The sequence below is a fragment of the Amycolatopsis thailandensis genome (assembly GCF_042723255.1).
Lineage (GTDB): Bacteria > Actinomycetota > Actinomycetes > Mycobacteriales > Pseudonocardiaceae > Amycolatopsis > Amycolatopsis thailandensis.
In genome coordinates, this window is record NZ_JBHXJK010000030.1 from 1 (window position 1) to 55,009 (window position 55,009).

General features: G+C 69.3%; 54 protein-coding genes and 2 pseudogenes (1 of these 56 cut by a window edge). 23 read left to right on the top strand and 33 right to left on the bottom strand.

All coding sequences use genetic code 11. The features are described from left to right. Positions 1–101: 101 nt before the first annotated feature. The 4 genes from ACFWMR_RS14525 to ACFWMR_RS14540 are packed head-to-tail and all read right to left on the bottom strand — an operon-like array spanning position 102 to position 3,403. On the bottom strand, positions 102–428 hold the full coding sequence (locus ACFWMR_RS14525) for a hypothetical protein (protein WP_038508013.1): 327 nt from the start codon (positions 426–428) through the stop codon (positions 102–104). A 58-nt stretch (positions 429–486) separates the two neighbouring features. Continuing rightward, entirely contained in the window at positions 487–1,128 is a 642-nt protein-coding gene (locus ACFWMR_RS14530) for a TetR/AcrR family transcriptional regulator (protein WP_093933178.1), read from the bottom strand. Then, positions 1,119–2,663, bottom strand: a complete 1,545-nt coding sequence (locus ACFWMR_RS14535; protein ID WP_378378680.1) for an AMP-binding protein — start codon at positions 2,661–2,663, stop codon at positions 1,119–1,121. The genes ACFWMR_RS14530 and ACFWMR_RS14535 overlap by 10 nt, the downstream gene beginning before the upstream one ends. Next, a complete protein-coding gene (locus tag ACFWMR_RS14540; RefSeq protein ID WP_093933176.1) occupies positions 2,660–3,403 on the bottom strand; it encodes an enoyl-CoA hydratase/isomerase family protein in 744 nt (247 codons plus the stop codon). Before ACFWMR_RS14540 ends, ACFWMR_RS14535 begins: the two co-directional genes overlap by 4 nt. Positions 3,404–3,450: 47 nt before the next feature. Between ACFWMR_RS14540 and ACFWMR_RS14545 the strand changes: the two genes are divergently transcribed. From ACFWMR_RS14545 to ACFWMR_RS14575, 7 genes are all read left to right on the top strand, one after another. Further along, positions 3,451–5,040 (top strand): amidohydrolase, encoded by a 1,590-nt coding sequence (locus tag ACFWMR_RS14545; protein WP_378378681.1) that lies wholly within the window; start codon positions 3,451–3,453, stop codon positions 5,038–5,040. A 5-nt stretch (positions 5,041–5,045) separates the two neighbouring features. After that, on the top strand, positions 5,046–5,495 hold the full coding sequence (locus ACFWMR_RS14550) for a GNAT family N-acetyltransferase (protein ID WP_378378682.1): 450 nt from the start codon (positions 5,046–5,048) through the stop codon (positions 5,493–5,495). Positions 5,496–5,530: 35 nt separating this feature from the next. Then, complete coding sequence (locus tag ACFWMR_RS14555; protein WP_020631721.1) at positions 5,531–6,214, top strand: metal-dependent transcriptional regulator; 684 nt, start codon at positions 5,531–5,533, stop codon at positions 6,212–6,214. Between the two features lie 190 nt (positions 6,215–6,404). Beyond that, entirely contained in the window at positions 6,405–6,791 is a 387-nt protein-coding gene (locus tag ACFWMR_RS14560; RefSeq protein ID WP_005155949.1) for a hypothetical protein, read from the top strand. A gap of 11 nt (positions 6,792–6,802) precedes the next feature. Beyond that, positions 6,803–7,861 carry a zinc-dependent alcohol dehydrogenase family protein gene (locus ACFWMR_RS14565; protein ID WP_378378683.1) on the top strand — a complete coding sequence of 353 codons (1,059 nt, stop codon included), beginning with the start codon at positions 6,803–6,805 and terminating at the stop codon, positions 7,859–7,861. Between the two features lie 86 nt (positions 7,862–7,947). Then, the gene (locus ACFWMR_RS14570) at positions 7,948–8,085 is read left to right on the top strand and encodes a hypothetical protein (protein WP_167406037.1); all 138 of its coding nucleotides are present in this window, start codon (positions 7,948–7,950) and stop codon (positions 8,083–8,085) included. After that, a complete protein-coding gene (locus tag ACFWMR_RS14575; protein ID WP_378278058.1) occupies positions 8,073–8,696 on the top strand; it encodes an alpha-ketoglutarate-dependent dioxygenase AlkB family protein in 624 nt (207 codons plus the stop codon). The genes ACFWMR_RS14570 and ACFWMR_RS14575 overlap by 13 nt, the downstream gene beginning before the upstream one ends. A gap of 7 nt (positions 8,697–8,703) precedes the next feature. Here the strand turns inward: ACFWMR_RS14575 and ACFWMR_RS14580 are convergent, their stop codons facing one another. Continuing rightward, entirely contained in the window at positions 8,704–9,405 is a 702-nt protein-coding gene (locus ACFWMR_RS14580; RefSeq protein ID WP_378378684.1) for a tyrosine-protein phosphatase, read from the bottom strand. 698 nt (positions 9,406–10,103) lie between these two features. Here ACFWMR_RS14580 and ACFWMR_RS14585 point away from each other — a divergent pair. After that, the gene (locus tag ACFWMR_RS14585; protein ID WP_378378733.1) at positions 10,104–11,369 is read left to right on the top strand and encodes an HNH endonuclease signature motif containing protein; all 1,266 of its coding nucleotides are present in this window, start codon (positions 10,104–10,106) and stop codon (positions 11,367–11,369) included. Positions 11,370–11,524: 155 nt separating this feature from the next. Beyond that, positions 11,525–11,716: pseudogene (locus tag ACFWMR_RS14590) on the top strand (IS30 family transposase); the annotation flags it as partial. Between the two features lie 21 nt (positions 11,717–11,737). Here ACFWMR_RS14590 and ACFWMR_RS14595 read toward each other — a convergent pair. Genes ACFWMR_RS14595 through ACFWMR_RS14615 form a run of 5 tightly spaced genes read right to left on the bottom strand, consistent with a single transcriptional unit; the run spans position 11,738 to position 16,023 of the window. After that, positions 11,738–12,595, bottom strand: coding sequence for a 5-oxoprolinase subunit C family protein (locus ACFWMR_RS14595; protein ID WP_378378685.1), 858 nt, complete (start codon positions 12,593–12,595; stop codon positions 11,738–11,740). Continuing rightward, a complete protein-coding gene (locus ACFWMR_RS14600) occupies positions 12,592–13,164 on the bottom strand; it encodes a 5-oxoprolinase subunit B family protein (RefSeq protein ID WP_378378734.1) in 573 nt (190 codons plus the stop codon). Before ACFWMR_RS14600 ends, ACFWMR_RS14595 begins: the two co-directional genes overlap by 4 nt. A gap of 32 nt (positions 13,165–13,196) precedes the next feature. Continuing rightward, complete coding sequence (locus tag ACFWMR_RS14605) at positions 13,197–13,955, bottom strand: LamB/YcsF family protein (protein ID WP_378378686.1); 759 nt, start codon at positions 13,953–13,955, stop codon at positions 13,197–13,199. Then, positions 13,955–14,749, bottom strand: a complete 795-nt coding sequence (locus ACFWMR_RS14610; protein WP_378378687.1) for a putative hydro-lyase — start codon at positions 14,747–14,749, stop codon at positions 13,955–13,957. Before ACFWMR_RS14610 ends, ACFWMR_RS14605 begins: the two co-directional genes overlap by 1 nt. A gap of 26 nt (positions 14,750–14,775) precedes the next feature. Next, a complete protein-coding gene (locus ACFWMR_RS14615; protein WP_378378688.1) occupies positions 14,776–16,023 on the bottom strand; it encodes an MFS transporter in 1,248 nt (415 codons plus the stop codon). Positions 16,024–16,214: 191 nt separating this feature from the next. Between ACFWMR_RS14615 and ACFWMR_RS14620 the strand changes: the two are divergent. Beyond that, positions 16,215–16,859: pseudogene (locus ACFWMR_RS14620) on the top strand (GntR family transcriptional regulator); the annotation flags it as partial. A 26-nt stretch (positions 16,860–16,885) separates the two neighbouring features. Here ACFWMR_RS14620 and ACFWMR_RS14625 read toward each other — a convergent pair. Together ACFWMR_RS14625 and ACFWMR_RS14630 are read right to left on the bottom strand one after the other, a co-directional pair. Further along, positions 16,886–18,112, bottom strand: coding sequence for a family 16 glycosylhydrolase (locus ACFWMR_RS14625; protein WP_378378689.1), 1,227 nt, complete (start codon positions 18,110–18,112; stop codon positions 16,886–16,888). A gap of 153 nt (positions 18,113–18,265) precedes the next feature. Then, a complete protein-coding gene (locus tag ACFWMR_RS14630; RefSeq protein WP_378378690.1) occupies positions 18,266–19,528 on the bottom strand; it encodes an ROK family protein in 1,263 nt (420 codons plus the stop codon). A gap of 98 nt (positions 19,529–19,626) precedes the next feature. Here ACFWMR_RS14630 and ACFWMR_RS14635 point away from each other — a divergent pair, with 98 nt between their 5' ends. Continuing rightward, a complete protein-coding gene (locus tag ACFWMR_RS14635) occupies positions 19,627–21,021 on the top strand; it encodes a GH1 family beta-glucosidase (RefSeq protein ID WP_378378691.1) in 1,395 nt (464 codons plus the stop codon). Here ACFWMR_RS14635 and ACFWMR_RS14640 read toward each other — a convergent pair. Both ACFWMR_RS14640 and ACFWMR_RS14645 read right to left on the bottom strand, forming a co-directional pair. Continuing rightward, positions 20,996–22,135 carry an acyl-CoA dehydrogenase family protein gene (locus ACFWMR_RS14640; protein WP_378378692.1) on the bottom strand — a complete coding sequence of 380 codons (1,140 nt, stop codon included), beginning with the start codon at positions 22,133–22,135 and terminating at the stop codon, positions 20,996–20,998. The genes ACFWMR_RS14635 and ACFWMR_RS14640 overlap by 26 nt on opposite strands. Continuing rightward, a complete protein-coding gene (locus tag ACFWMR_RS14645) occupies positions 22,132–24,483 on the bottom strand; it encodes a bifunctional salicylyl-CoA 5-hydroxylase/oxidoreductase (protein ID WP_378378693.1) in 2,352 nt (783 codons plus the stop codon). The genes ACFWMR_RS14640 and ACFWMR_RS14645 overlap by 4 nt, the downstream gene beginning before the upstream one ends. 47 nt (positions 24,484–24,530) lie before the next feature. Between ACFWMR_RS14645 and ACFWMR_RS14650 the strand changes: the two genes are divergently transcribed. Further along, positions 24,531–24,929 (top strand): RidA family protein, encoded by a 399-nt coding sequence (locus ACFWMR_RS14650; protein ID WP_378378694.1) that lies wholly within the window; start codon positions 24,531–24,533, stop codon positions 24,927–24,929. Here the strand turns inward: ACFWMR_RS14650 and ACFWMR_RS14655 are convergent. Beyond that, on the bottom strand, positions 24,926–25,771 hold the full coding sequence (locus tag ACFWMR_RS14655) for a PaaX family transcriptional regulator (RefSeq protein ID WP_093933160.1): 846 nt from the start codon (positions 25,769–25,771) through the stop codon (positions 24,926–24,928). The genes ACFWMR_RS14650 and ACFWMR_RS14655 overlap by 4 nt on opposite strands. Positions 25,772–25,844: 73 nt before the next feature. Here ACFWMR_RS14655 and ACFWMR_RS14660 point away from each other — a divergent pair, with 73 nt between their 5' ends. The 3 genes from ACFWMR_RS14660 to ACFWMR_RS14670 are packed head-to-tail and all read left to right on the top strand — an operon-like array spanning position 25,845 to position 27,363. Further along, positions 25,845–26,519: an oxidoreductase gene (locus tag ACFWMR_RS14660; protein ID WP_378378695.1), complete on the top strand. Its 675-nt coding sequence runs from the start codon at positions 25,845–25,847 to the stop codon at positions 26,517–26,519. A 37-nt stretch (positions 26,520–26,556) separates the two neighbouring features. Then, positions 26,557–26,907 carry a PLDc N-terminal domain-containing protein gene (locus ACFWMR_RS14665; RefSeq protein ID WP_378378696.1) on the top strand — a complete coding sequence of 117 codons (351 nt, stop codon included), beginning with the start codon at positions 26,557–26,559 and terminating at the stop codon, positions 26,905–26,907. A 39-nt stretch (positions 26,908–26,946) separates the two neighbouring features. Continuing rightward, entirely contained in the window at positions 26,947–27,363 is a 417-nt protein-coding gene (locus ACFWMR_RS14670; RefSeq protein ID WP_093933157.1) for a nitroreductase family deazaflavin-dependent oxidoreductase, read from the top strand. Between the two features lie 73 nt (positions 27,364–27,436). On the opposite strand, the gene ACFWMR_RS14675 is transcribed toward ACFWMR_RS14670, so the two are convergent. Together ACFWMR_RS14675 and ACFWMR_RS14680 are read right to left on the bottom strand one after the other, a co-directional pair. Continuing rightward, positions 27,437–28,624: an acyltransferase family protein gene (locus ACFWMR_RS14675; protein WP_378378697.1), complete on the bottom strand. Its 1,188-nt coding sequence runs from the start codon at positions 28,622–28,624 to the stop codon at positions 27,437–27,439. Between the two features lie 96 nt (positions 28,625–28,720). Continuing rightward, positions 28,721–30,055 (bottom strand): FAD-binding oxidoreductase, encoded by a 1,335-nt coding sequence (locus ACFWMR_RS14680; RefSeq protein ID WP_378378698.1) that lies wholly within the window; start codon positions 30,053–30,055, stop codon positions 28,721–28,723. 70 nt (positions 30,056–30,125) lie between these two features. On the opposite strand from ACFWMR_RS14680, the gene ACFWMR_RS14685 reads away from it, so the two are divergent. After that, the gene (locus tag ACFWMR_RS14685; protein ID WP_378273844.1) at positions 30,126–31,010 is read left to right on the top strand and encodes a LysR family transcriptional regulator; all 885 of its coding nucleotides are present in this window, start codon (positions 30,126–30,128) and stop codon (positions 31,008–31,010) included. On the opposite strand, the gene ACFWMR_RS14690 is transcribed toward ACFWMR_RS14685, so the two are convergent. From ACFWMR_RS14690 to ACFWMR_RS14700, 3 genes are all read right to left on the bottom strand, one after another. Then, positions 30,979–32,073 (bottom strand): methyltransferase, encoded by a 1,095-nt coding sequence (locus ACFWMR_RS14690; protein ID WP_378378699.1) that lies wholly within the window; start codon positions 32,071–32,073, stop codon positions 30,979–30,981. The two genes, ACFWMR_RS14685 and ACFWMR_RS14690, sit on opposite strands and share 32 nt — an antisense overlap. Positions 32,074–32,198: 125 nt before the next feature. Then, positions 32,199–33,023: an NAD(P)H-binding protein gene (locus ACFWMR_RS14695; RefSeq protein ID WP_378378700.1), complete on the bottom strand. Its 825-nt coding sequence runs from the start codon at positions 33,021–33,023 to the stop codon at positions 32,199–32,201. Further along, positions 33,020–33,628, bottom strand: coding sequence for a hypothetical protein (locus ACFWMR_RS14700; protein ID WP_378378701.1), 609 nt, complete (start codon positions 33,626–33,628; stop codon positions 33,020–33,022). The genes ACFWMR_RS14695 and ACFWMR_RS14700 overlap by 4 nt, the downstream gene beginning before the upstream one ends. A 52-nt stretch (positions 33,629–33,680) precedes the next feature. Here ACFWMR_RS14700 and soxR point away from each other — a divergent pair, with 52 nt between their 5' ends. Further along, positions 33,681–34,127 (top strand): redox-sensitive transcriptional activator SoxR, encoded by a 447-nt coding sequence (gene soxR, locus ACFWMR_RS14705; protein WP_378378702.1) that lies wholly within the window; start codon positions 33,681–33,683, stop codon positions 34,125–34,127. Here soxR and ACFWMR_RS14710 read toward each other — a convergent pair. From ACFWMR_RS14710 to ACFWMR_RS14720, 3 genes are all read right to left on the bottom strand, one after another. Then, positions 34,117–35,334, bottom strand: a complete 1,218-nt coding sequence (locus ACFWMR_RS14710; protein WP_378378703.1) for an RNA polymerase sigma factor — start codon at positions 35,332–35,334, stop codon at positions 34,117–34,119. The genes soxR and ACFWMR_RS14710 overlap by 11 nt on opposite strands. Then, on the bottom strand, positions 35,325–35,690 hold the full coding sequence (locus ACFWMR_RS14715; RefSeq protein ID WP_378378704.1) for a YciI family protein: 366 nt from the start codon (positions 35,688–35,690) through the stop codon (positions 35,325–35,327). The genes ACFWMR_RS14710 and ACFWMR_RS14715 overlap by 10 nt, the downstream gene beginning before the upstream one ends. Positions 35,691–35,782: 92 nt before the next feature. Next, positions 35,783–36,565: an SDR family NAD(P)-dependent oxidoreductase gene (locus ACFWMR_RS14720; protein WP_378378705.1), complete on the bottom strand. Its 783-nt coding sequence runs from the start codon at positions 36,563–36,565 to the stop codon at positions 35,783–35,785. 82 nt (positions 36,566–36,647) lie between these two features. On the opposite strand from ACFWMR_RS14720, the gene ACFWMR_RS14725 reads away from it, so the two are divergent. Both ACFWMR_RS14725 and ACFWMR_RS14730 read left to right on the top strand, forming a co-directional pair. Next, positions 36,648–37,202, top strand: a complete 555-nt coding sequence (locus ACFWMR_RS14725; RefSeq protein ID WP_093933146.1) for a TetR/AcrR family transcriptional regulator — start codon at positions 36,648–36,650, stop codon at positions 37,200–37,202. A gap of 96 nt (positions 37,203–37,298) precedes the next feature. Beyond that, on the top strand, positions 37,299–38,066 hold the full coding sequence (locus tag ACFWMR_RS14730) for an SDR family oxidoreductase (protein WP_378378706.1): 768 nt from the start codon (positions 37,299–37,301) through the stop codon (positions 38,064–38,066). On the opposite strand, the gene ACFWMR_RS14735 is transcribed toward ACFWMR_RS14730, so the two are convergent. Further along, positions 38,067–38,609, bottom strand: a complete 543-nt coding sequence (locus tag ACFWMR_RS14735; RefSeq protein WP_378378707.1) for a TetR/AcrR family transcriptional regulator — start codon at positions 38,607–38,609, stop codon at positions 38,067–38,069. A gap of 77 nt (positions 38,610–38,686) precedes the next feature. On the opposite strand from ACFWMR_RS14735, the gene ACFWMR_RS14740 reads away from it, so the two are divergent. Together ACFWMR_RS14740 and ACFWMR_RS14745 are read left to right on the top strand one after the other, a co-directional pair. After that, positions 38,687–39,181, top strand: coding sequence for a DoxX family protein (locus tag ACFWMR_RS14740; protein ID WP_378378708.1), 495 nt, complete (start codon positions 38,687–38,689; stop codon positions 39,179–39,181). A 51-nt stretch (positions 39,182–39,232) separates the two neighbouring features. Next, positions 39,233–39,394, top strand: a complete 162-nt coding sequence (locus ACFWMR_RS14745) for a hypothetical protein (RefSeq protein WP_378378709.1) — start codon at positions 39,233–39,235, stop codon at positions 39,392–39,394. 8 nt (positions 39,395–39,402) lie between these two features. On the opposite strand, the gene ACFWMR_RS14750 is transcribed toward ACFWMR_RS14745, so the two are convergent. The 3 genes from ACFWMR_RS14750 to ACFWMR_RS14760 form a co-directional block, all read right to left on the bottom strand. After that, complete coding sequence (locus ACFWMR_RS14750; protein WP_378378710.1) at positions 39,403–40,110, bottom strand: hypothetical protein; 708 nt, start codon at positions 40,108–40,110, stop codon at positions 39,403–39,405. Between the two features lie 349 nt (positions 40,111–40,459). Next, complete coding sequence (locus ACFWMR_RS14755) at positions 40,460–41,620, bottom strand: HNH endonuclease signature motif containing protein (RefSeq protein ID WP_378378735.1); 1,161 nt, start codon at positions 41,618–41,620, stop codon at positions 40,460–40,462. A gap of 731 nt (positions 41,621–42,351) precedes the next feature. Beyond that, on the bottom strand, positions 42,352–43,218 hold the full coding sequence (locus ACFWMR_RS14760) for a DUF4394 domain-containing protein (protein WP_093933140.1): 867 nt from the start codon (positions 43,216–43,218) through the stop codon (positions 42,352–42,354). Between the two features lie 157 nt (positions 43,219–43,375). Here ACFWMR_RS14760 and ACFWMR_RS14765 point away from each other — a divergent pair, with 157 nt between their 5' ends. Then, a complete protein-coding gene (locus ACFWMR_RS14765) occupies positions 43,376–43,798 on the top strand; it encodes a hypothetical protein (protein WP_378378711.1) in 423 nt (140 codons plus the stop codon). A gap of 1 nt (position 43,799) precedes the next feature. Here the strand turns inward: ACFWMR_RS14765 and ACFWMR_RS14770 are convergent, their stop codons facing one another. The 5 genes from ACFWMR_RS14770 to ACFWMR_RS14790 all read right to left on the bottom strand — a co-directional run bounded on the left by ACFWMR_RS14770 (position 43,800) and on the right by ACFWMR_RS14790 (position 53,989). Continuing rightward, positions 43,800–46,814, bottom strand: coding sequence for an AfsR/SARP family transcriptional regulator (locus tag ACFWMR_RS14770; RefSeq protein WP_378378712.1), 3,015 nt, complete (start codon positions 46,812–46,814; stop codon positions 43,800–43,802). Positions 46,815–46,879: 65 nt separating this feature from the next. Next, entirely contained in the window at positions 46,880–50,866 is a 3,987-nt protein-coding gene (locus ACFWMR_RS14775) for a TIGR02680 family protein (protein ID WP_378378713.1), read from the bottom strand. After that, on the bottom strand, positions 50,863–52,083 hold the full coding sequence (locus ACFWMR_RS14780; protein WP_378378714.1) for a TIGR02678 family protein: 1,221 nt from the start codon (positions 52,081–52,083) through the stop codon (positions 50,863–50,865). Before ACFWMR_RS14780 ends, ACFWMR_RS14775 begins: the two co-directional genes overlap by 4 nt. Continuing rightward, the gene (locus ACFWMR_RS14785; protein WP_378378715.1) at positions 52,080–53,573 is read right to left on the bottom strand and encodes a TIGR02677 family protein; all 1,494 of its coding nucleotides are present in this window, start codon (positions 53,571–53,573) and stop codon (positions 52,080–52,082) included. The genes ACFWMR_RS14780 and ACFWMR_RS14785 overlap by 4 nt, the downstream gene beginning before the upstream one ends. A gap of 86 nt (positions 53,574–53,659) precedes the next feature. Further along, on the bottom strand, positions 53,660–53,989 hold the full coding sequence (locus tag ACFWMR_RS14790) for a hypothetical protein (protein ID WP_378378716.1): 330 nt from the start codon (positions 53,987–53,989) through the stop codon (positions 53,660–53,662). Positions 53,990–54,097: 108 nt separating this feature from the next. Here ACFWMR_RS14790 and msrA point away from each other — a divergent pair, with 108 nt between their 5' ends. Beyond that, on the top strand, positions 54,098–54,592 hold the full coding sequence (gene msrA, locus ACFWMR_RS14795; RefSeq protein ID WP_208635905.1) for a peptide-methionine (S)-S-oxide reductase MsrA: 495 nt from the start codon (positions 54,098–54,100) through the stop codon (positions 54,590–54,592). A 20-nt stretch (positions 54,593–54,612) separates the two neighbouring features. Here the strand turns inward: msrA and ACFWMR_RS14800 are convergent, their stop codons facing one another. Further along, on the bottom strand, positions 54,613–55,009 hold the 3' portion of the coding sequence (locus tag ACFWMR_RS14800; RefSeq protein ID WP_378378717.1) for a UPF0158 family protein. The gene runs 74 nt beyond the window's last position; the window shows 397 of its 471 coding nt (coding positions 75–471); its start codon lies off the right edge, out of view; the stop codon is at positions 54,613–54,615.

Consider the following 55,009-nt stretch of genomic DNA (forward strand, 5'->3'; position numbering starts at 1 on the left):
GCGGCGCCACCCGGGGCTCCCCCCGCCTGAGCACCCCATCCGAAATTAAGGGCCATTACACCCAAATTTCCGCTATTAACGCCCCCTTCATTGCGTCGGCGCTAGTCGTCCTTCTGGTTCCGCATCGCGATCGGGACCCCGGCCAGGTCCTCCTCGTTGCAGAGAAGCTTCACGTCGTAGTAGGGCGAACCCTTGCGGTCGTCATAGTCGAGATGGACGGCCAGCACATCGACCGGTTCCCCGAGCCACTCCTGAGCCTGGCGTAGCCATGTCGCGCACCGTTCGAGGGCCGTGGGCAGGTCGTCGTCGCGGAAGCCCACCGGGCGGTAGGGGACGTCCTGCACCTGATCACGGGGGTTCGAAGGCACCGGCAACGCCGGCGAGAGACCCGAGTCGTCCAGTTCGAGTTGGATCGTTTGCTCAGTCACCCTTCGAGCGTCCCCCAGACAAGCCGTCTGAGCAAGGCGTACGGGGTATGAGTCGCCGTTAAACGGGCACTCGCCACACTCCCGAGACCACTTCACGGCAGTTTTGCAACGCGGTGACGTCGAGATGACGTTCACAGGCGAGCGCGCGCAGCGCCAGTTCCGCGTAATGCGAGGCCAGCTGATCAAGGGTGAGCGGTCCGCTCGGCGAATACCAGCGCGCGACCCCGCTGCACATCTCCACCAGTGCGAGCCTGGTGACCGAAGGCTGATCGGTGTGGAAGACGCCGGCCGCGACACCGTCTTCGATGGCGTCCGCCCACAGCCTTTCGTAGGCGTCACGCAGCCCCACCACGCCGGCCCTGGCGCCGGGGGTGAGGGCGTGGACCTCGTTGTCCACCACACGGGTGTCGTCCGGCTGGATGGCGTGCGCGAGGACGTGCAGGGCCACCAGGGATCCGAGCCGGGACACGGGATCGGTGAGCCCGGCGGTCGCCAGCTCGGCCGCGTCGAGCAGCCGCCGCAGCGACTCGTTCATGATGGCGACCAGCAGATCCTCTTTGGTGCCCATGTAGTGGTAAAGACTGGCGGACGAAAGCTCCGCCTCCTGTGCCAGGTCCCGGATGCCGGTGCCGTGGAAACCTTTGGCGGCGAACAGTTTCACCGCCGCCTGCCGGACCCGCTCGCGAGTACTCACAGCCATGATCCGGTGGTCCTGTCCCAAGATCCGGCGCGGAGGTCTTCCGTCTTCTTCAGCTCGCCCTTGGCGACCCGTTCCGACGGTGTCATCGGCAGTTCCTCGGCGAAGGCCCAGAACCGGGGGATCTTGAAGTAGGCCAGTTTCGCCGCGCAGAACTCCGCCAGTTCGGCCGGTTCGCTGTGGTGTCCCTCGTTTTCTTCGAGGACCAGGTACGCCTTGACCTCCTCGCCGCGGATCTCGTCCGGCACCGCGACGACGGCGGCGAGCTTGACCGCCGGATGCAGCTGCAACGCCCGCTCGACCTCGTCGGCGGAGATGTTCTCGCCGCTGCGGCGGATCATGTCCTTGGTGCGGCCCACGTAGTACACCCGGCCCTGGCCGTCCATTGTGGCCAGATCGCCGGTGTGGAACCAGCCGCCGTCGAACGCGCGCGCGGTCGCCTCGACGTCGTCGTGGTAGCCGTGCATCAGGCCGACCCCGCGGATCAGCAGTTCGCCGGTTTCCCCGCGCGGCAGCGGTTTGCCGTCCGCGTCCGCGATCATCACCTCGCGCGTCGGCGCGGGCCTGCCGAGGCAGCCGGTGCCGACGGTTTCCTCGTGATCCGCCGGGTACATCCGGATGTCGCCGCCGGTCTCGGTCATGCCGAAGGCCTCGTACCAGGGCGCGCCCCAGCGCGCTTCGAGCGCGGCGTGCAGGTCACGCGGGATGGCCGACGCGCAGATCGCGCGGACCTGATGTGCCTTGTCCAGTTCGCTTTCCGGCTGGCGCAGCAGAAGCGTGGGCATCAGGCCGAGGCAATAGAACCAGGTGACGCCGTGCTCGCGGATCTTCTCCCAGAACGTGGACGGGTGGAAGCGGTCGAGCACCACCAGCGTCGCGCCGCCCGCGAGCCCCAGCGCGACGTTCCACTGTGGATCGATGTAGTGGAACGGTTGCGCGGTCAGGATGACGTCGTCCGTGCCGACGGCGGGGAAGTACGTGGCCAGGCTGATCGCCAGTGTCGTCCAATACCGGTTCGGCAGTACGCAGCCCTTGGGGGCGCCCGTGGTGCCGGAGGTGTACTGGATGTTGACCGGGCGTTCGCCTTCGGTCCCGAAAGCCGCGGCGCCGCCGGGATCGGTGAGCTCGCCGGGGGTGAGTACGCGTTCCAGCGAGGTTTCCGGCGCGATCCTGTTCAGCAATTCCAGGAATTCTTCGGCGGCGACGGCGAACCTGGCGCCGGAATGCCGGAGCACGTGGGCGCCGTCGAATTCACGGTATCCGGTGTTGACCGGGACGAGTACTCCGCCGATCTTGGCCAGCGCCAGCCACAGCAACGGGAATTCGGGCTGGTTGCGCAGCATCACCGCGACCCTGTCGCCCGGCTGGACACCGAGGTCCAGCAGCGCGCGGGCGAATTCGGTGCTGCGCGCGTCGACCTCGGCGAAGGTGAAGCTCTCATCGGTGGAGTCGAAGATCCACGCCGTCTTGTCCGGCCAGAGCGTGGCGGCCCTGGTGGTCAGCCCGAGGAGGGTGTCGATCCCGGCGAGCGAGGTCATGTCCGGCTCCGGAAAGCCTCGGCCGACGCGGCGACCTCGGCGGAGTGCTCGGTGATCAGCGCGTGGCTGACCTCCAGTTCGAGCGCGGCGTCGAGCGAGCTGTCGATGCCGGAATCGAGGGCGCGTTTGGCCATCGTGGCCGCGGCCGCCGGGTGGGAGGCGATCTTGGCCGCCCAGGCGAGCGCGGTGTCCATCAGGTCGTCGACGGGCAGGGCGGCGTTGACCAGGCCGAGTTCGTACGCCTCGGCGCCGCTCACGCGTTCACCCAGCAGCAGGAGCTCCTTGGCCTTCAGCGGGCCGACCAGCAGCGGCAGCAGCCGCGACGCCGCGCCCGTGACGCTCAGCCCGAGCGAGACCTCGGGGAAGGCGAACACCGCGTCGTCCGCGGCGAGGATCAGGTCGCAGCCCATCGCGAACTCGGCGCCCGCGCCGATCGCGTAGCCGTGGACAGCGGCGATGACGGGCTGGCGGAGGCCGCGAAGGCGACGCGTCACGTCCTGTAACCGGTCGAGTCGCGGGCGTGAATCACCCTCAGGGGTGGGCTCCTTCAGGTCGTGACCCGCGCAGAAAGCGCGTCCCCGGCCAGCGAGCACGACGGCCCGCGCGTCCGACTTGGCGGCCGCGTCGAGCGCCTCCAACAGGTCGTCGACCAGTTCGGCGACCACCGCGTTCAGTCGTTCGGGGCGGTTCAGCCAGATCACGCAGATGCCGTCGTCGAGTGCGTAGTCCACGGTGCTCATGACGCCGAGCCTAGACGACCGATCGATCGATCGATAGGGTCGAATCCATGCGGGTCGACACGGTTTACGAGAACGCCCGGTTCCTCACTGGAGCCGGTGAATTCGTAGCGCTTGCGGCTTTGAACGGACGAATCGTCGCTTTAGGTCATGACACGGCGACGCTTTCCGCAAAGCGACGCGTGGACCTCGGCGGCTCGGTGGTGGTGCCCGGCTTCCACGACGCGCACAACCACATGGCCTGGTTCGGCATGGCGCTCGACGATGTCGCGCTGTCGGATTGCCGCAGCGTCGACGAGGTGTACGACGCCGTCGCGCGGCGCGCCGCCGAGACCCCGCCGGGTGAGTGGATCATCGGCAGCGGCTACGACCAGAACAAGCTCGTGGGCGGCCATCCGACGAGACAGGGGCTCGATCGCGCCGCCCCCGGGCACCCGGTGCGGCTCAAGCACACGTCCGGGCACATGACCGTGGTCAACTCCGCCGTCTTGGAGCGGCTGGACCTGGGAAACGTGCCGGTGGGCGGTGACGTCGTCCGCGACGAGGACGGTTCGCCGACCGGCCTGCTGCGGGAGCAGGCCCAGCTCCTGCTGCGGCCGCTGACCTATCCGACGCCGGTCGAGCGGGTCGTCCGCGGGCTGGACAGGGCGAGCGAGCGCTACCTGTCCGAGGGCATCACGAGCGTCCAGGAGGCCGGGATCGGCGGGGGTCTGGTGGGGGAGACCCCCGCCGAACTGGCCGCGTACCAGGTCGCGCGCGATCGCGGGGTGCTTCGGGTGCGGAGCACGGTGATGGTCGCGGCGAGCGTGCTCCACGACCTCGACGCCGGTGCGGGCTTCGGTCTGGACCTGGGGATGCGCACCGGCTTCGGCGACGAATGGCTGCGGATCGGCGCGATGAAGCTGTTCGCCGACGGTTCGCTGATCGGCAGGACCTGCGCGATGCACGAGCCGTTCGCCGGTGAGCCGGACAATGTCGGCTACTTCCAGGTGCCCGAGGACGAGATCGCGCGGACGATCGCCGCCGCGCACCAGGCCGGCTGGCAGATCGCGACGCACGCCATCGGCGACCGAGCGATCACCGTCGTCCTCGACGCCTACGAAGCCGCGCTGAAGGCCGACCCGCGGCCCGATCACCGGCACCGCATCGAGCACTGCGCGGTGCTGCGGCCCGAGGAGCTGGAGCGGCTGGCGTCGCTGGGGCTGATCGCGTCGCCGCAGGGCCGGTTCGTCAACGAGATCGGCGACGGGATGCGCGCCGCGCTCGGCCCCGAGCGCGAACCGTGGTGCTACCGGCTCAAGAGCCTGCTCGACGCGGGATGCGTGCTCCCCGCCAGCTCGGACCGCCCGGTCGTCGAAGGCGCGCCGCTGCTCGCGCTGGCCGACATGGTGCGGCGGAAGACCGCCTCAGGTGTCCTGCTGGGTCCCGATGAGCGGCTCACGCCGTTCGAAGCCTTGCGCGCGTACACCTACGGCTCCGCGTACGCCGCTTTCGCCGAGAAGGACCTGGGCACGCTGGAGATCGGCAAGCTCGCCGACTTCGCCGTCCTCTCGGCCGACCCGACCGACGAGTCCACTTTGGATTCGATCCACGTCGTCGCCACCGCCGTCGGCGGCGACCTCGTCTACGAACGGAGCTGAGACTGATGCCGGTACGGGACGCCGTCGCGGGCGACATCGAGGAGATCTGCGCGCTCATCGAGGAGCACGCGGTCTACGAGGACAAACACGATCTGAAGCTGGACCGCCGGGAGATGGCCGGATTCCTCTTCGGACCCGATCCGAAGGCGTGGGTGCTGCTCGCCACACCCCCGGACGAACCGGGCGAGGTCGCGGGCTTCGCCTTCTGCAGCTGGAACTTCTCCACCTGGGAGGCCCGGCCGGGGATCTGGCTCGACGACCTCTTCGTCCGCCCGGACCACCGGCGCTTCGGCCTCGGCCGGGAGCTGCTCGACGAACTGAGCGCGCGGACCCCGGGCCGGGTCGAATGGGACATGCAGGAGGGCAACGAGAAGGGCGAGGCGTTCTACGCCCAGCTCGGCGCCGACCCCGTCCCCGGCTGGATCCGGTACCGCTGGCGACCGCACGCTGGGTGAGCCGCGGCCAAGCGGCAAGCCGTAAACTCGCACCCATGGGTGAAGGGGCGAACCGCAGGTCGTCGTCGGTGGAGGACTACGTCCGGGTGATCTACGGGCTGGTGGAACGCGGCGAGGCCGTCACCAACACGTCGCTGGCCGGACGGCTGGAGGTCAGCCCGTCCTCGGCGTCCGGCATGGTCACCAAGCTGTCGCAGCTGGGGCTGGTCGCGCACGTCCCGTACCGCGGGATCGAACTGACCACCGAAGGCAGGCAGCTCGCCCGTTCGGTGCTCCGCCGTCACCGGCTGATCGAGACGTACCTGGTGTCCGAACTCGGCTACACCTGGGACGAGGTGCACGCCGAAGCCGACGCGCTCGAACACGCGGTGTCGGATAGGCTCGTCGAACGGATCGCGGCGAAACTCGGCAACCCGGTCCGCGACCCGCACGGCGACCCGATCCCCGCCCCCGACGGCAGCGTCGAGGAGATGCCGATGCGCATCCTCGACGACCTCCCGCCCGGCGCGGTCGGCGAGATCGTCCGGGTCTGGGACACCGACCCGGAACTCCTGCGCTACCTGACCGAGCATTCGATCGGCCTCGGCGAGCGGATCGAGGTCGTCGAGCGCCAGCCGTTCGGCGGTCCGATGGTGGTCAAGGTCGGCTCGCCGCCGGACGCGGCGACGCACGCGATCGGCAAGGAGATCGCGCAGGCGCTTTCGGTCGCGCTGCGCTGACCCCGGTGTCCACTGTGGACGCTTATCGGGCGGCGCTCGCGGTGGGAATTTTCCCTACGTCTCTGCATAATTCGGATTCCGTGGACGTCACCCACATGCCGTGCGGATAGGTGATCTAAGGCCCTTCCGATCATGTGTCCCCACGCCTAGGCTGCGCTATTCCGGGTGGCTAAGCGAGCGTGCGAAGGCGATGACAATGACCGGTCAGCGGACACACACCATCGACCGGGGGGTGGCGGAAGGACGTGAACTCAGGCGGCTGCTGGAGACCGGGCCGTTCGCGGACGCCCTCAGAGCCGCGATCAGGGCGAGGGGTCTCGGTCTCGACCGGATCCGGTACCGGCTGCGAGGGCGGGGGTGCTCGGTCAGTCTCGCGACGCTGAGCCATTGGCAGTCCGGCCGCTGCCGTCCCGAACGGCCGGAATCCCTGCTGGTGCTCAAGAATCTCGAAGAGATCCTCGGGGTGCCGCCGGAGTCCCTGTCCCGGCTTCTCGGGCCGCCACGCGGACGTGCGGCCCGGTGTACGGTGCCCGGCGAGGGTCTGGTGACGCAGCGGGGCCGGGACACGGGAACGTAGAGGAGCGAGGGTTGCGGGCGGTCGTCTTCGAGGAGTTCGGGGTGCTGCCCGAGGTACGCGAGGTGCCGGATCCGTCCGCACCGCCGGGCGGGGTGGTGATCGCCGTCGAGGCGACCGGGGTGTGCCGCAGCGACTGGCACTCCTGGCAGGGCCACGACACGTCGGTGAAGCTGCCGCACGTCGCCGGGCACGAACTCGCCGGCCGGATCTCGTCGCTCGGCGAGGGCGTCCGCGGCTGGTCGGTGGGCGACAGGGTGACGGTGCCGTTCGTCTGCGCCTGCGGCACCTGTGCCCAGTGCGCGGCCGGTGACCAGCAGATCTGCGACCGCGAGTTCCAGCCGGGCGCGACCCACTGGGGCTCGTTCGCCGAGTACGTCGCGCTCGAAAACGCCGAGGTCAACCTCGTGGCGCTGCCGGACTCGCTGTCCTCGGCCGAGGCGGCGGCGCTGGGCTGCCGGTTCGGGACGGCGTTCCGGGCGGTGCTGCGCCAAGGCGGGGTCCGGCCCGGTCAGTGGGTCGCGGTCTACGGCTGTGGCGGTGTCGGCGTCTCGGCGATCCTGCTGGCCGTCGCGGCCGGTGCTTCTGTCGTCGCGGTCGATCCGTCGCCGCGGGCCAGGGCCCTGGCCTCGCGGATGGGGGCGGTGTCGGCCGTCGATCCGTCCGGGTTCGAAGGCCACGAGGCCGTCGCTCTTCAGGTCCGGGAGCTGACCGGCGGCGGCGCGCACGTGTCCCTCGACTGTCTCGGCTCGCCGAGCACCTGCGCGGCCTCGATCGGCAGCCTCCGGAAGCGCGGACGGCATGTCCAGGCCGGGCTGATGCCGCCCGCGCAGGGCATCGCGCCGATCCCGATGCACCGGGTGATCGGCGGGGAACTGGAGATCGTCGGCATCCACGGACTGCAAGCGCACGAGTACCCCGAGATGCTGCGGGTGGTGGAGACGGCGGGAATCGACTTGGAGGCCATGATCGGCAAGCGGGTCGGCCTCGACGACGTCCCCGCGGTGCTCGCGGCGATGAACGACCCTGTACCGGCTCAAGCCGGGGTGACGGTGGTCGAATTCGCGCGGTAACCGGGTGCACGCGTTGCGGTCAACCCGCCGATCGGACTAATCCGAAAGGTGGTTTCTCGCGTCTGGTTGTGGAAGGTTTCTTCGCTGTGACAGTCAGGGATGCCCCGTCTCGCCCGCGTCTCGTCCAGCGGGTGCTGCGACGGTTCGCCGTGGCCGGTGTCCTGGTGCGGGGCCACCGGATCATCGGCGCGCGCCCTGGCAAACTCGACCCGTGGACGCGCTGATCCCTCGCCCGCGCGCCGAAGTCGCGCCCGGTGCCGTGCATGTGCCCGACTGGCTCGACCTCGACGAGCAACGCCGTCTGGTCGAAGCCTGCCGCGGTTGGCGTGGCTATCGGCAGACGCGGCTGCCGAACGGCGGTGTCATGTCGGTGCGGACGGTCTGCCTCGGCTGGCACTGGCACCCGTACCGGTACTCGAAGGTGACCGAAGACGGCTCGCCGGTGCTCCCGTTTCCTTCGTGGTTGGGCGATCTCGGTCAGCGGGCCGTCGCTTCCGCCTACGGGCCTTCTTCGGTTTACGCGCCGGACATCGCGCTGGTGAACTTCTACGACTCCGCCGCGAAGATGGGGATGCACCAGGACAAGGACGAGGCCTCGCTGGAGCCCGTCGTCTCGCTGAGCCTGGGGGACGCGTGCGTCTTCCGGTTCGGGAACACGTCGGATCGCGGGCGGCCTTACACGGACGTGGATCTGCGGTCGGGGGATCTGTTCGTGTTCGGCGGCCAGTCGCGGCTGGCTTTCCACGGGGTGCCGCGGGTGTTGCCGGGGACCGCTGATCCCGGGCTGGGGTTGGCGGGGCGGTTGAACATCACTCTGCGGGTTTCGGGTCTTTGAGGTTCTGTCAGCCGGTCAAGCGGGCGCGCAGGGCGGACAATTCGGCGTCGGACAGGCCGTTGCCGAGAAGGAACTCAGGCATCGTCAACGAGGTGATCGTCGAGGTCAGCGACGCTTCGATGGTGGTGTCGCGGGCCGCGAGAAGTTCGGTCACGGCGGCCAGTTGGTCTCGGAAACCGCGTTCGTCGTACCACTGCTTCATCCGGTCGTAGGTCAGCAGGTAGTCGGCGATGATCTCTTCCAGCGGCGCTTCGGCCAACGTGAGCAGCACCAGGGCCAGTAGCCCGGTCCGGTCCTTGCCGCCGGCGCAGTGGAACACCACGCACCCCGGCGCGGCGTCGGCGATCGCCCTCGCGGCAGTGATCAGCGGCTCGGGGTGTTCGGCCAGCATCGCCGGGTAGTGCAGCGGTGAGCCCAAGCCGTCGATCTTCTTCCACCGTTCGTAAAACGGTGTGCCGACCGGGTCCAACGGGACATTGACGGTCGTGATCCCCGCCGGTCTCGGCGCGTGGTCCGGCTCGCGCTCGTCGGGGTCGCGCAGATCGATCACGGTGCGGACCCCATGCGCCCAAGCCGCCGCCCAACCGGCCTCGCTCAACCGCGTCGGTGCCTCCATCCGGACCACCGCGCGCGGCTTGACCCGCCCGAGGCCGCCGAGATCCCGGCCGTTGACACATCCGTCCCAGGAGAGCTCTCTGTCGTTGATCACAGTCGTAAGACGCGTGAGGCCCGCCCTTGGTTGGCGTCCGACCAGGCTGCGTTTCGGCGGTTCAGCCTGCCGGTCTATTTGTGCGAGAACCGAGAGTTCTTTTATGCCCTCGGCCCTTTTCTCATACCTGGGGCCCCGGTGATCACGCGAGTCACGGCTTTGATCACGTGAGTTACGGGTCTGAGCACGCGAGTCGCGGGAGCCCGCGGAGAGGGACGGGGCACGCGCAAGCATCCACCCGGCCGGTGTCTCCAACATGTAGTCGGTGTCTCCAATGTGGCATTGGGGACGATCAATGTCCCCAATGCCACATTGGGACACCGACTGCACCCTGGCAGCAGTGACAATCAGACCGGACAGCTGCCGGCGCGCCCGCATCCAGCGGACTAAAGGCGGGGTCTATCCATCTATTGGCACACTTCGACGAGAGCGGCATCCGGGTCGGGGTCAAGACCTGGTGGCCGCACCCCAACCCTCACCGCGTACTTCACCCAGAAGCTTCGCGACACTGAAGCGATGGACGAATTCGGGATCCTGCCGCGATTCCGGGGCATCGCCATCTGTGGATCTCAGGCGGCCGGCGCCCACGCCCGACTCTGTGACGCCATCACCGGAAACCCTTGGCTGGTAACAAATATCAAATAAACTTGAACGGTCACCATGCCATTTGATAGCACAGGTGTTCGAATCGGAGTATCATTGATTTCGTGGCCGGCAGCGAGAGACCCGAGACGACGCGCACCGAGTGGTGGCGTGTCGACACGGCTGCGTTGCATGCCCGTAAGCAGGAGTTGGAAGTTCTGAAGCGTCGGGTGGATGCGGAGCAGAACGCGATCCTGGCGGAGATCAATGCTCGCGGTGTTCGTGGGTGTTCTGGTCATTCGACGTTGGCGGCGATGATTTTCGAGGATTTCCTGGTGTCGGACAAGGAAGCCAGGGATCGTGCGGATCGGGTGCTGGCGTTGTATCCCGGTCCGTCGATCGGCGGGGATCCGGAGCCTCCGTTGGCACCATTGACCGCCGAGGCCGCTGCGGAGGGTGCGGTCGGTGGTTCGCAGATCGACGCGATCATCCGCACTCTGGCGCGGATCCCGTCGAGTGTGCCGGAGGAGGAGGTGCGGGGTGGGGAGAAGATCCTGGTCGATCTGGCCCGCCGTGCCGGTCCTCGTGCGATCGCCCGGGCCGGGCGGCGTTTGCTAGACAAGTTCGATCCTGATGGGAAAGAGCCGCGCGATGAGGACCCGAGGGATGTGCGGCCGGAGTTGCGGTTCGTCAAACACCGCGACGGGACGCTCGGTTTGAAAGCCACCCTTGACCTGGAAACCTACGCGCGGTTGAAGTCCGACCTCGACCCGATGGCCAAGCCGCACAAGGCGATCGACGGGGTCCGGGATTCCCGCACCCAGGATGAACGCTACGGGGATGCTTTCACCGACTATGTGCGGTTGAAGACGACCAGCCGGAACCTGCCCGGTCAGGCCGGGGAGGCCACCCACATCCTGGTGACCATGTCGTATGAGGACCTGATCAACGATCTCGGCGAAGCTCACCTGGATCTGGTCGGTCCGATCAGCGCGACCGACGCCCGGATTCTGGCGTGTGATGCCCGCGTGAGGCCGGGTGTTCTCGGCACCGCAGGCGAACCACTCGACATCGGCCGATCCAAACGGACAGTGTCGTTAGCACAGAAGTATGCGTTGACGATCCGCGACGGCGGCTGCGCCTTCCCGGGCTGCGACATGCCCGTACCCCGCTGCACCGCGCACCACATCGTTTTCTGGCGGCACCACGGCGAAACGAAAATCGATAACCTCGTCCTGCTCTGCGCCAAACACCACCGGCTGATCCACCACAGCGAATGGAAAGTCCAGATCGCCCAAGACGGACTCCCCGAATTCACCGCCCCCGCCTACCTCGACCCCACCGGGGAACCGAGACGCAACACGATGCACCTCAGGACATAGGCCGACCGTTCCCGCAAGTAGTCGACGGCGGTTTCAATCGGTTGGTGCAAGTAGTGGCGGCTGATAGGGAGATCGTCATGCCAGGACGCCGGTTGACGCGTGAGGAGCGGGAAAAGATCCGGAATGGTCTGGATCAAGGTCTTACCCAGGACGCGGAACGCGTCAGCAACGAGAACACCAACGGCCTACTACGCCAGTACTGGCCCAAAAGCTCAGACCTGCGCCACCTCACCCAAACCCACTGCGACGCGATCGCCCTACGCCTCAACACCCGACCACGCCCTACGCTCGGCCTGCTCACACCAGCACAAGCACTCGACAAAGCACTATTTGCGACAACCAGGTGAAACCGCCGACTGCTTACGCCGTCAAGCGAGCCGGAACCGCACCCGTTGCCCCGGCCGCACCTGAGCGGCCAGATCCAGATCCGCTTCCTCGACCACCGCGATCACCGGATAGCCCCCGGTCACCGGATGGTCGGCGAGGAACAGGATCGGCTGCCCCGAAGGAGGAACCTGCAAAGCGCCCGGCACGGCGGCCTCGGGTGGCAACTCGCCGTCCCGCGCCCGCGAAAGCGCCGCACCCGAAAGGCGTACGCCCACCCGATCGACATCGGCGGTGGCGACGTAACCGGAGGAGACCAAAGTGGACAGTGCGCCTGGAACGAACCAAGGAACCCGAGGACCGTGAGTGACCCGCAGAGTCGGCACGTCCGGCAGCGGGGCGCGAGGAGCGAGATCCACGCCGGGATGGGCCAGCACGTCTTGCCCGACCGGCAAGGTCATCCCCGCCGAGAGCGCGGGCGGACCGAGTTTGCCGAGGGTGTCCGTCGCCCGGGCACCGAGCACGGGAGGGACGTCGATGCCGCCACGCACCGCGACATAGCACCGCAAACCTTGAGCGGCCATGCCGAGGACGAGTTCGTCACCCGGGCCCACCGCGATCGGTGAGTCGGGGCCGGCGGCCCGCGTCCCGACGGTGATGGAGCACGGCGCACCGGTGACGGCGACGGTCGCGGGGGCCGAGAACCGCAGGACGAGGCCGCCCAGCACGCATTCCAGGGCGGCGTGGCCTTCGGGGTTCCCGACCAGCCGGTTCGCCAGCCGCAGCGAACCGCGATCGGCGGCACCGGACCGGCCGACGCCGATCGCGGCCAGACCGGGCCGGCCGAGATCCTGCACGGTGGCGAAGACCCCGGGCCGGACCACTTCGATCTTCGCGGTCATGAAGTGAACCGGATCCGCGTACCCGGCGCCAGCAGGTCCGGCGGTTCCCGTTCGACGTCCCACACCGGCAGCGTCGTCCGCCCGATCAGCTGCCAGCCGCCGGGTGAAGCGTTCGGGTACACCGCCGTGTACTCGCCCGCGATCGCGACCGAACCGGCGGGCACCCGGGTGCGCGGGCTCGTCCGGCGCGGCAGGTGCAAGGCGGGGTCGAGTCCGGTCAGGTAGGCGAAACCCGGGGCGAAACCGCAGAACGCCGACACGTACGTCCCGTCCTCGTGGCGCCGGACGACGGCTTCGGCCGACATGCCGGTGGCCGCCGCGACGTCGGCCAGGTCCGGGCCGTCGTAGCGCACCGGTACGACGATCTCGGCGGCCTCGCGCGGTGCGACGTCCACTGTGGACCGGTCGAGGACGTCGCAGGCGAGCCGGTCGTGGTGGGTCCGGCCCGGGTCGAATCGGATGAGCAGGGTCCGCGCGGCCGGGACCAGCTCGACGACGCCGTCCGGCGGGTCTTGTTCCAGGGACGCGTGCAGGCCGAGCACCTCCGACGGGTCGTCGAAGTCGACCATGGCCGCCCGCGCCCCGTAGGGCAGCACCCGCGTCACGCGGCCTCCAGGAAGGATCCGATGTGGACACCGGACGCGCCGAGCCCCGCGCGGATCCGTCGCGCCAGTTCGACCGCGCCGGGCGTGTCGCCGTGGACGCAGAGCGAATGCGGCCGAAGAGCCAACTCTGTTCCGTCGACGGCGACGACCTTGCCGGTGGCCGCCATCGCGACCGCCCTTTCGGCCACCTCGTCGGCGTCGTGGAGGACGGCGCCCGGCAGTTTCCGGGAGACCAGAAGGCCTTCCGGCGTGTACGCGCGGTCCGCGAAAGCCTCGGCGTACGCGGGCAAACCGGCCTTTTCGGCTTGCCCGGCCATCTCCGACCCCGGCGGGCACAGCAGTGCGAGCCCGGGATGGAACCGCCGGATCGCCTCGACCACCGCGCCCGCCTGCTCCGGATCCACCGCGGCCGTGTTGTACAACGCCCCGTGCGGTTTGACGTACCGCACCCGCGAGCCCGCCGCGCGGGCGAACGCGTCGAGCGCGCCGATCTGGTAGAGCACGTCGTCGGCGAGGTCGGCGGGGGCGACGTCCATCGCCCGCCGCCCGAAGCCGGCCAGATCGCGGTAGGCGACGTGGGCGCCGATGACGACCCCCCGTGCCGCCGCGCGTTCGGTGACCCGCCGCATCACCGACGGGTCACCGGCGTGGAAGCCGCAAGCGACGTTCGCGCTGGTGACGATGTCGAGCATGGCGTCGTCGTCGCCCATTTTCCAGGCGCCGAAACCTTCACCGAGGTCACTGTTGAGGTCCATCAGGCCACCCTGAACTCACTGTCGAGTTTGTCGGTCACGAACATGTAGCCCGGCGCGTGCGTGATCGCGAACGGGGGCCGCGAGGCCATCAGCGCCGCCTGCGGGGTCACGCCGCACGCCCAGAACACCGGTATGTCACCGGGTTTCGCGTCGACCGGGTCCCCGAAATCGGGCTTGCCGAGATCGGTGATGCCGAGCGCGGCGGGGTCGCCGATGTGCACGGGAGCGCCGTGCACGGCGGGCATCCCGCGGGTGACGCGCACGGCGTCGTCGATGCGGCATTCGGGGATCTGCCGCATCGAGACCACCATCGGCCCGTGCAGCCGCCCGGCCGGGACGCATTCGCGATTCGTCACGTACATCGCCACGTTGCGGCCCTGGTCGACGTGCCGCAGCGGGATGCCTTCCGCGGCCAGCGCCGCTTCGAAGGTGAAGCTGCACCCGATCGAGAACGCGACCATGTCGCTGCGCCACAACCCGCTCGCGTCCGGGACCTCGCCGGACAGCGCGCCGTTCTGCCAGACGCGGTAGCGCGGCAGGTCGGTGCGCAGGTCCGCGCCGGGCGCCAGCGCTGTCGACGGGTCGCCGGGATCGCTGACGTCGAGCACCGGGCAGGGCTGCGGGTTCCGCTGGCAGAACAGCAGGACGTCGTAGGCCCAGGCTTCGGGGACGGCGATCAGGTTGGTCTGGGTGAAGCCGTTCGCCCAGCCGGTGGTCGGGCGGGCCGTGCCCGTGCGGAACAGGGCGCGGGCCTCGGCGGGGGACAACGTCGCCGGTTCGTCGAAAGTGGTCATCGCGGTGCCTCCTCCTCCGATTGTCGTCACAGAAGTTCGCGGCCGCGAGTCTCGGGCAGGCCGAGCAGCGCCAGCGCGGCGATGCCGTAACCGACCGCGCCGAACACCATCGCGCCGCCCGCGCCGAGGAAACCGACCACGGCGGGGAAGGTCGCGCCGATGGCCCGGCCGAGGTTGTAGGTGAAGCCCTGCCCGGTTCCGCGCAGCGCCGACGGGTACAGCTCGGCGAGGAACGCGCCGAACCCGCTGAAGATCGCGGACATCGAGAACCCGAGCGGGAAGCCGAGGAACAGCACGAGCGTGTTCGCGCCCGCCGGGATCTGCGTGTAGGCGACGATGAGTCCGGCGGACAGCACCGAGAACAACAGGAAGGTTTTCTTGCGGCCCAAGATGTCCGTGAGATAGCCGCCGGTGATGTAGCCGATGAAGGCGCCCGAGATCAGGAACGCGAGGTAGCCGCCGGTCCCGATGACGGTGAGGCCGCGAGTGGTCTTGAGGTAGCTCGGCAGCCAGGTCGCGAGCGTGTAGTAGCCACCCTGGACGCCGGTGGCGAGCAGCGCGGCGAAGAACGTCGTGCGCAGCAGATCCGGCTTGAAGATGCCCGCCAGCGAACCGCGTTCCTTCTTGGTGGCCCGTGCCGCTTGCGCGACGGGCGCGTCCTGGACGTTGCGGCGGACCCACAGCACCAGCAGCGCGGGGATGACGCCGGTCCAGAACATGACGCGCCACGCGATGTCCGGGCTGAACAGGCTGAACACCACCGTGTAGACGACGACCGACAGTGCCCAGCCGACAGCCCACGCGCTCTGCACGAAGGCGACAGTGCGGCCGCGGTACTTCGCCTGCGAGTACTCCGCCACCAGCGCGGCGCCGGCGGCCCACTCGCCACCGAAACCGAGACCCTGCAAGGCGCGGAAGATCAGGAGCGTCTCGAAGTTCGGCGCGAACCCGCAGAGCACGGTGAAGACCGTGTACATCGCGATGGTGATCTGGAGGGTGCGCACGCGGCCGATGCGGTCGGCCAGGACGCCCGCGCCGATGCCGCCGATCGCCGAGACCACCAGCGTCGTCGTGCCGAGCAGGCCCGCTTCACCACCGGAAAGGCCGTAGTAGGCGGTGATCGCGGCCAGACCCAGCGGCAAGGTCTGGTAGTCGAACGAGTCGAGCCCGTACCCGCCGAACGCGCCGACGAAGGCCCGTCGGCCTCGCGAACCGAGCGTGCGGAACCAGGCGAAGGGGCGTGTGTCTTCTTCGGTAGTGGCTGTCGCGTTCATCGGCGCCTCCAGGAAGTGAATCTCATCGTGGCATGGGTCACATGAGAAGCCAGATACAGCACTGTAGGTATTGTTCAACAATTCCACAAGAGGATCCCTGGCTTGCCCTCTTGTTCGTAGGTAGGATCGGTCACGTGACGATTGCGGAGGGTGGTCCTGGGCCGGTGCGAGGACTCGAAGCGGACCGGGACATGATCAGCCGCACCAGCACCGCCGAGCGGGTCGCGGGCGTCCTCCGCACGCGCATCGCGGAGGGGTTCTTCCTGCCCGGGGTGCGGTTGTCGGAACACGACATCGGCTCGGCGCTCGGCGTCTCCCGCAACACGCTGCGCGAGGCGTTCCGGCTGCTCACGCACGAACGGCTGCTGACCCACGAGCTCAACCGCGGCGTCTTCGTGCGGATGCTGTCGATCGAGGACGTCGTCGACCTCTACAAGGTGCGCAAGGTCGTCGAGTGCTCGGCGGTGCGGGCGGTGACGGAGAAGCCGCCGTCGTTCGCGAAGCTCGCACGCCTGGTCGAAGACGGCAGGCTCGCGGAGCGGAGTGAGCGCTGGCAGGACCTGGGCACCGCGAACATCCGGTTCCACTCGGCTCTCGCGGAACTCAGCGAAAGCGAGCGGATCGACGAGCTGATGCGCGGCATCCTCGCCGAGCTGCGGCTGGTGTTCCACATGATGGCCGACCCGCGGCGCTTCCACGAGCCGTATCTCAAGCGCAACGCGGAGATCCTCGAGCGCATCGAGGCCGGCGACGGCATGGGCGCCGAGAAGCTGCTGGCGCAGTACCTCGCCGATGCCGAAAACCAGCTCGTCGAGGCCTACGCCGAACGCACCGAAACGCGTTCAGAGGACGAAACGCGTTCTCACGGGGTCGTCCACTTCTGGTTCGCGCCACCTCCGCAGGTCCAGATCTGGAGTCTGGTCCCGTTCGCCGAGCTGTTGCCGGTGGCGTCGAGACACTTGTTCGCCTGCGGGTTCACGATGTCGCGCGCGCCGCTGATCGCCCACTTCTGCGCGCCGGATCCGTTGCAGCCCCACAGTTGCACGGCCGTGCCGTCCGCCGTCCCGCCGCCCGAGACGTCGAGGCACTTGCCGAGCGCGCGGATCGTGCCGTCGCTCCCGACGGTCCAGTTCTGCGCGGCGTTGCCGTTGCAGTCGGTGATCTGGATCGGGGTGCCGTCGGCGCTGTTCGCGGCCGCGACGTCGACGCATTTGCCGCCGATGCCGGTGATCCGCCCGGTGTTCCCCGCCGTGTTGCTCGAGTTGACGTGCACATAGTCGACGACTAGGCGCTGCGGGAACACCGTGCCGGAGTTCGGGTCGCCCGGCCAGTAGCCGCCGACGGCGAGGTTCAGGATCAGGTAGAAGGGGTGGTCGAAGACCCAGCGGTTGCCGTTGAGGTCGGCGGGAGTCCGTGTCTGGTAAAGATTCCCGTCGACGTACCACTTGATCTGGTTCGGCGCCCAGTCGACGGCGTAGGTGTGGAAGTCGTCGGAGAAGTTCGGGCCGTTGTAGCCCGCGCCGATACCGCCCGCGCCGGAGTACCCGGGGCCGTGGATGGTGCCGTGCACCGTGTTCGGCTCGAAGCCGACGTTCTCCATGATGTCGATCTCGCCGCTGTTGGGCCAGCCGACGTTGCCGATGTCGGCGCCGAGCATCCAGAACGCGGGCCACATCCCTTGTCCGCGCGGCAGTTTCATCCGCGCTTCGAACCGGCCGTAGGTCTGGGTGAACTGGCCCTGCGTGGACAGCCGGGCCGAGGTGTACTCGCAGCGCCCGTACCAGCAGTTGTAGTTGCCCGGATTCTCCTTCTTCGCGGTGATGACGAGGTTGCCCTGGCCGTCGAGCGCCGCGTTGTTCGTCCCGGACGTGTACCACTGCCGCTCGTGGTTGTTCACGTTGTCACCGGTCTCGAAGTGCCACTTCGAGGTGTCGATCCCGGCGCCGGCGGGACCGTTGAAGTCGTCGGTGAACGTCGCGGCCATGACCGCGGCCTCGGAGGCCGGGGCCTGCGCCGTGGCCGGAAGTGAGCCGAGGAGGACGCCGGCGGCGAGGAGCGCCGCCCAGCGAAAACGTGAAGAGATGGACATCGTTGTCGCCTCTCTGACCGTTGGGGACCCCGCGCGGGGTGGCGCGCGAGAGAACGGAAAGCGCTGGCAGAACCACTTTGTTGTGCCTGACAACAAAGTATGCATGGTCTCTACCACTGCGACAAGACGTATTTTTCGACTTCGAATTAAGGCTCAGGCGGCCGACCCGCGTTTCGATCCGGCCGTTCGCGGATCCGCGCCCTGGTCCAGCAGGGCGGCGACCGGGAGGGTGGCGGCTCCTATGGCGACGGCGTCCGGCCCGAGCTGCCCGAGTTCGATCTCGGTCTGGTCGAACACGTGCGCGAGCGCGTGCTCGCCGGCCACGCGCCGGATCTCCGGCAGGTACTTCTCGCCGAGCGCGAGCCCGGCCCAGCCGCCGAGCACGATCCGCTCCGGGTCGAACAGGTTGATCAGGTTGCCGATCCCGGCGCCGAGGTAGCCCGCCGTCTCCTCCAGCACCTTGGCCGCGGCCTTCGACTTGCCCGCCGACTCCAGCAGGTCGGCGAACTGTGTCTGTTCGTCCTCATCCGGGGCGGTCTTTCCCCCGCGCGCCTTGCGATAGCGGGCGAGGACGCCCTCAGCGCCGACGTAGGACTCCAGGCAGCCGCGCGATCCGCAGCGGCATTCCTGCCCGCCGTAGACGATCGTGGTGTGGCCCCATTCGCCCGCGCTGCTGGTGGAGCCCCGGTAGGTGGTGCCGTCGGTGACCACGGCCGCGCCGACCCCGGACCCGATCAGGACGATCACCGCGTGCCGCGCGCCGCGACCGGCGCCGAACCACATTTCCCCCTGGCCCTGGGTTTTCGCGCCGTTGTCGACGACCAACGGCAGCTCGACCCCTTGCGCGCGCAGGAGATCGGTCAGCGGGACCTCTTTCCAGCCGATGGTGGGCGCGTGCACGCGCGGCGCCTCGCCCTTTTCGCCGGAGCCCTGCTGGACGGTGCCGGGAACGCCGACGCCGACGCCGAGCACGGTCGCTTCGTCGATCCCGGATTCGGTGATCACTTCCCGGATCCCGGACGCCACCTGGGTGACGGCGGCGGCCGCGTCCGGCCGCGGGGAGGCGAGCGGGTGTTCGACGGTGGCGAGCCGGTTCATGGCGAGGTCGAACAGTTCGACCTTCACCCCGGTCTCGCCGATGTCGACGCCCGCGACGTGGCCGTACGCCGGATCGACGCGGAGCAGGACACGAGGCCTGCCGCCGTCGGACTCGACCAGCCCGGCTTCGGTGATGAGGCGTTCTTCGCCGAGTTCGGCGGTCACGTTGCTGACCGTCGCGGCGCTCAAGCCGGTCAGACCGCTCAATTCGTGGCGGCTGAGCGGGCCGTCGAAGTAGAGTTTCGACAGCAGGAGGGAACGGTTGTGCCGCCGCAGGTCACGGACGGTGGTGCGCTTGGCAGGCATGCGGATACCCATCTTATGGCGGCGGACCTTTCCAGGATGCCCCACGACCTTAGCCTCCGCCATGTATTAACTGGTGAAATAAGGCGGGCGAGCCGGGAAGGAGGGGTGTCATGACGGGGGAGGGCGAGCTCATCGGCACCCTGCCGCCGGACTTCCGCTGGGGTGTCGGCAGCTCGGCGCACCAGATCGAAGGCGCGGTCGCCGAAGACGGAAGAACACCGTCCATTTGGGACACCTACGCCCGATCGCCGTGGTCGATCGACAACGGTGACACCGCCGAAGTCGCCTGCGACCACTACCACCGGATGCCCGCCGACGTCGCGCTGGTCAAGGAACTCGGCGTCGACACCTACCGGTTCTCCGTGTCCTGGTCCCGGGTGCAGCCGCGCGGTCGCGGCGGCGTCAATCCCGCCGGGATCGCCTTCTACGACAGGCTGGTCGACGAGCTGCTCAACAACGGCATCGATCCGTGGCTGACGCTGTACCACTGGGATCTGCCGCAGCACCTCGAAGACGCCGGTGGCTGGCCCGCGCGCGACACGGCCGTCCGTTTCGCCGATTACGCGATGCTCGTGTTCGAGCGGTTGAGCGACCGTGTCCGCCACTGGACCACGCTGAGCGAGCCGTGGTGCACGGCCATGCACGGCTACGTCCACGGGGTGATGGCGCCCGGCCGCCGGGACCCGAAGGCGGGGATGGCGGCGGCGCATCACCTGCTGCTCGGCCACGGCCTCGCCGTGCGGCGGATGCGGGAACTCGCGCCGCCCGGGACGAAATTCGGCATCACGCTCAACCTGAGCACCGCCGACCCGGCGACCCCCAGCGAGGCCGATCGCGAGGCCGCCCGGTTCGAAGACGGGCTCGGGACGCGGTTCTACCTCGACGCGCTCGTACACGGCCGATACCCGGAGGACGTCCTCGAAACCCTCGCGCGGCAGGGCATCCGCCTGCCGTCCGAGCCGTGGGACCCGTCGATCATCGCCGCTCCGCTCGACTTCCTCGGCGTCGACTACTACTTCGGGACGCGGTACTCCGGGGTGGAGGAGAACGGGGACGCGGTGGAGCACTTCGGGATGCCGGCGTTCCGCAAGGTCCCGTTCGGGGCGCCGTCGACGGTGCTGGGGTGGGAGATCCTGCCGCACAAGCTCACCGAACTGCTCGTCCGGATCAGCCGGGACTATCCCGGTTTGCCGCTTTACGTCACCGAAAACGGCGCCGCGTTCGCCGACGTCCCCGACGAGACCGGCTTCGTCCGCGACGACGACCGCGCCGCGTATCTCTCCGCGCACATCGCAGCCACCGCTGCCGCGCGCCGGGCGGGCGCCGACGTCCGCGGCTACTTCGCCGGGTCCTTTTTGGACAGTTTCGAATGGGCCTACGGTTACGCCAAACGGCTCGGCCTGGTGCGGGTGGACCGTGAGACGCAGGCGCGCACGATCAAGCAGAGCGGACTGGCCTACCGCGACATCGTCGAACGGGTCAAGAAGTCAGCGAACGGGCGATGATCGTCCGCTGCACTTCGGACGCGCCTTCGTAGATCCGCGGCGCCCGGACCTCGCGGTAGAGGTGTTCGAGCAGGTGCCCGCGCCGCAGCGCCCGCGCGCCGTGGATCTGCACGGCCGAGTCGACGACGTACTGGGCCGTCTCGGTGGCGAACAGTTTCGCCATCGCGGCACGGCCGGCGAGGTTCCGCTCGCCCGCGTCGTAGGCGGCGGCCGCGGCGTAGACGAGCAGGCGCGAGGCCTCGGTGCGGGTCGCCATTTCGGCGAGGGTGTGTGCCACGGTCTGTTGCCGCAGCAACGGTCCGCCGAACGCGATCCGGGACTGCGAGTGGGCGACCGCGGCGTCGAGCGCGGCCTGCGCCATCCCGACGGCGAACGCGCCGACGCTCGGCCGGAACAGGTCCAGCGTCCGCATGGCGACGCCGAAGCCGCGGTCCTGCTCGCCGAGCAGTTCTTCCCGCTCGACCCGGACGCCGTCGAACACGAGGGTGCCGATCGGATGCGGGCTGACCAGGTCCAGGTGCTCGCCGGAGAGCCCGGCGCGGTCGGCGGGGACGACGAACGCGGAGACGCCGCGCGAGCCCGCTTCCGGGGTGGTGCGGGCGAAAACGCTGTAGAAGTCGGCCTCGGGGGCGTTGGAGATCCACATCTTCTCGCCGGTGAGGCGCCAGCCGTCGCCGTCGGGCTCGGCGGACAGTTCCAGCGCCGCCGCGTCCGAGCCCGCGTTCGGTTCGGTGAGCGCGAAAGCGGCGACGGCGTCGCCCGCGGCCACGGCGGGGACCCACTTCGAGACCTGGGAATCCTGCCCGGATTGCAGGACCGGATACGTGCCAAGCCCCTGTAGCGCCAACGCCGTCTCGGCTTCGGTGCTCTGACTCGCGAGCGCTTCCCGCAGGATGCAGAGATCCGTCGCGGCGGCCTCCCGGCTCGGGCTGCCGCCGTCGACGCCGGGGAACAGCCGGGCGAGCAGGCCGAGCGCGCCCATTTCCTTGAGCAGCGGCCGGTTCACCGCGCCCTCGGTGCCGGATTCGGCCAGTGGCCGGAGTTTTTCGGCGCCCAGCCGCCGGACCTGGGTGGCGAAGGCCTGCTGTTCCGGGCTCAGTGCGAAGGCTGTCATCGGTCGCTCCCAGGTCGCCAGCGGGCGTGCGCGGTGCCGGGTTCCCCCGAACGCAGCAGTTCCAGCCGTGGTTTCGGCCCGTCGGTGCGGCCGCCCTGCGGCTTCCGGCTGCCCGCCGCGTACTGCTTCGGCCACGGCATCGGATAACCCTGTTCGGCCGCCGCGTGCAGTGTCCACTGTGGATCGTAAAGGTGGGTCCGGCCGAGCGCGCACAGATCCGCGCGGCCGGCCAGGATCAGCGAGTTGACGTCGTCGTAGGAGGAGATCGCTCCGACGGCGATCACCGCGACCCCGTACTCGCGCCCGATCTCGTTGCGGATCCGGTCGGCGTACGGCGTCTGGTAGCTACGGCCGTACTCGGGTTTCTCCTCGCTGACGACCTGGCCGGTCGAGACGTCGATGCCGTCCGCGCCGTGCTCGGCGAACGCGCGGGCGATCTCGACGGCATCGTCGACGTCGATCCCGCCGTCGTACCAGTCGGTCGCGGAGACGCGGACCGTCATCGGCCGGTCCGCGGGCCACGCGGCGCGGACGGCGTCGAAGACTTCGAGCGGGAAACGCAGCCGGTTCTCCGGCGAACCGCCGTAGGAGTCGGTGCGCCGGTTGGTCAGCGGGGACAGGAACGACGACAGCAGATAGCCGTGCGCGCAATGGAGTTCGAGGAGGTCGAACCCGGCACGCGCGGCGGCGCGGGCGGCTTCCGCGAACTGCTCTCGGATCTCGGCCAGTTCGGGGACCGTGAGCTCGCGCGGGGTCTGATTCGCCTCGCCGTACGGGATCGCGGACGGGCCGCAGATCTCCCAGTTGCCCTCTGGCAGCGGCTGGTCGATGCCGTCCCACATGAGTTTCGTCGAGCCCTTGCGCCCGGAATGGCCGAGCTGGACACCGATCCGCGCGGGGGTGTGGCCGTGGACGAAGTCGGTGACCCTGGCCCAGGCCTGTTCCTGCGCCGGGGTGTACAAGCCGCCACAGCCCGGGGTGATCCGGCCGGTCTCGGAGACGCAGACCATTTCCGTCATCACCAGCCCGGCACCGCCGAGCGCCTTGCTTCCCAGGTGCACCAGGTGGAAATCGGTCGGGACGCCGTCCTCGGCGGAATACATGTCCATCGGTGAGACGACGACCCGGTTCGGCAGCTCCAGGTTCCCGATCCGGAACGGCTGGAACATCGGCGGCCGGACCTCACCGTCCACAGTGGACGCCAGCCAGCCGTCCAGTTCCGCGGTGAATTCGGGATCGCGCAGCCGGAGGTTGTCGTAGGTGACGCGGCGGCTGCGGGTGAGGATGTTGAACGCGAACTGCGCCGGGTCCTGATGGGTGTACTGGCCCATGTTCTCGAACCATTCCAGGCTCGCCTGGGCGGCGCGCTGGGTCGAGGTGACGACGGGGCGGCGCTCTGCTTCGTAGGCCTCCAGCGCACTGTCCATATCGGACTGTTCGTGCAGGCAGGCGGCGAGCGCGAGCGCGTCCTCCATGGCGAGTTTCGTGCCGGAGCCGATGGAGAAGTGCGCGGTGTGCGCGGCGTCGCCGAGCAGGACGACGTTCTCGTGCCGCCAGCTCGCGCAGCGCACGGTGGCGAACGCGGTCCACTTCGAGTTGTTGGCGAACACCTGGTGGCCGCCGAGGACGTCCGCGCACAGCTCGCGGATGACCTCGATGGACTTCTCGTCGCTCTCGCCAGGCGCGAGCGAGGTGGCGGCGATCTCGCCGAACGCGCGCTGCCAGACGTCCTCGTGCAGTTCGAGGATGAACGTGCTCGCCGTTTCGCTGTACGGGTAGCCGTGGATCTGCATGATCCCGTGCGGTGTTTCGAGGACGTGGAACTTGAAGGCGTCGAACACCAGGTCCGTGCCGAGCCAGATGTACTTGCAGCGGCGGGTCTGCGTGCTAGGCCGGAAGCTCTCGGCGAGGGCGGCGCGGGTCGGCGAGTTGACGCCGTCCGCCGCGACGACCAGGTCGTACCCGGCGCTCGCCTCGGCCGCGCTCGGCGCCTCGGTGCGGAATCGCACGTCCACGCCGAGTTCCGCGCAGCGTTCCTGGAGGAGGCCGAGCAGCCGTTTCCGGCTCATCGCGGCGAACCCGTGCCCGCCGGAGGTGTGCACCGTGTCGCGGAAGTGGACGTCGATGTCGTCCCAGCGCGCGAACTCGCGCCGCATGGCCGCGTGGATCACCGGATCGGCGTGCTCGATCCCGCCGAGGGTCTCGTCGGAGAACACCACCCCGAACCCGAAGGTGTCGTCGGGCGCGTTGCGCTCCCAGACGGTGATCTCGTGATCGGGATGGAGCTGTTTCGCCAGCGTGGCGAAGTAGAGCCCCGCCGGGCCGCCGCCTAACACCGCGATACGCACTCGCTCAGGGTATGTCGCGGTATGTACGACCGTCAACGATGCGGGATATGCTGACCCGTATGGAGCGCATCAACCCGACAGGACTCGGCCGCCCCTCCGGCTTCTCGCACGCCGTCGCGGCGAGTGGACGGTTCGTCTTCCTCGCCGGTCAGACGGCGTTGAACGAGGAAAACCGCATCGTCGGCGATGGCGTGGTCGAGCAGTTCGAACGCGCGCTGTCCAATCTGCTCACCGCGTTGCGCGCGGCGGGCGGGGAGCCTGCCGATCTGTGCAGCGTGACCATCTACATCGTCGACATGGACGACTACAAGGCGCACGGGCGCGAGATCGGCGCGGTGTGGAAGCGGCTGGCCGGGAGCGAGTACCCCGCGATGGCGGGCATCGGCGTCAGCCGGCTCTGGGACGTCGAAGCCCTTGTGGAAGTGCAGGGCTTCGCGGTCGTTTAGAGCGTGCGCGAGACGTGCGCGGCCGCGGCCTCGCCCAGCCGCGAGTGCAGCGTGAAGAACAGGTCCGCGGCCCGGATCCCGGCCCAGCCGGACGGCAGCAGCTCGGCGGGCAGGCCCGGGTCGAGGTAGGGCAGGCGCCGCCAGTCGGTCAGCACCCGGACGTAGTCGGCGAACGCCTCGGCCTCGTCCGTGGTCTTGCGCCGCTGCCAGCGCCGGAGCGCGGCCGCGTGCTCGTCGAGGAAAGCGGTGTACAGCGTTTCCAGCTGGTCGAGGTCCCACCAGTCGCGGATCTTCGCCCGCACGTCGCCGAACGCGAGGTGCTCGGCGTGGAAGAGATCGGCGTAGCCCTCCAGTTCGAGCCGCCGGAGCATGTCGGAGGTCGCGTCGCGCAGATGCGCCGGCGCGATCCAGACGCCGGACGACGCGGTCCCGAAGCCCAGCCGGGCGAGCTGGGTGCGAAGAACGTGCCTTTTGTGCCGTTCGGCTTCCGGGACGGAGAACACCGCGAGCAGCCAGCCGTCGCCGGGGGTGGCGCGTTCCCGGCGGAAGATCCGCTCGTCGCCCTCGCGCAGGATCGCCAGCGCCGTTTCGGAAAGCTCGTATCCGGCCGCCCCGTTCCGGCGCACCGCGGAAAGGATGCCGCGCCGCTTCAGCCGGGAGATGGACGAGCGGACGGCGGGTTCCTCGATGGCCACGCCCGCCAGCAGGTCGATCAGGGAACGGACCGAGAGCCAGCCGCCCTCACCGCGTGAATAGAGGCCGTACACGGTCACGATCAACTGGCGCGGTTGCGCCGTCCGCCCCGCGCCGTCGACTTCGGTTGCCTCCGACACGACCGTCACCCGGTCACCATAACAACGACGGCGGGCCGACGTTTCGGTCGTGACCGAAGCGTTCCGCACTTAGCGTCACGGTATGGAGAATCCGCTCGCCGAAGCCCCCGTCCCGCCGGTGCCCCAGGACGTCGAACCGGGTGGTGTCCGGTGGCTGAGGGCGAACGTCGCCCGGTTCAGCCGCCCGGAGGACCACGCGCGCCGGCGGGCGCTCGTGGTCGCCGAACTCACGCCGATGAGCGCCTTGCGGGAAAAGGCTTTCGAGCTCACCCGGGAATCAAGGGACGAGCCGGTGGAACGGATCCTGCGGACGGTCCCGGTCGCGGTCCTGGCCGCGGAACTCGGATTGCCGGACGTTTCCCGCGACATCGCGACGGTTTCCGCCGCCTATCACCCGCACACCGAAACCGGGCCCGACGCCGAAAAGGCCATGCGGCGCTTGATCGAGGGCTGCGGTGGTGACGCCGACGAGCGGACGGCCGCGCGGATCGGGCTACTGGTGCAGGCCTGCGACGCGACGGCGAAGCTGGTCGGCAAGGCACTGGAGGCCCATCGGCCCGGCGAAGACGCCGCCGGTCTGCTCGACCGGGTCCTGCGTGAGGACCCGCCCGTCCGCGTCACCCGGCGGTGGATCAACGGCGCCGTGGTCGAGGTGGACCTGACGGAACGCCCGTTCGGCGCAGGACCGAAGCGATGCCCGGGACAGGCGCACGCGATGGACGTGGCCAAGGGAATTCTCGACGTCCTCCTGTGCTAAGAATTACCCCGGCAATCCGGAACTGGGGAGATTTTCGATGCTGTATTTCAATGGTTTTTTCGGCGTTCTCACCCTCGGCCTGTGGATCTTCTGCATCGTCGACGTGATCACCACCGACGAGGGATCATGCCGCAACATGCCCAAGACGATGTGGCTGCTGCTGGTGCTGATCGTGCCGCTGGTCGGCTCGATCGTCTGGCTCGTCGCCGGCCGTCCGCAGCACGCCGCCCGGGCCCCGCGCGGCCGCTACGAGCGCGAGTCGCCGTCGTTCCCGGAGTACGACCGGCCCGGTCGCTTCGCCGCGACGAGCGCTGAAGACGACGAGGAATTCCTGCGCAAGTGCCGGGAGCGCGCCGAGGCGCAGCGCCGCAAAGCCCGTGAGGACTGAGTAGCCTCGGCGGCAGGGAGATCGACACTGGAGGAACAGATGTCCGAAATGCTCGACTGGAACAAGAACATCATCAAGGAGTTCCGCGAGAACGAGGGGAAGGTGGGCGGCCCGTTCGAGGGCGGCTCCCTGCTGCTCCTCACCACCACGGGGGCGAAGAGCGGCGAACCGCGCACCTCGCCGCTCGCGTACACGGAGGACGACGGCAAGTACGTCATCGCCGCGTCCTACGCCGGGGCGGACAAGAACCCGGCCTGGTACCACAACATCGTGGCGAACCCGAAGGTCACCATCGAGGTCGGCACGGAGAAGTTCGAAGCGACCGCGACGGTCGTCCTCGAAGACCGCGCCGAGCGTGACCGGCTCTACGCGAAGATGATCAGCACGATGCCGGGCTTCGCCGACTACGAGAAGAAGACCGATCGGGTGATCCCGGTCGTCACGATCTCGCGCTGATCGCCGCAATTAGTCCTCTGAATGCGGTACTTGCGTGGGCAACTACCGCATTCAGAGGACGAAACGCGAGGGATCAGCGCGCGCCGCTGGGAGCCTCGACGGAGTTCGGCGCCTCGAGTTCGGCTTCGGCCGCACGCAGCGCCTTGCGTTCCTGGCGGCGCGCGATCAGCTTCTTGCCGGTGAGGATCATCGGCTGCTCCACCCAGCGGTGGATCAGGTCCGCGATCCCGAGCCCGACGGCGAACACGGTCAGCGCGCTGATCATCCGGTTCTCGCCCAGCGGCGGGACGGCCTCGACGACGACGAAGTGCACCGGGCCTTGCAGCAGGTAGAGCGAGTAGGAGCGCTCGCCGACGAAGCGCATCGCCCTCGTCGCGAGCAGCCATCGCAGCGGACCCGGCGAGACCAACACGACCAGTAGCAGCGCCGAGAGCACGCCGTAGGCGATCAGCAGGCCCAGGTTGGTGCCCGGCCGCCGCCACAGGCTCTCCATGTTGACGTGCAGCAGGGCGAACGCGCCGAACACCGGGATCGCGGCGAGCGGGTGGGTCAGCGGTTTGATCACCGCGTAAGACCGGCGGTAGTGCATCGCGACCGCCAGCACACAGCCGGTCAGCAGGATCGCGTAGTGCACCGTCGAGCGGTAGATCGGCACGTGCGGCCCGTCGAGCACCCAGCCGCCGGTGACCCCGACCAGCCCGGCCATCAGCGCGAACGCGGCGAACGCCAGTGCGAGCTTGCGCCAGGCCGCGGCCAGGCCCACGGCACCGGCGATCACCAGGAGGAACGGCCAGACCAGGTAGAACTTCTCCTCGATGCCCAGCGTCCACGAGCCGGTGAAGAAGTTGTCCTGGCCGCTCGTGTCGGACTCGCTGCCGGGCAGGAACTCGTTGAAGAAGGTCAGGTAGTACTTCAGCGCGTGCGGGAAGTCGCGGGCGAGGAATTCGCCGCGCAGCAGCACGAACACGACGATGCCGCCGAGGATCACCAGATACGGCGGCAGGATCCGGAACGCCCGGCGCAGGTAGAACGCCGAAAGCGAGATCCGGCCGGTCCGGTCCTGCTCACGAAGCAGCAGCGTCGTGATCAGGAAACCGGACAGCACGAAGAAGATGTAGACCCCGACCCAGCCGGAAAGCCAGCTCCACTTCGGACCCGCGAAGTGGAAGAGGATCACGATGGTGGCCGCGATCGCGCGCAGCCCGTCGAGCGCGGGGAACCGGCGCATGGCGAGGAACTCGTCATGGTCCAAAGCGCGCACAAATGCTCCCAACGGCGGTGTCGGCCCGGAAGTATAGGCATGCCGTTCGCTACGTCTTCGCGCGGATGGGAGCTTCGGTGCGGCGCTTTTCGTAGTTCACCCAGCGTCACGCGCGGGTTTGACGTTGTGGGTCAACCGGAACCGGTTCGCCGGATCGACGGCCGCCTTGACCTGGGCGAGCCGTCGCAGATCGGCCGCGGAATACACCTTGGACGCTTCTTCGGCCGCGTCGCTTTCGCCGTAGACGAAGGTCAGCAGTTTGCCGGTCGACCAGGGCTTCAGCACGTCGAACAGCTTCCCGTGGGCGGCCTTGATCTCGGCGGGCGAGGCATCGTCCACTACGGACAGTGCACGGACGGTGAAGGCGGCTTCCCGGTCCCAGCCGACCCCGGGGTGTTCGGGCTGGTCGGACAGCGCGCCGCCGAGCAGGTCCAGCAGGACGACGGTCGGCACCGGGGCGCCCGGTCCGGCGTGTTCGAGGATCGCGTCGAGCATGGTGTCGTTGAGTTCGGACACGGTGACGTTGTCGGCGCGGTAGCCGTGCGGGAACGGCGGCTCGTTCGCGATCTTGCCCGATTCGGTGAACGGGATCTCGGCGAGCGTGTCCCCCAGCGGCTCGGCGGCGGCGCGCAGCGGGGCGACCAGGCGTTCGCCCTCGGCGGCGTCACCGAGGTAGGCGATCCGGATCTGCGCGACGTGCTGCCCGCGCAGCGGCTCGGGCACCATCGGCAGGTCCGGCATCGGGACCATGCCCAGCGACGACGTCATCCCGCGCGGCATCTCCGCCGCCCAGTCGCGCCAGGCGCGGAGCACCGTGGCCAGCGATCCGGTGCCGAATTGCAGGCTGCCGCCGTACAACCGGGTGACCGGGACGAGCCGGAACTCCAGCGCGGTGACGATCCCGAAGTTGTCGCGGCCGCCGCGCAGCGCCCAGAACAGGTCTTGCTCGGTGTCGGGGGTGGCGCGGCGGAGTTCGCCGTCGGCGGTCACGACCTCGATCGCGGTCACCTGGTCGGCGGCCAGGCCGTACTCGCGGCCGAGCAGGCTGAACCCGCCGCCGAGGGTGTAGCCGACGACGCCGACCCCGGGGAAGGACCCGCTCAGCGGCGCCAGCCCGTGCTCGGCCGCCGCTTCGATGACCGCACCCCAGCGCACGCCCGCGTCGACCCGTGCGATGCCGTCTTCGATCCGGATCCCGGTCATCAGGTGGGTGGTGACGAGGACACCGCCCTCGAAGGGGACGCCCACGCCGTGCCCGGTCGAGTGCACGGCGATCGGGAGGTCGTGCTCGGCGGCGTAGCGGACGGCTTCGACGACGTCGGCGGCCGAAGTGGCGGCCATGATGACGTCGGGGCGGCGGGAGACGGCGGTCTGGAAGCCGGCGAGTTCCTGGTCGTATCCGGAGTCGCCGGAGCGGAGCAGTGTGGTCATGACACCAGCGTGCGCCCTCTCTGATCATAAGTCCAAGATCTGGTTTGTCTGGCAACTAGAATCATCGGTTATGGAACTGCGTCAGCTCGAATACTTCGTCGCGGTGGCCGACGAGGCGAATTTCACCCGGGCCGCCGAGCGGCTGCACGTCGCCCAGCCCGGCGTCAGCGCCCAGATCCGCCGCCTCGAACGCGAACTCGGCCAGCCGCTGCTCGACCGGTCGGCCAGGGCGGTGCGGCTGACCGAGGTCGGCGCCGCCGCACTCCCGCATGCCCGGGCCGCGCTCGCCGCCGTCGCCGGGGTGCGGCAGGCGGTCGACGATCTCACCGGGCTGGTCCGCGGCCAGGTCGCGATGGGCATGGTGTCCTCGCGTGGCCCGGTCAACCTGCCGGATCTGCTCGCGCGTTTCCACGAGCGCCATCCCGCCGTCGACATCACGCTCGCCGAGGCGACCTCCGACATCCTGCTCGCCGGCGTCGCCGACGGCCGGTTCGACGTCGCGCTGATCGGGGTGTCCGGTGAACCGCCGCCGGGGATCGGCCTCGAAGTCGTCCTCGACGAGCCGCTCGTCGCAGTCTCCGGGCCGGAGGATCCGCTCACCGCGCACGCCACGATCACGCTGTCGGAGCTGGAAAGCCGTTCGCTGGTCAGCCTGCCGAAGGGCACCGGCATGCGGGCGATCGTCGACGCGGCCTTCCTCGCCGACAGCGCCCAGCCGCGGGTGACGCTGGAAGCGGGCGACCCGAACGTCGTCGCCCAACTCGTCGGGCGCGGGCTCGGCGTCGCCGTGGTGCCGATGTCGCTGGCGACGCACTACACGGAACTGCACGCCATGGAGATCACGCGCCCGGCCGGGCTGCGGGCGAAACTGGCGCTGGCCTGGCGGACGGAGGGGCCGGTCAGCCCCGCCGCCCGCGTGTTCATCAGTCAGGCGCGGGCGCTGCTCGGACTGTGAGCCGCCACAGCGAAGTCACCTCCTTCGAACGGGCGGCGTGCAGTGGATCGCCCGGATCCGTGGCCTTGGGATGCTTCGGCCGGACGTCCTCCCTGCCGCGTACTTCGAGCCCGGAACGCTCGAACGCTCCAAGGAGTCGCTCGCGCGTGCGCAGGCCCAGCAGTTCGGCGAGGTCGGACAGGATCAGCCAAGCCTCCCCGCCGGGCGTGAGGTGCCGGGGCAACCGGTCCAGGAACGCTTGGAGCATCCGGCTTCCCGGGTCGTAGACGGCGCGTTCGAGCGGGGTGTGCGCCCTGGACGGCAGCCAGGGCGGATTGCAGACGACCAGCGGCGCGCGACCGGGCGGGAACAGATCCGCCTCGAGGACTTCGAGCCCTCGGAGGCCGAGCCGGTCGAAGTTGTCGCGTGCGCAGGCGATGGCGCGTGGCTCGTTGTCGGTCGCCACCACGTGCTCGACGCCGCGACGGGCGAGGACCGCGGCGAGCACGCCGGTCCCGGTGCCGATGTCGAACGCCAGTTCCTTCGCGGGTAACGGAGTTCTCGCCACCAGGTCGACGTACTCGCCGCGGATGGGGGAGAAGACTCCGTGGTGCGGATGGATCTTCGCGCCGAGCGCCGGGATTTCAACGCCCTTCACGCGCCATTCGTGCGCGCCGACGACGCCGAGCAGTTCGCGCAGCGACACCAGTGACGCGGTTTCGGAGGGGCCGTAGACCTCGGTGCAGGCCACCCGGACGTCCGGTCCGCGTCGCAGCGGCAGGACGTGGCCTGGATCCAGCGGAACCAGCAGCCTGCCGAGGATCCGCGCTCGGCGTGCCTGATGGTTCCGCTGGTCCTGAAAGGGTTTCCCGGCCGCCGTGCCGCAGCGGCGGGACAGCGCGGCGAGAAGGTTCCGCGCGTTCGGGAAGTCGCCGTGCCAGGCGAGGCCGGTGCCGGACAAGGCGAGCCGGAACGCCTCGTCGGCGGTGGTCCCGTCGTCGACGGCGACGACGTTCCGAGGTGGTTTCGAGCCGACGGTGGTCAGCCAGCGCCGACCACCGTCCTTTGTGGACTGGGGGTTCATGGTTTCCGTTCCTGTTTCCGCCCGCGGTGAAGAGACCCCGCGGACGTTGCTCCGTGGAGGGCGTTTTCAGGAACGGCGGCTAGTGGACCGCCGCGGCATGAACCGGTGTCGACACGAACCCGAGTTTAGCGGAACGCGGCGGCGTGCTCGGCGGCCCAGACCTCGAAGTCCAGGCCCGGCCCGCCGGTGACGTCCCGGACGGTCGAGGTGACCGGACCCGGTTCCGTCAACAGGCCCCGCAGCCCGCCCAGCATGGTGTCGACGACGAAGTCCGGCATCTTCGCGAGCATGGCCGCCCGCGCTTCTTCGGGCGGGATCTCCTCCCAGCGCGCCGGGCGGCCCGCGGCCTCACCGATGATCCGCACCTGCTCGATCTGCGTCATCGGCCGCGTGCCGGTGAGCGAGTACTTCGCCCCCGCGTGCCCGTCGCCGGTCAGCGCCTCGACGGCCACCGCCGCCATGTCCTTCTCGTGGATCAGCGGCATCGACGCCTCACCGTACGCGCCGCGGACGACGCCGTCCGCGCGGATCGACGCCGCCCAGCCGAGCGTGTTGGTCGCGAAGGCGTGCGGCCGAAGGAAAGTCCACTCCACGCCCGCGGCTTCGATCGCCTCTTCGACGACGCGATGCCAGGCGCCGATGGGATTGACCTGCTCCGTCAGGGAATCGTCGACGGCGCCCGAGGACAGGAACACCACGCGCTTCACGCGCTCGCCGAGCAGCGAAACGGTGGGGACCAGTGCTTCGGCGGATCCGGAGAGCATCAGGAACACCGTGTCGACGCCGTCGAGCGCCGGCGCGATCGTTTCGGGTTTCGCCAGGTCACCGCGGACACCGTCCGGCGGCGGGTTCCGGCTCAGCGGCCGGACCGGGACGTCCCTCGCCCGCAACTGGGCGACCACCTGCGATCCGACGTTGCCCGTCGCGCCGGCGACCAGGATCGGCTTCATGCCGCCACCGCCGAGAGGATCGGGCGGTACCGCTTGACCGAACCACCCGACATCCCCGGGTAGGTCTGCACCTTCTTCCACACGTCCGTCGTGCCGATGCCGTCGGCGCCGGGGGCCGCGAGCGCCGCGAGGTGCGCTTCGACGCCGGCCCATTCGGCGTAGTTCAGCACCCGGGTCCCGTCGGTGCTCACGTGGAAGTAGCCCGAGATCCCGCCGTCCGGCCGCGCCGGTTCCGAAGCCATCGCTTCGAAGACGAGGTCGATCCAGTCGCGTTGCCGCCGCTCGTCGGGGCCTTCGAACTCGACCGAGACGATCACGAGGCAGCCGGGCGTCCCCTCGCCGCGCTGCCCGCGGTAAAGGTGGAACACGGGAGCGCCGTCCAGGTCCTGGATGGCGTCTTCGCTGGTCCACTGCTCGTAGGTGAAGGCGCCGTCGTGGTCGATGCCTTCGTAGGCGGTGAAGGAGACGAGCCCTTCGTGACTCTTGAGCGCCGCCCGCGCCGCGTCGGCGTCCGGCCACTCCCGCGCCACCACGGCCGTCTCCGCGTTCGGTGTCGGCCAATGTCCCTTGTGGATGGTCGATTCGGAGGTCCCCTGTGCTGTCATGCCTCCAGCATGAAACTTGAACAAGGGTTCAAGTCAAGGGAGGATCGTGTCCATGACCGAGCCGTCCGCCGAACTCACCATCGGGGAGCTGTCCCGGCGCAGTGGCGTCGCCACCTCCGCCCTGCGGTTCTACGAGCGCCAGGGCCTCATCAACAGCAGGCGGACCAGCGGAAACCAGCGCCGCTACCCCCGCGCGACACTCCGTTTGGTCGCGTTCATCCGCGCGTCGCACCATCTCGGCATCCCGCTGGAGGTGATCGGCGGCGTGCTCGACCTGCTGCCGGAAGGCGCCGCGCCGGATCACGATTTCTGGCAGCGCGCCTCCGCCTGCTGGAGCGCGGAGCTCAACAAGCGCATCGAGCAGCTGGAGTGCATGCGCGACCGGTTCACCGAATGCATCGGCTGCGGTTGCCTTTCCTTCGAGCAGTGCGTGCTGGTCAACCCCGGTGACTTCCTCGCGGCGAAGGGGCCAGGCCCGGCACGGCTGATCACGGACTGACGGCGGCCAGCTTCCGCTCCAGCAACCGGCGTTCGGCGTCGTTCTCCGCCAGCCGGATCGCGGTTTCGTACGCCCGCGCCGATTCGGCCGAGCGGCCCAGCCGGTGCAGAAGATCGGCTCGGATGGCGTGGTACAGGTGGTATTCGGCCAGTTCCAAGCCGTCGATCACGTCGAGCGCCGCCCGCGGGCCGTCGACTTCCGCGACCGCCACCGCGCGGTTGAGCGCGACGATCGGCGTCGGATTCGTCGCCAGCAGCAGGTCGTACAGCTGGACGATCTGCGACCAGTCCGTGCTCCCCGCGTCGGCCGCGTCGCTGTGGACGGCGTTGATCGCCGCCTGGATCTGGTACGGCCCGGGCTGGTTCCGCCGCAGGCAGGCGCGGACCAGCGCTTGCCCTTCGGTGATCAGCTCCCGGTCCCATCGCGACCGGTCCTGGTGCGCCAGCAGGACGACGTCGCCGTCCGCGCCGGTGCGGGCGGCCCGCCGCGACTCGGTGAGCAGCATCAGCGCCAGCAGCCCGGTGGCCTCCGGTTCGTCGGGCATGAGGCCGGTGAGCAGCCTGCCGAGCCGGATCGCTTCGGCGCACAGGTCTTCCCGCACCAGCCGTTCGCCCGAACTGGCCGTGTGTCCCTCGTTGAACACGAGGTAGATCACGGCGAGCACCGAACGCAGCCGGTCCGGCAGATCGGCGTCCTCCGGGATCCGGTACGGGATCTTCGCGTCGCGGATCTTGCCCTTCGCCCGGACAAGCCGTTGCGCCATCGTCGTTTCGGGGACGAAGAACGCGTGCGCGATCTCGCCGGTGGTCAGCCCGCCCAGCAGTTTCAGCGTCAGCGCGACCTGCGCGGTGACGGCCAGCGCGGGGTGGCAGCAGGTGAAGATCAGGCGTAAGCGATCGTCGCGCACAGGTCCCTCCTCGGCTGGTTCGTTGGTGGCACCGAGTAGCGCGGCCTCGGCGTGTTTGTCTTCGCGCGCGGCTTCGCGGCGCATCCGGTCGATGCCCTTGTTGCGGGCGGTCGTGATGATCCAGCCCGCCGGGCTCGGCGGCAGACCGGTGGACGGCCACCGGTCCACCGCCGTGGCGAAGGCTTCCTGGACCGCGTCTTCGGCGAGATCGATGCTGCCGAAGACGCGGACCAGTACGGCCACCGCGCGGCCGTACTCCTCGGTGAAGACCCGGCCGATCTCGTCGGCGGTCAGACGCACGAAGGGCCTTCCTCGCCCTGGAACGGCCGGACCTCGACGGGCAGGTACGTGATCTCGGTGACCCGGCGGCCCCATTCGAGCGCGGCGTCCAGATCCGGTGCCTCGACGACGGTGAACCCGCCGAGGTGTTCCTTGCCCTCGACGTACGGGCCGTCCGTCATCGCGATCGCGCCGTTCTCCTTGGCCTGCAGCACGGTCGACGTGGTCGGCGGGTGCAGCCCGCCGGCGAACACCCAGGCGCCCGCGGCCTTCATCTCGTCGTTGAGCGCCTGGATCTTGCGCGCGATCGGCTCGAGGAACTCCGGCGGCGGGACGGGGCCGTCGGGCTGGTACAGGCTGATCAGGTACTGGGTCATGGCGTCCTCCTTGGTGTCACTGCCTATACGAAGGGCGTCCCGCCGATTCGACACTGGCTTGGAAATTTTTCCGGCGAACGCATCTTCGCAGGTCAGATCGACTTCAGCAGCCGCGTTGTTGCGGTGTGGAGGCGCTCTGCCTCTTTACTGTCGGCGTCGACCGTGAGCCGCTTGTCGCGCTGGTAAGCGCTCAGGGGCGCCTCCGGCCGGTTCGCGATGAGGTCGAGCATCGGCCGGATCGCCTTTTCCGGCGGCGTGCCCAGGAGCTTCGCGAGCACACCGACCATCTTTCGTGAGGTCTTGCCGAGGGCGCCTTGGTGGCTGGTGCGGACGAAGCCCGGGTTGTAGAGGACGTACCGGACGTGGTCCGAAGCGAGCCGGGCCGCGGAAAGCAGCCCCATCCGGCGGCTCTGCTGATTCGCCGCCTTCCAGGTGAAGCCTTGTGACAGCTGGAAGTCGTCCCAGCGGATGGCGTCCTTCGGCGCACCGGGAACGGTGGTGTCGAGGATCAGCGGCTGCTCGGCGGCCCCGAGTACGCCTTGGAGTTCCGAGGCGAAGATGTGGCGGCTCAGGTAGTACAGCGCGAAGGTGTGCTCGAAACCTTCGCTGGTCAACTGCCTGTCCCGGTGCACGTACGCGGCCCCCAGGACCAGCGTGTCGACGACGGGGAAACGCTCGGCGATCTCCCCGGTGGCGCGGAAGTTCTCCGACACTTCGCGCAGGTCGGCCTTGATGAAATGCGCGTCGCCCGTCAACGAGCGGAACTTCGCCTCGCTCCGGCCGACCACGACGACGGTGTGGCCTTCGCGCAGTCTGTCGGCGGCCAGCGCGCGGCCGAGGCCGTCGGTTCCCCCGGTGATCACGATCGTGGACATGCTTTCCCTCCAGTTCCGGAACACGTGTTCCGGAACATCACCGTATCCGAAACGCATGTTCCGGAAAAGGTAGGATTTCGGCATGACCACTTCGCGACGTCAACGCTGGGACGCTGCGCGGAACCGCGGCCAAGTGCTGGAGGCCGCTAGGGAGTCCTTCGCGGAACGCGGGCTCGCGACCGACGTCCGCGAGGTCGCCCGGCGAGCCGGTGTCGGCGTCGCCACCGTGTACCGGCATTTCCCGACGAAAGAAGACCTGGTCAAGGCCGTCTTGGCAGACGACGTCGCCGAGTGGGAGGCCGTCTCCGAAAGCGCGAAAGCGGCGGAGGACGCCTGGGAGGGGATCAGCCTCATCGTCGAGCGGACGCTGGCGATGATGGCCCGGCACCGGGCGTTCCTCGACGGGCTCACTGTCACCGAAGGCGCTCTTGAAGCCTGTCGCGCGCATCTCGCCGAGAGTCTCGACGGCTTGGTCGAGCGCGCGCGGCGGCAAGGGCGGCTGCGGGACGACATCACCTCCTCGGACATCGGCCTGCAGATCCTCGCGCTCGGCCGGATCGTGGAGCTGACCGCCGGCCAGGGCGACGACGTCTGGCGCAAGCACGCCGGTCTCGTCCTCGGCGCGTTCGAGGCCTGACTGGTACCGCCGGACCCAGGTTGAGCAGGCCGTGCCATCTCTCCGCGCGAGCCGGTTACCTGGACTCCGGAACGAGAGTCCACAGAGGAGAGACAAATGACGAACACTTCGGCGGCGCACTCGGGCAGGGTCGCCGTCATCACCGGCGCGTCCAGCGGGATCGGCGAAGCGACCGCGCGGCGGCTCGCCGCCTCCGGTGCGGCGGTCGCGCTCGTCGCACGCCGCGCGGACCGGCTGGAAACGCTCGCCAAGGAGATCGACCAGGACGGCGGTACCGCGCTCGTGCTCGCGGCCGACGTCGCCGACGCCGAGGCGATGCGCGCCGCGGCGGCCGAGGTCGAGGTGAAACTGGGTCGCGCGGACCTGCTGTTCAACAACGCGGGCGTGATGCTGGCCGCGCCGATCGACGAACTCGCGACCGGCGACTGGCAGCGCATGATCGACGTCAACATGACGGGCCTGATGAACACGATCGGCGCGTTCGTCCCGCATCTGGTCGCTTCGGCGGCAGAGAAGGGCGTCGCGGACCTGGTGAACACGTCGTCCATCGGCGCTCAGGCGATCTTCCCGTCCTTCGCCGTGTACGTCGCTTCGAAGGCGTACGTGACGCATCTGTCGAAGAACCTTCGCGCCGACCTCGGCCCGAAGAACGTGCGGGTCGCGGCGATCGAGCCCGGTCTCGTCGAAACCGAGCTGCAGGGCCACGTCACCGACGCGGGCGCGCTGGAGTGGCTGGACGGCGTACGCGAAACGCTGACCTGGCTGAAGCCGGACGACATCGCCGAGACCGTGGCGTTCCTGACCTCGCTCCCGGCGCGGGTGAACCTCCAGCAGGTCACCGTCATGCCCACCTCGCAGGTCTGATCAGGGCCCGGGGAACAGGATCCGGGCGATCGCGCGGGCGGCGGTGTCCGGATCCTCGAGGTGCTCGGTGCGCAGGGCGCCGGTGAGCCACAGGTTGGCGAACCCGTGCATCAGCGACCACGCGGCGACTCCCGTCATCTCGTCGTCGCTGACCGACGACGCGCCGCTGGTCAGCAGGAGTCCCGCGCGATCGCGGGCGGCGACCAGCGTGGGGTCGTCCTGGCGCTGGAGTTCGGGGCGGAACATCACCTCGAAATGCGCGCGATGCTCGATCGCGAACCGCACGTAAGCCACGCCGACCTCGACGAAGTCCCGCTCGCCCTCGGCGGCCAGGGAGTCGGCGAGCAGGTCGAACCCCTCGGCGGCCAGCGCGGTGAGCACCCCGGCCTTGTCGCCGAAATGGTGCACCGGCCCGGCGTGCGAGACCCCCGCGCGCCGGGCGAGGTCGCGGAGGCTGATCCCGGCCGGGCCGTGTTCGGTGACGGCCGCGACGGCGGCGTCGAGCACGGCCCGGCGGAGGTCGCCGTGGTGGTACGGACTCATGACATCGAATCTAGTCATTGACAAGATGGCCTGCAAGCGTGCATCTTGTCAGTGGAAAGTTTCGCTGCTCGGAGGGCATGGTCATGGATCCCGGTCTCGTACCCGTACTGATGCTGGTCGCCGTCACGGTGACGTTGTTCCTGCTGGGCGCCGCCGGCGTCCAGCGGCTGAAACCCTGGCCGGTGGCCGTGCGCGGCGGCGTCGCGGCACTGTTCGTCACGACCGGGCTCGCGCACTTCATCGGCATGCGCGAGGAACTCGTCGCGATGGTGCCGCCCGCCCTGCCCGCGCCCGGGCTGCTGGTCACCGTCACCGGTGTCCTCGAACTGGCGGGCGCCGCGGGAGTGCTGTGGTCGCGCACGGCGCCGTGGGCGGCAGGCGGGCTGACGCTTCTGCTGCTGGCGATGTTCCCGGCGAACGTCTACAAGGCGCTGCACGGACCGGTGGATTCGGTGATGGACGAACTGGTGCCGCGGAGCCTCATGCAGGTGGTCTTCCTGGCCGCGACCGGGTCGCTGGTGGCGTATTACGCGCGTACGCCGAACAGACCCTTTGCCCAAAGGAGACCTTAAGTCTTCCCCAAGTCCGGGCTCGGCCGTTGAAACGGGCCCTACGATCTGAGAATGAAGATCTCATTGTGGATCGGATTCTGTGGGCTGTGCATCCTCGCCGGGCACATGCTTCTCGGTGCTGTCGGTGTCGTACTGCTGATGAGCTGCCTCCCGGCGGGACGCGATCACGAATCCGTTGACAGAACAGGGAAAGAGTCCGCGCGGCTGGCCTGAAGAAAGGGTCAGCCGAGGGTGCTCGCGAAAGCGAGCGCGCCCAGAACCGGAACGCTGATCGCCGCGAACAGTACCGATCGGCGGCTCGGTTTGGGACTTTCCAGTAATGCGCGAACACCGGCCGGAAGCAACGCGACACAAAGTCCGGCGGTACCGATGATCGACACGATTTCGGTACCCTTCAGCACTCCGAGTGGAAGAAGTCCCATCGTCGCCAGCCCGATCGACCCGACGATGCCCAGCGCTTTCGCGCGATAGGCGGCGAAGGCGAGCGCGTACCAGCCGAACATGATGGTGAACGACAGGAAACTGAACAGGTGCAGGTCCTGGTACGACTCGCTGACGACGCTCTCGGCGAATCCGGCGCCGCGTCGTCCGGCGAGTCCCAGGGCGGCCTGGTCGATGCCGGCGTGAAAGGTCCGCTCGAAGAGTCCGATAAGGACGGACACGCCCGCCCAAGCGGCCAACGCCGGTCTGGTGCGGCCGATCTTCGTGGCGAGCCCGATGATCGCGGGCCACAGCAGGACGTTGCCTGCCAGGAAACACGTGTACGCGGCGGTCATCAGCGCCGGATGATCGCTCATCGCCTTGAGCTGGTCCGGGAAGAAGAAGTTGAACTGCGACCGCAAGAGCGTCCCGGTGAGCAGCAGTAGCGGTCCGAAGATCATCGAGACCGCGGCGACGCGGCGGCCGGGGAAGACGTAGTCGGTTTCCATGCCGAGGAGCCTGCCGATCCTGACGCGTGCCCGGATCGGCTCACGGGCTGTACTTCCGGCTCAGCCCTCGGGTGGACTTCGGCCCGGTGTCTAAGCCTGTCGCCGGTTTTCGGCAGTGGATCTGGGTTGCCGGTGGTGTGTGGCGGCCGATGGTTGCCGTTTTTCGGCGACAGGGCACGGCGTGCCTGTAGGCGCGTGGTTGCTGGGGGCGCGAGGACGGTGGCCTCAGGTCGGGGGATCCGGGGCGAGGACGGTTCGCGTGGGTGTCGCCGTTTTTCGGCAATGGCTTGCCGGTGGAGTGCGGGCAGGCTGACGCGTGCTGGTCGTCGCCGTTTTTCGGCAATGGTGCTCAGAACGGTGGTTCTTCTGGAGGGGTGCGAGGTGGGTGGAGTGGTGGTGGGGTGCTGTCGTAGGTCTGGCCGGTGGGGGTGGTGATGGTGAGGGTGCCGTCGGGGGTGAGGTGGTAGGTCCAGCCGGGTTCGTCTTTGAGGCGGTGGTCTCGGCGGCAGAGGTCGATGAGGTCGTCGGCGTTGGTGTGGCCACCGTGTTGCCAGGGCACCGCATGATCAAGGTCGCAGGCCTGTGCCGGGCGGTGGCAACCGGGTCTTCGGCATTCGCGGTCCCGGACCCGGACGAACTCGGCGACACCCGCGGTGGGCCGGTACCGCTCCCGCCCCAGGTCCAGCACCTGCCCGGAGAGGGGGTCGGTGATGATCCGGCGCAACACCGTGTCCGGGCCACTCGCGATATGCCGGGCCAACGCGGCCGGGAGATGGCCATGCCCGGCCATCTCCGCCGGGTCGTTGTTGAGGCCGAGGTAGGTGTCCAGGTCCATGTACAGGAACACCTCGGCGCGCTCACTCGTGCCGCCCTGCCCTCCGAGCAGGAGATCGAGGGCGATGTCCGCCCGCAGCTGATCCAGGGTGCGGGTCTCGCCACCGGTTCTGAGGGCTCTGGCTTCGCGGTCGATGCGCTGGTAGGCGGCGGTGACCTTCTCGGCGGGGCCGTCCTCGACCTCGATCGACGCGACCCCGGTCTCGCCTTGCCGCAGGCTGAGACGACGGCCCTCGCGAGAATGCTCGGCACGTTTGTCTGCGCCCTCGCGGTCGACTGAGATCGCCGCATTGCTCGCCGCTTTCCGCACCTGGGTCGAGTTTCTGTCCGGCAGGCGGTCTTCCAGCAGCGCGTCCGCGGCGAGCGCGTTCTCATCCGACAGCCACGCCGTCGCCGCGGCGACTTTCTGCGCGTTGAAACCGGCTAGCTTCCCCTCGTCCATCAGGTTCAGCGTGCGGGGCAGGCGAGTGGTCAACGCCTCCGCGGCGGCGACCATCGCCCCCGCATGATTGTCCACAAGGGACAACTCGAGCGCGACCTCCTGGACCACGCTCCGCGCCCCCTCACGATGCCGGCTCAGCTGAGCCAGCGCCCTGAACCGGACCGCCTCCAACCGCGCGATCCCCGCCGACGCCGCTTGCGCCAGAGCGACACAATCGTTGTCCTCCAACGACAAAACAGCGGCATTCACCGAACCCAAGACAACCGGATCGGCGAGCTCTTCCAAAATTGCCACAGCAGTGGCCGTAGATGTGTCCACCCGACGACCATACGACCGGCCACCGACAATTCCGGTTCATCAGACGCCACAAAGCATTGCCGTTTTTCGGCAACGGTCGGGGCTGTCTCTGGTTCGTATCGCCATCGCGCCCTGCCTACCGCTCCAGGCCTTCCGGATGTTGCCGTTTTTCGGCAGCAAAGCCAAGGAGTAGCCCCGAGGTCTTCCGTGCGGCGATAGCCCACAAGGTATTGCCGATTTCCGGCAACGGCAGGGAACCCGGCCGCCCGCTGCAAGACTCTCTCAAGTGCCACCGCCGGTGCGTCGCCGATTTCCGGCAATAAAGCCAAGGGTGGCAAGCTCGTGACCTCGGCGACGGAACAAAGGCCAGGAATAGGCGACACTGCGGATCACGAAGACCGCGTACCGTGGCTCGGCGCGGTCTGATGGGGCGGCGGTGTCGCGAAAGCCACTTTCGGGACACCAGACGTCCCGAAAGTGGCTTTCGCGTCCCCTCCCCGAGGCCGGCAGAGCCAAAGCCATTGCCGATTTCCGGCAACGACCGGCAGCAACCGAAAACGAAAGAAAAGAAAACCCGCCCGCCGAAAGAACGACCGCATGGCGGCCCGGCGTTCGGTCAGGACCGAGAACCGAAACACCGGACAGCCACCCAGCCCGGCCCGGCCGGATCAGTACGTGTCGAGGGCGACCGCGACGTCCCCGATCGGCAGCGGGAAGTCGCCGATCTTGGTCGCCGCACCGGTCAGCAGGTTGACGTTGGAGAACGTCGACGGACCGGTCGCCGGATTGAGCACGGCGTACGCGGTCGCCGAAGTGGTCTTGCCGTTGGTCAGATCGCTGTAGATGTCGAGGCCCGCGACAGGGCCGGTGTCGACGCCGAGAGCGCCGGTCGGGCTCAGGAAGCCGAGGTTGGCGGGCGACTGGATGAGCAGCTGGTCGGAGTTCGTCCCGATGTCGAACAGGGTGGTCGCGGTGTCGGGGTTGAGGTCGTTGTTCGTGTAGGCGGCGGCCGTGACTCCCCGGGTGGGGCCGCCCAGGGGTGGCGTGGTCAGGATGGTGTCTTCGGTGGTGACGTGGTCACCGAGGTTGTGCCGCAGGTTCTGGCCGGTGTCGCTGATCACCCGCAGCCGGTCGGCCGCCGGGTTGAAGTCGACGCCGAAGTTCGTGCCGTACAACGGAACGCTCAGTTGCGAAACCTTCGTGACGACGACATCCGGTGTCGCCGGCGGGGTCTTGATCGTGTAGATGCAGCCTTTGTTCCCCACGCCGTACAGCAAGCCGTTCTGGACCCGGAAGTCGATCCCGATCAGGGCGGTCTCCCCGCAGGTGAGGCCCTGCACGAGCCGGACCCAGTCGAGCACCTGGGGTTTGTCGGTGGAGAAGTAGGCCATCAGCTTGCCGTCCGTCGAGATCGCGAACGCCTGCGGGGCGGCGGCCTGCGCCGCACTCACGTTCGCGGTCCCCACGACGAGCGCCGCCGCGACGGTCACCGTGGTGGCCGTCGCGACCATGGCTCTTTTCAGCTGTTCCTTCATCAGTACTCCCTCGCCGGAAACTGGTGTGATCACAAGCTATTGGGCGGCACTGGACGGCCATTGGACGTCGATTGGATACGGCGTCCGGCTTCTTGCGGCCGACGGGAACCGGCGGAACAGTGGAACGACGACGGATTCAGGGGGAGCGATGACGATCATGAGCGTTCTCGCCGGGTCGGCGGTCCTGTGCGCCGGGCTCACGTTCACCGCCGCCGGCGAGGCGAACGCCGACCGGGAATGCGCGGCCGGTGTCAAGATCATCAAACCGGTCGTGCTCGAAGACCCGGGGAAGTGGACCTACACCTACAACCTTTCGTGGTGCGCGGACGGCGGCGCGGTCGTCTGGGTCGCTCCCGCGGTGACCGCGAAGGTGCACACGCCCGCCTGCCGCTGGGTCGGCCGGATCGAGGAGGCGGTGCGGCCGATCAAGGACGAACGCGGCCGGTGGACCGCGTTCGACATGAGCGAGTTCTCCTGCGCCGACAGCGCGGGCAAGGAGCACGGCGTCAATCCGTGGGTCGTCGTCACCTTCGAGCCCGCGGGCAGGTACGACACCACCAGCGGCATCGCCGCGGCGTGACTCAGGAGCGGAGGATGGACTCGACGGCCGCCGTCGCCCGTTTTCGCAGCGCGCCGTAGCCCGCCCGGCCGGCCAAAGAAAGCGCCTGCCGGGCCTGGCCGAGGTCACCGGTGGCGGTGGCGAGCCCGAGGAGCGCGTCGACTTCGGGATACCGGTCGCCGGTTTCCCGCAGCAGCGCCAGGGCCTGTCGGTACCGGCGGACGGCGTCCTGCCGGTGGCCCGCGCGCCGATGCACGCTCGCGAGCGCGACGAGCGCTTCGCCCTCGCCTCGCGGTTCGCCGGTCTCCCGCGCGAGCCGCAGCCCTTCACGCGCGTGGTCGAGCGCGTCGGTCAGCCTGCCGAGGTCGCAGTACACCGAGGCGAGCCTGCCGAGCGTTTCCGCCTCGCCGGCGCGGTTCCCGGCCTCGCGGTGCAGGGCCAGCGCCTTGACGAGCAGGCCCGCCGCCTCGGTGACCCGGCCGCGAGCGTGCTGCACCTGGCCGAGGTTGGCCAGGTTGATCGCCTCGCCGTAGCGCGAACCCATCCCGCGATACCGGCGCAAGGCCTGGAGATAGTGCGACGCCGCCCCGCGCAGATCGCCCATCTCCCAGAGGACGAGCCCCAGATTGCCCAGCGCGACGGCTTCCCCGGCGGGTTTGCCCGCGCGTTTGCTCAGCTCCAGCCCCCGGGAGAACCGCACCGCGGCGGCCGGAAGCCGTCCGGACTGCCAGTACACACAACCCAGATTGCCCAGTACCGCGGCCTGCGCCTCGAGCCAGCCCGCGCGCCGGGCGAGCACGAGAGCGCCGGTGTAGTGCCGGACGGCCTCCCGGTACCGCCCCTGGCGGAAACTCAAGTCGGCGAGACTGAACCGGGCGGAGGCGCGGGCGCGGCGATCGCCGTCCTCTTCGGCGGCGGACAGCGCGGCCCCGGCGGCCGCCCGCCATTCCACCTGGCGCAACGACATCCAGAAGTAGCCGCGCAGGGTGTCGGCCAGCAGCCAGGCCACCGGCAGCGGCCCGGTCCGCGCCGCGTCCTCGACGACGGCGACCAGGTTGCCGAGCTCGGCCTCCAGCCATTCCGCCGCGTTCTCCTTCGAGGCGGCGGGAACCGGGCCGTCGGGCACGGACAGCGGAAGCCGGAACATGTGCGGGTAAACGATCTTCGCCGCGTTGTCGGCGCCACGCAGGTACCACTCGTGGAACCGGAGGCGGGCGGACGCGCTTTCGGATGGGGATTCCGTCGACGTCAGGCGATCGGCGGCATAGCGGCGGAGCAGGTCATGGAAGTGGTAGCGATCCGGCGCGTGCTGCTCGACGAGGTGCGCGCCCGCGAGCGTGTCCAGGATCGCGCCCGCCCGCTCCGCGCCGGTGAGGACCTCGACCGCTTCGGCGCCGATGTCGTTGCCCGGCACCAGGCTCAGCAGCCGGAACACCCGGCGCGTCTGGGCGGGCAAGGCCGCGTAAGACAGGTCGAACGCGGTCCGGACGGCGATCTGCTCGTCACCCGGCACCGTGAGCGCGGCCAGCAGATTGCCCTTGCGCAGCTCGATGGCGTAGTCCTCGACGCCCTTCCCGGGGTTGTCGGCGAGGTTGGCCGCGGCGATCCTCAGCGCCAGCGGCAGATACGCGCACAGCCCGGCCACCTCGGCGGCCGCTTCGTGCTCGGCGCGGACCCACTCGGGGCCGAGCACCCGCGCGAGCAACTCCAGCGCCTCGCCGGGATCCAGCATGCCCAAGGTCAGCCGCCGGGCGCCGTGCAGGGCGACCAGGGCGGTCATCCGGTCCCGGGCGGTGACCAGCACCAGACAGCCCGGTCCGGCGGGCAGCAACGGCCGGATCTGGTCCAGGTCGACGGCGTTGTCCAGCAGTACCAAGGCCTTCCGGTCGGTCATCAGTGTCCGGTAGAGCGCGGACGCGGTCTCCGTGTCGGCGGGCAGGCGTTCGGCGGGGACCTCCAGCGCGGACAGGAACCGGGTGAGCACTTCGAGCGCCGTCGCGGGCGGGCCGGGCGAATGGCCGCGCAGGTTCGCGTAGAACTGCCCGTCAGGAAACCGGTCCTTGACGCGGTGCGCCCAGTGCACGGCCAGCGCGGTCTTCCCGGCACCCGCGATCCCGGTGACGGCCGCGAGCGCCACCGTGCCGCCGGAACCGCCCGCCCTCGGCACCAGTTCGTCCAAAATGGACAGTTCGGTGGTCCGGCCGGTGAAGCCGGGCGGTTCGGCGGGCAACTGCCGGGGGACCCGGGCGACGGAACGCGGGACGGGCGGTGAAGACCCGTCGTCGAGTAGCGCGGCGTGCGCGGCGAGGAGTTCGGAGCCGGGTTCGACGCCCAGTTCTTCGACGAGCCGGCCGCGAACCTCCTGATACAGCCGGAAAGCCGTCGCCCGCTGGCCCGCGCCGTGGTACGCGCGGATCAGCCTGGCCTGGGCGGGCTCGTCGAGCGGCTGATCCGCGGCGGCCTCGACCAGTTCGGTCAAGACCTCGTCGGCCGCGCCGATGGCGAGCATCGCGTCGCCGTACCTGGCGAGCAGCGCGCGGCGTTCCGCGACCAGGGCCACGACCTTCGGATGTGTTGCGAGCGAGGGGATGTCGGCGAGCGGTTTGCCACGCCACCAGCGCAGCGCCTCGCCGAGCAGGGCCGCGGCACGGGCTGTCTCGCCTTCGCGCTGAGCCTCGTTCGCCTCGGCGGCGAGCCCCCGGACGTGGGGAAGGTCGATCTCGACGACGTCCCAGCGCAGCGCGTACCCACCGCCGACGTACGGCAGGATCTCGCTCCCGGACCGGGACGGACGGCCGGGTTCCAGCAACCGGCGCAGGTGTTTGACGTGGGTCTGGAGGACGTTCACCGCGCTGCGCGGCGGCCGGTCACCCCAGAACGCGTCCACCAGGTCCTGCTTGGACATCGCCTCGCCGCCGGCGAGGACCAGCAACCCGAGGACGGCACGGCGGGCGGGTGGACCGAGGTCGAGTTCCACCCCGTCGAGCCATACGCGCAGCGAACCGAGCACTTGGATCCGCACAGCCGTCGGCGCCACTGGCAGGAACGTAGCGAGCCGTCCCGCGCCGCACAAGGAAGAACGGCGGAAAGGGGCCGCTCAGGCTAACGAGGTTCGGCGGGCAGGAGGTCGTGACCGTTCCAGGTGAACCGGGCCGTGGTGACCGCGTCGTCGCCGTCGCCGCCGGTGATGAGCTGATGGATCCCGACGCCGCCGAGTTCGGCGTAGGTGCACCACTCGTGGTCCGACGTCAGCATCAGGTCGAGGTCGAGCGCGGACAGCAGGCCGAACACCTGCCCCCGGTTGGTGGTGTCGACGCCGACGAACACCTCGTCGAGCAGGATCACCCTCGGCGCCTCTGGCGCGGCCTGGTAGTGCGCGGCGACGGCGGCGAACAGCGGCAGATGCAGCGCGATCGCCTTCTCCCCACCGGAAAGCGCGCCGTGCAGCTTCTTGGTCAGCAGCTGCCAGCCCGCCCCGTTCGCGCGGTCCACCTTGACCACGAACCGGTGCCAGGACGTGTAGTCGAAGACCTGCGCGAGCTGCTGCTCCCAGCTGGTCGCGGTGTCGTCCGCCTTCGCCTGTTCGACGCGTTCGCGGAAGAACTTGTGCAGCGACGCGCGGTCCTCGGTGGTCAGCTCGTCCGGATCCTTCAGCAGCAGGTCCCGCGCGGTCTTGGTGCCCGGCGGCAGGTCCGGGGAGACCTGCCAGACCAGCCGGACGGCGACCCGGGACGCGGTCCGCACCCGTTCCAGCCGCGCGTTCATCCCGTCGACCAGGTCGTTGGCCTGGCGGATGCGGGCCGCGAGATGGCGGCGGGTCTCCCCGGTCAGCGTCTTGTCGAACAGGTCGCTCTCGCGGCCGCTGATCTCGTGCCTGCTCTGTTCCGCTTCGGCGTAAAGGATCTTCAGCAGTTCGGCCGCGCCGACCCGCAGCCCGTCGACGACCGCGGTGAAGATCTGGACGTCCTCGTCGGTCTCCAGATCGAGTTCCGCGCGCGAGCTGAGCGTGTTCCGGCAGGTGTGCACGGCCTCGGAAAGCCGGTGCAGCGCCTCGCCGAGGTTGCCCGTCGCGTGCGGCACGGACGGCCACGCCGCGGCCACCAGGCGGGCCGTGTCGAGCGCTGACCGCACCCCTTCGGAGGCGGACAGGGTGGCCTGGAACTTCGGCAGGTCCTCGATCCCGCCGTCCGCGGGGAAGATCCCGGTGGCGAGCTTGCGGAACCGGAGCGCGGCGGCGTCCTGCCGCTTGGTGGCGTCCTCGCGGGCCCGCGCGTCGGTCGTGCGCCGGACGCCGAGCGCGCCCAGCGACACGGCCAGCTCCTTGGCCCGCGCGTTCGCGGCACGCAGTTCGCCGAAGAGATCACGCAGTTTCGTGCGCAGACCGTCGATCTCGGCGAGCACTTCGCGCTGGCCGGTCCCGACGGATCCCTCGATCGCGTCGAGCATCGCGGTGAGCTTGGTGCGTTCGACCTCCGCTTCGGACGCCTCGTCTTCGCGGCGGGCCGCGTTCCCCTCGGACCGGTCGGCCTGTTCGGCGAACGTCTCCGCCCGCTGGGTCGCCGTGCGCAGGTTCCCGTTCTCGTACAACCAGTTCTCGCCCTGGTCGGAGTAGGTCCGCAGGGCCGTGGCGAGCGCGGCCAGCGGCGCGCGCTCGGTCGGCAGGCCGCTCTCCGACGCCTGGCCGGTCAGCTCGTGCAGAGCGGTCTTGGCCTCGGACTCCAGCGCGGAGACGGTCGTCTCCAGATGCCGGACGGAGGCGTCGGCGGCGGTCAGATCGGCCTCGGCCGTGGTCATTTCCCCAGTCGCGACAAGGAGATCTTCGTGACCGGGGCGGGCGGCGCGTTCGATCTTGATCAGTTCGCGCCTGCCGCGCAGCGCGGCCAGATCGCCTTCCAGTTCGGCGATGGTCTTCTCACGACCGGCGATCTCGTCCCGCAGTTCGGCGATCCGGCGTTCCCGGGCGCGCGACCGGGCGGACGCGCCGATGTAGGCCGGGGCGTCCTTCGTCCAGCTGCCCGACAGGCTGCCCATCCGCCAGCCGCCGTCCGCGCCGATCGCGGCGGGCCCGGCGGGAAGGACGTCGTCGAACGCGATCACTTCCAGTACCCGCCGGACCTTCGCGGGGGAGAGTTCCGCGTCGAGTTCCGGCACGAGGACGTCGGCGAGCGAACGGGGGGAAGCGATCGGCAGCGACCCGGTCTCCAAGAGCACGTCGTGCCCCTCGACGACACCGTGGGAGTTCACCCAGGCGTCCAGGAGCCCGGCGCTTTCGAGCGCTGCCTCGATCCCGGCGCGCGTGCTTTCCGGGAGAGAGCCGGCGAAATCGACCAGCCGCCACAACGGCGCGCCGCTCATCTCGGCCCGGTCCGCCGTCCGGGTGCGCGGCGACTCGGGTTCGAGGACGTCCTCCGTTTCGAGGACGCCCGCCTCGACGAGGAGTTCGTCGTGCTCGGCGCGCGCGGTGGCCAGCGCGGCGCCGGTCGCCGCTTCCCGGCGGATGATGTCTTCGAGGACGGTCTCGGCGACCGCGCTGATCCTGCCCACCAGCGCGACTTCCGCCTCGGCGTCGCGCACGAGCGCTTCCACGTCGGGGAACCGCAGCTCGCGGCATCCGATCGCCCATTCGGCGAGCCGGGTGCGCAGATCGCTCAGCGCGAGCTCGCGGGTCGCCGTCGTGAGATCCAGCTTCTCCTGCGCGGCCGCGAAATCCGACCGCACCCGGTCCAGATCGGCCTCGGCCTGGTGACGGCGGCCGACGGCGCGCTCGTGCTTGTCCAGCGCCCGGCCGACCGTTTCGACCTGGTCGCGCTTGCCGCGGACGGCGGCTTGCAGCAACGGACGGAGCCGCGCCGGTTCATCCAGCCCGGCGACGAGTTCGTCGTGCACCCCGGCCAGATTCGCGCGGGTCGCGGCGGACCGGACCTCGGTCTCCTGCGCGCGGACGAGGTCGGCCTGCCGTTTCGCGACCTGCTTCGCCGCTCGCGCTCGCTCCTCGTCGGCGTCCGCCTCGGCCCGGAGACGGTCGGCGTCGGCGCGGAGCGTTTCCGCCTTTTCCTTCGTGGACAGGGTCCGCTGCCGCAGCTTGTCGAGCTCCTGGCCCTTTTGGTACGACTCGGATTCGGTCAGCCCGGAGAGACGGGCTTCGGTCTCCTCGACGTCCTTTTCGAGCTTCGCCGCCAGCTCCTCGGCGGCCTTCTTCTTCGCGGCGACCTCGTCGTGCTCCTCGGCCGAACGGCGGGCGGCCGCGGCGAGGTCGTCGAGTTCACCGGTCGCGGCGATGAGGTTCGCGGCGCCCGCGCGCAGGACACGCTGGGCGTAGGTCTTCTGCCGCGCGGCGAGCGCGCGGGTCGCGTCGACCTCGGTCTCCAGCGAGCCCAGCCGTTCGCGCTGCGCGTCGAGCCGTTCGAAACCCTCGGCGAGATCCGCGATCTCCTGCTGTCCCAACGGCGGGAGCGCGCGGGAGAGCAGGTTGGACAGCAGGCTGGGGTCGAGCCGCTGCGAGAGTTTGGGCATCCGCAACTGGAGCAGCGCGGTGATCAGCGCGTCGTAGCGCTGCTCGCTCAAGGTCGGGAACAACTTCGCGCGGATCTCCGCGCGGTATTCGGCCGCGCCGGCGTGCACGGTGCCGTGTTCGCCGAGGGTCTCCTCCAGCGCGTTCTTGGTCAGCGGCTGGCCTGCCTCGTTGACCAGCGGAAGGCCGTCGCCGACGCGCAGTCCGGTGGTGAAGAAGTCGGCGTGCACCGTGCTGGTGTGCGTGCTGGCCTGAAGCCGCGCGCCGCAGGTGAACCATTTGTCACCGGCCATGCCGAATTCGAGCCAGACGAACCCGACGCGCGTGGCGCCGGAAGCGCCTTCGCCCATCAGGTTCCAGTGCATGCTGCGTTCGCTGGTGCCGAAGGTCGACAGCCGGTTCGCGCGCAGGCTCGCGTCGAACAGGAACGGCAGCAGCAGCTCCAGCGCCTTGGACTTCCCGCTCCCGTTCGGGCCGCGCAGCAGCAGGCGCCCGTCGTGGAACTCGAAGATCTCGTCGTAATAGCGCCAGATGTTGAGGATGCCCGCGCGGGACGGGACCCACCTCGTCACGGTCACGGCGCCTCCTCGTTTCGGTCGGTGTACCTCGCGGCGGCCGGGAGCGGCCGGACGAGTTCGGCTTCGGCGCGGACCAGTCTGAAACCGGTCAGCACGGCGAGCGCGTCGACGGTCAGCCGTCGCACGCCGTCCTTGCCCCGGTAGGTCTTGGCCCAGCGCGGGAACCGTTTCAGCAGTTTGGCCGTCGCGTTGCGCAGGTAGTCGGTCGTCCGCGGCTCGTCCAGCGCGTCGAGCAGCAGGAGCGCGGCGACCTTGGCGTTGCTGCCGTCGTCCGGGAACCGCTCGTCGGTGGCCAGCCCGTCGACGTCGACGAGCAGCACGCCCTCCGCGCGTTCTTCCAGCACGAAACCGCCCTGCTCCGCGGCGCGGCGCAGCAACTGGCGCCCGGTCGGGGTGCCGAGGTACGCGCGTTCCTCCGCGGTCAGTTCGGCGAAGTACAGCACCGGGTCGTCGACGAGACGACGGAAGACGGTGTGCCGGAGCCACAGGTTCCGCTGCACGTCGGACGCGCTCGGCGTGTCCTCGTGGCGGCCTGACGAGAGGCCGTAGCGCTGCTCGTGCGACACCGCCTCCAGCAGTTCCTCGAACCGCAGCGCGACGTCGTCGGCGGGCACGGCCAGCTGTGAAGGCCCGACCGGCGCGGCGAGCATCCGCAGCAACAGGGTCGCGTCGACCCGGAACAGCACCTTCGCGGTCGTGTCGTCCACAAAGGACTCCGCGTCCCCGTCGGCGGTTTCGAGGACGCCGTAGGACTCCAGCAGTTTGAGGACGTCCACGAACGCGAGACGCTCGGCCCGGGAGGCGACCTCGAACGTGGTCACCAGGTCGTCGGCCGCGCTCGCCCTCGCAACACGGTCGGCGAGCAGGCCGATGGTGGTCACCGGCACCGTCAGGAGTTCGGCCGCCGCCACGCACAGCAGGACGTAGCGACGGCGGTCGAAGGCCGCGCGGCCGGACCGCAGCCGCCGGGCGGGACGGCTGGGATCGGCGGCGGCGCGGACCTTGACCAGCCGGGCGTAGCCGAGCCGGGGTTCGACGGTGAGGGTCCAGCCGCAGTAGTAGTCGAACCACTGCCGGATGGGCTCGCGGCGGCGGCGGATGAGGTCGAAGGTCTCGGGGGAGCCGCGTTCGCCGATGAGCGGGGTGGCCAGCAGGGCCCGGATCCCGCGTGCGACCTCTTCGCGCTCCGCGATGACCAGTTGGTTCGTAAGGCTCACGCACCGCCTCCGGCCGTGCTGATCTCGATCTCGTAGTCGGGGCCGCGGAAGACCCCGCTCGTGGTGGTCAGGCGCGCGACCGCGCCGTTGGGTGCCGGCCGCAGGACGATCTCGATCTGCCCGTCCGACGTCGTGCTCCGCCGGGTGCCGTCCGCGCCGACAGCGCTGCCCAGTGCCTGCCCCAGCAGGTCGAGCAGGCGTTCGAAAACGGTGTGGTCCAGCTTCTCGAACGCCGAAAGCCGCACGACCCCACCGGTGTCGAGCATGCTCCACGCGGCTTCGAGCTCGGCGCGTTCTTCCTGGGCTCGTACCGCTCTCGCCGCTCGGAGCGCGGTGACGTCGCGGACGCGTCCGGTCCTGGTGAAGCGTTCGGTGCGGCCCGCCGACCGGAGCAGCTCCGAGACTTCCACCGGCGGCGCGTCGAGCCACGACGCCGTCGTGCTGACCACTTCCGGGTCTGCGTGGGCGAGATGCGCGTGCCGCGCGGAGCTGAGCCCGAACATGGTGGACCACAGGCGATGCAGGTCCTCCTGAGCCGGGACGACGGTGAACCAGCGCGCCAGCTCACGGAAATCGGCGACCGCGCTGCTCGCCCGCCGCCGCGACTCGGTGATCCGGTCCAGCACCTGAAGGAGCGTGACGATCGCCCGCCGCGAGACCTGGTGAAGGTCCTCCACTCGCGGCGTCGCCCCGTCTTCGGGCAGGAACCACGCGCGAAGCCCGTCCCAGCGGGCCTTGCGGACGGTGAGCCAGCGCTGATCCGGATTCGGCAGTGCCGCGCCGTTGAGCGCCCGCCGGTGCACGCGGTCGATGCCGTGGTCGTCGATCTCCTTGATGCGGGTGGCGATCGTATGGGTGTGGTGCTCCAGGTCGTTCAGGAACTCCTGGAGATACGCGACCGTGGACGCCTTGACCTCGTGAAACGTCGCGAGGTCGGCCTCGGCGTGCAGCAGGCGCTGGAGGTCGCCGTTGAAGCGCTTCGTGTTGTCGCGGAACGCCTCGAGGTGGCTCTCGACCTCGGTGAGCGTGCTGAACACGCGCCTGTCGGTGCCGTCTTCGAGCTGCTTCGCGAGCTCACCGAGCCGCTCGCCCAGCGCTTCGAGCGTCGCTGTCTGGAGCGCCCCTGTCGCGTTGAGTACCTCGTTCGCGCGGACCGCGCCCGCGTACGCCGCTTCGCCCAGCCTGGTCAGTGAGTACTGGAGGTTGCGGCGCTCGTACTCGGACGCCGTACGGTAATCGCCCGCGTGGTTCTGGACGACGTCGAGGAGCTTGTCGTTCCGCAGCTGGTCCAGCGCGCTGACCAGGTCTTCGTCGGCCAGCGTCTCCAGCCAGCCGACGGCTCGCAGCTCCGTGCGGACGTCGTCGATGCCGAGCGCCGTCTCGAGCCGCTCGTTCGCCTCGCCGAAGGCGTGCAGGATCGCCAGGGGGAGCCCGGATCTGCTGCCGTCGGTGAAACGGAACAGGTCGGGCGGTACACGGAACGGATCCATGCGTCCTCCGGCGGATATGCGTGGGGTACCACGTTAGGGGGTCACCCAGGCGAGTCTGAACGGCCCATACTTTTTACGCTGAGTGCTCACGTGGTGAACAACTCGAGGCGCACCGTGGTCCCTTGCACGGTGACCTCGCGGTACACACGACGGCCGTCGATGAGCTGGTCGTCCTTGAGGACACCGGGTGCGAAGCGCGACGCTTCGAGCAGCTTGGGCACGTCCTCCGGCGGCAGGGTCAGGACGACCACGTAGCGCGCGTCGATGCCCCGGTCGTACTGCGTCTCCAGCACCTTGCCGCTCGCGGGCATCGAGATCCCGCCGAACTTGAAGGCCTCTTCGGGCTTCGGCGCTTCTGGTGGCGTCGCGCAGCCGGCGAGCAGGAGGAGGGCGAGGGCGGCGAGCAGGAGCTTCACCTAGCGTGAGACGCGCGGGGGACGTAAGCGTTCCGTCACACTTGGACGGGGATGACAGGGAGGGTGCGACACGTTGTACTGGGTGTCAACGACCAGAGGAGATCAACAGTGACGGAAAAGGCTGTTCTCGCGGGCGGCTGCTTCTGGGGCATGCAGGACCTGTTCCGCCGGCACCCCGGAGTCGTCTCCACCAGGGTCGGCTACACCGGCGGCGACGTGCCGAACGCGACCTACCGCAACCACGGCTCGCACGCCGAAGGCATCGAGATCGTCTTCGACCCGGCCCAGCTCTCGTACCGCCAGATCCTGGAGTTCTTCTTCCAGATCCACGACCCGACGACCCGTAACCGTCAGGGCAACGACATCGGCGCGAGCTACCGGTCGGCGATCTACTTCACCGACGACACGCAGAAGCAGGTCGCCGAACAGACGATCGCCGACGTCGACGCCTCCGGCAAGTGGCCGGGCAAGGTCGTCACCGAGGTGACCCAGGCCGGTGACTTCTGGGAAGCCGAGCCCGAGCACCAGGACTACCTGGAGCGCATCCCGAACGGCTACACCTGCCACTACGTGCGGCCGGAATGGCAACTGGGCGAGCGCTGATCGTGTCCCGGCCTGCTCGTTCAGGGCAGGTCGGGATCCGGATGTCCCGTGGCGAACCGGTCGGCGCTGCCCTCGTCGACGAGGGCGTTGTCGGCGAGCCACTCGACCGCGCGCCGCTTCGCGCGGTTGTCGCTGAAGGTGTTCCACACGGGAACAAGGTGCGGGTGCCGGTCGTGCAACTCGTTCCCGAACCGGCGGAAGGCGCCCTTGCCCCTGAGGGCCCTCGATAGCCGTTCGCCTGCTCGTTCGTCGCTGATACCCGCCGCGAAGTCGACCATGTCCTGGTACCAGACCGAAGATGGCAAAGGCTCGATGACGACCAGGTCCACGTCGTCGAGGTCGATGGGATTCCTGCCGTCGATCCCGCCGTCCCGTGTCCAGTAGCCCATCTCGCCGGTCCGCGGGTCGACCAGGTGA

Excerpts from the sequence above, each read along its gene's own strand:
- ACFWMR_RS14600 (WP_378378734.1), bottom strand. The coding sequence starts at position 13,164 with ATGGTCGACTTCGACGACCCGTCGGAGGTGCTCGGCCTGCACGCGTCC.
- ACFWMR_RS14735 (WP_378378707.1), bottom strand. The coding sequence starts at position 38,609 with ATGAGTCCGTACCACCACGGCGACCTCCGCCGGGCCGTGCTCGACGCC.
- ACFWMR_RS14750 (WP_378378710.1), bottom strand. The coding sequence starts at position 40,110 with ATGGAAACCGACTACGTCTTCCCCGGCCGCCGCGTCGCCGCGGTCTCG.
- ACFWMR_RS14695 (WP_378378700.1), bottom strand. The coding sequence starts at position 33,023 with ATGAAGCCGATCCTGGTCGCCGGCGCGACGGGCAACGTCGGATCGCAG.
- ACFWMR_RS14615 (WP_378378688.1), bottom strand. The coding sequence starts at position 16,023 with ATGAACGCGACAGCCACTACCGAAGAAGACACACGCCCCTTCGCCTGG.
- ACFWMR_RS14560 (WP_005155949.1), top strand. The coding sequence starts at position 6,405 with ATGACAATGACCGGTCAGCGGACACACACCATCGACCGGGGGGTGGCG.
- soxR (WP_378378702.1), top strand. The coding sequence starts at position 33,681 with ATGACCGAGCCGTCCGCCGAACTCACCATCGGGGAGCTGTCCCGGCGC.
- ACFWMR_RS14680 (WP_378378698.1), bottom strand. The coding sequence starts at position 30,055 with ATGACCACACTGCTCCGCTCCGGCGACTCCGGATACGACCAGGAACTC.
- ACFWMR_RS14630 (WP_378378690.1), bottom strand. The coding sequence starts at position 19,528 with ATGGGTATCCGCATGCCTGCCAAGCGCACCACCGTCCGTGACCTGCGG.
- ACFWMR_RS14660 (WP_378378695.1), top strand. The coding sequence starts at position 25,845 with ATGGAGAATCCGCTCGCCGAAGCCCCCGTCCCGCCGGTGCCCCAGGAC.
- ACFWMR_RS14670 (WP_093933157.1), top strand. The coding sequence starts at position 26,947 with ATGTCCGAAATGCTCGACTGGAACAAGAACATCATCAAGGAGTTCCGC.
- ACFWMR_RS14745 (WP_378378709.1), top strand. The coding sequence starts at position 39,233 with ATGAAGATCTCATTGTGGATCGGATTCTGTGGGCTGTGCATCCTCGCC.
- ACFWMR_RS14625 (WP_378378689.1), bottom strand. The coding sequence starts at position 18,112 with ATGTCCATCTCTTCACGTTTTCGCTGGGCGGCGCTCCTCGCCGCCGGC.
- ACFWMR_RS14715 (WP_378378704.1), bottom strand. The coding sequence starts at position 35,690 with ATGACCCAGTACCTGATCAGCCTGTACCAGCCCGACGGCCCCGTCCCG.
- ACFWMR_RS14640 (WP_378378692.1), bottom strand. The coding sequence starts at position 22,135 with ATGACAGCCTTCGCACTGAGCCCGGAACAGCAGGCCTTCGCCACCCAG.
- ACFWMR_RS14730 (WP_378378706.1), top strand. The coding sequence starts at position 37,299 with ATGACGAACACTTCGGCGGCGCACTCGGGCAGGGTCGCCGTCATCACC.
- ACFWMR_RS14530 (WP_093933178.1), bottom strand. The coding sequence starts at position 1,128 with ATGGCTGTGAGTACTCGCGAGCGGGTCCGGCAGGCGGCGGTGAAACTG.
- ACFWMR_RS14650 (WP_378378694.1), top strand. The coding sequence starts at position 24,531 with ATGCTGACCCGTATGGAGCGCATCAACCCGACAGGACTCGGCCGCCCC.
- ACFWMR_RS14545 (WP_378378681.1), top strand. The coding sequence starts at position 3,451 with ATGCGGGTCGACACGGTTTACGAGAACGCCCGGTTCCTCACTGGAGCC.
- ACFWMR_RS14635 (WP_378378691.1), top strand. The coding sequence starts at position 19,627 with ATGACGGGGGAGGGCGAGCTCATCGGCACCCTGCCGCCGGACTTCCGC.
- ACFWMR_RS14740 (WP_378378708.1), top strand. The coding sequence starts at position 38,687 with ATGGTCATGGATCCCGGTCTCGTACCCGTACTGATGCTGGTCGCCGTC.
- ACFWMR_RS14725 (WP_093933146.1), top strand. The coding sequence starts at position 36,648 with ATGACCACTTCGCGACGTCAACGCTGGGACGCTGCGCGGAACCGCGGC.
- ACFWMR_RS14610 (WP_378378687.1), bottom strand. The coding sequence starts at position 14,749 with ATGACCACTTTCGACGAACCGGCGACGTTGTCCCCCGCCGAGGCCCGC.
- ACFWMR_RS14690 (WP_378378699.1), bottom strand. The coding sequence starts at position 32,073 with ATGAACCCCCAGTCCACAAAGGACGGTGGTCGGCGCTGGCTGACCACC.
- ACFWMR_RS14720 (WP_378378705.1), bottom strand. The coding sequence starts at position 36,565 with ATGTCCACGATCGTGATCACCGGGGGAACCGACGGCCTCGGCCGCGCG.
- ACFWMR_RS14535 (WP_378378680.1), bottom strand. The coding sequence starts at position 2,663 with ATGACCTCGCTCGCCGGGATCGACACCCTCCTCGGGCTGACCACCAGG.
- ACFWMR_RS14550 (WP_378378682.1), top strand. The coding sequence starts at position 5,046 with ATGCCGGTACGGGACGCCGTCGCGGGCGACATCGAGGAGATCTGCGCG.
- ACFWMR_RS14540 (WP_093933176.1), bottom strand. The coding sequence starts at position 3,403 with ATGAGCACCGTGGACTACGCACTCGACGACGGCATCTGCGTGATCTGG.
- ACFWMR_RS14765 (WP_378378711.1), top strand. The coding sequence starts at position 43,376 with ATGAGCGTTCTCGCCGGGTCGGCGGTCCTGTGCGCCGGGCTCACGTTC.
- ACFWMR_RS14685 (WP_378273844.1), top strand. The coding sequence starts at position 30,126 with ATGGAACTGCGTCAGCTCGAATACTTCGTCGCGGTGGCCGACGAGGCG.
- ACFWMR_RS14665 (WP_378378696.1), top strand. The coding sequence starts at position 26,557 with ATGCTGTATTTCAATGGTTTTTTCGGCGTTCTCACCCTCGGCCTGTGG.
- ACFWMR_RS14595 (WP_378378685.1), bottom strand. The coding sequence starts at position 12,595 with ATGACCGCGAAGATCGAAGTGGTCCGGCCCGGGGTCTTCGCCACCGTG.
- ACFWMR_RS14605 (WP_378378686.1), bottom strand. The coding sequence starts at position 13,955 with ATGGACCTCAACAGTGACCTCGGTGAAGGTTTCGGCGCCTGGAAAATG.
- ACFWMR_RS14700 (WP_378378701.1), bottom strand. The coding sequence starts at position 33,628 with ATGACAGCACAGGGGACCTCCGAATCGACCATCCACAAGGGACATTGG.
- ACFWMR_RS14785 (WP_378378715.1), bottom strand. The coding sequence starts at position 53,573 with ATGGATCCGTTCCGTGTACCGCCCGACCTGTTCCGTTTCACCGACGGC.
- ACFWMR_RS14555 (WP_020631721.1), top strand. The coding sequence starts at position 5,531 with ATGGGTGAAGGGGCGAACCGCAGGTCGTCGTCGGTGGAGGACTACGTC.
- ACFWMR_RS14760 (WP_093933140.1), bottom strand. The coding sequence starts at position 43,218 with ATGAAGGAACAGCTGAAAAGAGCCATGGTCGCGACGGCCACCACGGTG.